The sequence below is a fragment of the Pseudomonas sp. GM33 genome, assembly GCF_000282295.1.
GTDB lineage: Bacteria > Pseudomonadota > Gammaproteobacteria > Pseudomonadales > Pseudomonadaceae > Aquipseudomonas > Aquipseudomonas laurylsulfatiphila.
The window spans coordinates 1-57,671 of record NZ_AKJO01000143.1 but is presented as its reverse complement, the minus strand read 5'-3'; the positions used below and the strand labels follow the sequence as shown (position 1 = coordinate 57,671).

Annotated in this window: 50 protein-coding genes and 1 pseudogene (1 of these 51 running past the window's edge); 28 read left to right on the top strand and 23 right to left on the bottom strand. The window is 58.6% G+C overall.

The window, feature by feature from the left end; translation table 11 throughout:
• The 4 genes from PMI26_RS05885 to PMI26_RS05900 form a co-directional block, all read left to right on the top strand.
• Positions 1–425 carry the 3' portion of an isopenicillin N synthase family dioxygenase gene (locus PMI26_RS05885; protein WP_007978293.1) on the top strand. 646 nt of this gene lie to the left of the window's left edge, so 425 of the gene's 1,071 nt are visible here — the last part of the coding sequence; its start codon lies off the left edge, out of view; the stop codon is at positions 423–425.
• Between the two features lie 45 nt (positions 426–470).
• Positions 471–1,265, top strand: a complete 795-nt coding sequence (locus PMI26_RS05890) for an ABC transporter substrate-binding protein (RefSeq protein WP_007978291.1) — start codon at positions 471–473, stop codon at positions 1,263–1,265.
• Positions 1,266–1,329: 64 nt separating this feature from the next.
• Positions 1,330–2,877 carry an amino acid ABC transporter permease/ATP-binding protein gene (locus PMI26_RS05895; RefSeq protein WP_007978290.1) on the top strand — a complete coding sequence of 516 codons (1,548 nt, stop codon included), beginning with the start codon at positions 1,330–1,332 and terminating at the stop codon, positions 2,875–2,877.
• Positions 2,874–3,662 carry an SDR family oxidoreductase gene (locus PMI26_RS05900; RefSeq protein ID WP_007978288.1) on the top strand — a complete coding sequence of 263 codons (789 nt, stop codon included), beginning with the start codon at positions 2,874–2,876 and terminating at the stop codon, positions 3,660–3,662. Before PMI26_RS05895 ends, PMI26_RS05900 begins: the two co-directional genes overlap by 4 nt.
• A gap of 253 nt (positions 3,663–3,915) precedes the next feature.
• Here PMI26_RS05900 and PMI26_RS05905 read toward each other — a convergent pair whose 3' ends face one another.
• The gene (locus PMI26_RS05905; protein WP_007978286.1) at positions 3,916–4,893 is read right to left on the bottom strand and encodes a LysR family transcriptional regulator; all 978 of its coding nucleotides are present in this window, start codon (positions 4,891–4,893) and stop codon (positions 3,916–3,918) included.
• A gap of 393 nt (positions 4,894–5,286) precedes the next feature.
• Here PMI26_RS05905 and PMI26_RS05910 point away from each other — a divergent pair, with 393 nt between their 5' ends.
• The 16 genes from PMI26_RS05910 (at position 5,287) to PMI26_RS05985 (ending at position 23,466) form a co-directional block, all read left to right on the top strand.
• Entirely contained in the window at positions 5,287–5,616 is a 330-nt protein-coding gene (locus tag PMI26_RS05910; RefSeq protein ID WP_007978282.1) for a DUF485 domain-containing protein, read from the top strand.
• Complete coding sequence (locus tag PMI26_RS05915; RefSeq protein ID WP_007978280.1) at positions 5,613–7,262, top strand: cation acetate symporter; 1,650 nt, start codon at positions 5,613–5,615, stop codon at positions 7,260–7,262. The genes PMI26_RS05910 and PMI26_RS05915 overlap by 4 nt, the downstream gene beginning before the upstream one ends.
• A 172-nt stretch (positions 7,263–7,434) precedes the next feature.
• A complete protein-coding gene (locus tag PMI26_RS05920; protein WP_007978278.1) occupies positions 7,435–8,685 on the top strand; it encodes an OprD family porin in 1,251 nt (416 codons plus the stop codon).
• A 288-nt stretch (positions 8,686–8,973) separates the two neighbouring features.
• Positions 8,974–10,677 carry an AMP-binding protein gene (locus tag PMI26_RS05925; RefSeq protein WP_007978277.1) on the top strand — a complete coding sequence of 568 codons (1,704 nt, stop codon included), beginning with the start codon at positions 8,974–8,976 and terminating at the stop codon, positions 10,675–10,677.
• A 107-nt stretch (positions 10,678–10,784) separates the two neighbouring features.
• Positions 10,785–12,293 (top strand): CoA-acylating methylmalonate-semialdehyde dehydrogenase, encoded by a 1,509-nt coding sequence (locus PMI26_RS05930; RefSeq protein WP_007978275.1) that lies wholly within the window; start codon positions 10,785–10,787, stop codon positions 12,291–12,293.
• A gap of 88 nt (positions 12,294–12,381) precedes the next feature.
• Positions 12,382–13,272: a 3-hydroxyisobutyrate dehydrogenase gene (gene mmsB / locus PMI26_RS05935; protein WP_007978273.1), complete on the top strand. Its 891-nt coding sequence runs from the start codon at positions 12,382–12,384 to the stop codon at positions 13,270–13,272.
• 2 nt (positions 13,273–13,274) lie between these two features.
• Positions 13,275–14,363 (top strand): enoyl-CoA hydratase/isomerase family protein, encoded by a 1,089-nt coding sequence (locus PMI26_RS05940; protein WP_007978271.1) that lies wholly within the window; start codon positions 13,275–13,277, stop codon positions 14,361–14,363.
• A gap of 18 nt (positions 14,364–14,381) precedes the next feature.
• Entirely contained in the window at positions 14,382–15,533 is a 1,152-nt protein-coding gene (locus tag PMI26_RS05945) for an acyl-CoA dehydrogenase family protein (RefSeq protein WP_007978269.1), read from the top strand.
• A gap of 66 nt (positions 15,534–15,599) precedes the next feature.
• Complete coding sequence (locus tag PMI26_RS05950) at positions 15,600–17,228, top strand: methyl-accepting chemotaxis protein (protein WP_007978267.1); 1,629 nt, start codon at positions 15,600–15,602, stop codon at positions 17,226–17,228.
• Positions 17,225–17,908, top strand: coding sequence for a TetR/AcrR family transcriptional regulator (locus PMI26_RS05955; RefSeq protein ID WP_007978265.1), 684 nt, complete (start codon positions 17,225–17,227; stop codon positions 17,906–17,908). The genes PMI26_RS05950 and PMI26_RS05955 overlap by 4 nt, the downstream gene beginning before the upstream one ends.
• A gap of 342 nt (positions 17,909–18,250) precedes the next feature.
• Entirely contained in the window at positions 18,251–19,027 is a 777-nt protein-coding gene (locus tag PMI26_RS05960; RefSeq protein ID WP_007978262.1) for an ABC transporter substrate-binding protein, read from the top strand.
• Positions 19,028–19,124: 97 nt separating this feature from the next.
• Positions 19,125–19,814 carry an ABC transporter permease gene (locus PMI26_RS05965; protein ID WP_007978261.1) on the top strand — a complete coding sequence of 230 codons (690 nt, stop codon included), beginning with the start codon at positions 19,125–19,127 and terminating at the stop codon, positions 19,812–19,814.
• A gap of 12 nt (positions 19,815–19,826) precedes the next feature.
• Positions 19,827–20,525, top strand: coding sequence for an ABC transporter permease (locus tag PMI26_RS05970; protein WP_007978259.1), 699 nt, complete (start codon positions 19,827–19,829; stop codon positions 20,523–20,525).
• A gap of 9 nt (positions 20,526–20,534) precedes the next feature.
• Positions 20,535–21,647, top strand: coding sequence for a succinylglutamate desuccinylase/aspartoacylase family protein (locus PMI26_RS05975; protein WP_007978257.1), 1,113 nt, complete (start codon positions 20,535–20,537; stop codon positions 21,645–21,647).
• Between the two features lie 18 nt (positions 21,648–21,665).
• A complete protein-coding gene (locus tag PMI26_RS05980; RefSeq protein WP_007978255.1) occupies positions 21,666–22,430 on the top strand; it encodes an ABC transporter ATP-binding protein in 765 nt (254 codons plus the stop codon).
• A gap of 127 nt (positions 22,431–22,557) precedes the next feature.
• Entirely contained in the window at positions 22,558–23,466 is a 909-nt protein-coding gene (locus tag PMI26_RS05985) for a MurR/RpiR family transcriptional regulator (RefSeq protein ID WP_007978254.1), read from the top strand.
• Between the two features lie 223 nt (positions 23,467–23,689).
• Here the strand turns inward: PMI26_RS05985 and PMI26_RS30885 are convergent.
• From PMI26_RS30885 to PMI26_RS0129800, 15 genes and pseudogenes are all read right to left on the bottom strand, one after another.
• Positions 23,690–23,797 (bottom strand): annotated as a pseudogene (locus PMI26_RS30885) (serine dehydratase beta chain); the annotation flags it as partial.
• A 52-nt stretch (positions 23,798–23,849) separates the two neighbouring features.
• Positions 23,850–25,106: a serine hydroxymethyltransferase gene (glyA, locus tag PMI26_RS05990; RefSeq protein WP_007978251.1), complete on the bottom strand. Its 1,257-nt coding sequence runs from the start codon at positions 25,104–25,106 to the stop codon at positions 23,850–23,852.
• A gap of 118 nt (positions 25,107–25,224) precedes the next feature.
• Entirely contained in the window at positions 25,225–25,650 is a 426-nt protein-coding gene (locus PMI26_RS05995; protein WP_007978249.1) for a GlcG/HbpS family heme-binding protein, read from the bottom strand.
• A gap of 50 nt (positions 25,651–25,700) precedes the next feature.
• A complete protein-coding gene (gene folK, locus PMI26_RS30145) occupies positions 25,701–26,468 on the bottom strand; it encodes a 2-amino-4-hydroxy-6-hydroxymethyldihydropteridine diphosphokinase (protein WP_007978246.1) in 768 nt (255 codons plus the stop codon).
• A gap of 37 nt (positions 26,469–26,505) precedes the next feature.
• Positions 26,506–27,564, bottom strand: a complete 1,059-nt coding sequence (locus PMI26_RS06000) for an ABC transporter substrate-binding protein (RefSeq protein ID WP_007978244.1) — start codon at positions 27,562–27,564, stop codon at positions 26,506–26,508.
• 22 nt (positions 27,565–27,586) lie between these two features.
• Positions 27,587–28,435, bottom strand: a complete 849-nt coding sequence (locus PMI26_RS06005; RefSeq protein WP_007978242.1) for an ABC transporter permease — start codon at positions 28,433–28,435, stop codon at positions 27,587–27,589.
• Positions 28,436–28,438: 3 nt separating this feature from the next.
• Positions 28,439–29,788, bottom strand: a complete 1,350-nt coding sequence (locus tag PMI26_RS06010) for an ABC transporter permease (RefSeq protein WP_202949424.1) — start codon at positions 29,786–29,788, stop codon at positions 28,439–28,441.
• Entirely contained in the window at positions 29,751–30,845 is a 1,095-nt protein-coding gene (locus PMI26_RS06015) for an ABC transporter ATP-binding protein (protein WP_007978237.1), read from the bottom strand. The genes PMI26_RS06010 and PMI26_RS06015 overlap by 38 nt, the downstream gene beginning before the upstream one ends.
• Before the next feature lie 407 nt (positions 30,846–31,252).
• The gene (locus tag PMI26_RS06020) at positions 31,253–33,703 is read right to left on the bottom strand and encodes a GcvT family protein (RefSeq protein ID WP_007978235.1); all 2,451 of its coding nucleotides are present in this window, start codon (positions 33,701–33,703) and stop codon (positions 31,253–31,255) included.
• A gap of 57 nt (positions 33,704–33,760) precedes the next feature.
• Complete coding sequence (gene purU / locus PMI26_RS06025; RefSeq protein WP_007978233.1) at positions 33,761–34,618, bottom strand: formyltetrahydrofolate deformylase; 858 nt, start codon at positions 34,616–34,618, stop codon at positions 33,761–33,763.
• Between the two features lie 10 nt (positions 34,619–34,628).
• Complete coding sequence (locus PMI26_RS06030; protein ID WP_007978230.1) at positions 34,629–35,567, bottom strand: electron transfer flavoprotein subunit alpha/FixB family protein; 939 nt, start codon at positions 35,565–35,567, stop codon at positions 34,629–34,631.
• Entirely contained in the window at positions 35,567–36,316 is a 750-nt protein-coding gene (locus PMI26_RS06035) for an electron transfer flavoprotein subunit beta/FixA family protein (RefSeq protein ID WP_007978228.1), read from the bottom strand. The genes PMI26_RS06030 and PMI26_RS06035 overlap by 1 nt, the downstream gene beginning before the upstream one ends.
• Positions 36,317–36,611: 295 nt before the next feature.
• Entirely contained in the window at positions 36,612–37,667 is a 1,056-nt protein-coding gene (locus PMI26_RS06040) for an ABC transporter substrate-binding protein (protein WP_007978226.1), read from the bottom strand.
• A gap of 120 nt (positions 37,668–37,787) precedes the next feature.
• Positions 37,788–39,440 (bottom strand): electron transfer flavoprotein-ubiquinone oxidoreductase, encoded by a 1,653-nt coding sequence (locus tag PMI26_RS06045; RefSeq protein WP_007978225.1) that lies wholly within the window; start codon positions 39,438–39,440, stop codon positions 37,788–37,790.
• A gap of 141 nt (positions 39,441–39,581) precedes the next feature.
• Positions 39,582–40,502, bottom strand: coding sequence for a LysR family transcriptional regulator (locus PMI26_RS0129800; RefSeq protein ID WP_033048197.1), 921 nt, complete (start codon positions 40,500–40,502; stop codon positions 39,582–39,584).
• Between the two features lie 160 nt (positions 40,503–40,662).
• Between PMI26_RS0129800 and PMI26_RS06050 the strand changes: the two genes are divergently transcribed.
• The gene (locus PMI26_RS06050; protein WP_007978219.1) at positions 40,663–42,009 is read left to right on the top strand and encodes an aspartate aminotransferase family protein; all 1,347 of its coding nucleotides are present in this window, start codon (positions 40,663–40,665) and stop codon (positions 42,007–42,009) included.
• Positions 42,010–42,095: 86 nt separating this feature from the next.
• Positions 42,096–43,592 (top strand): CoA-acylating methylmalonate-semialdehyde dehydrogenase, encoded by a 1,497-nt coding sequence (locus PMI26_RS06055; RefSeq protein ID WP_007978218.1) that lies wholly within the window; start codon positions 42,096–42,098, stop codon positions 43,590–43,592.
• Between the two features lie 54 nt (positions 43,593–43,646).
• Here the strand turns inward: PMI26_RS06055 and PMI26_RS06060 are convergent, their stop codons facing one another.
• Positions 43,647–44,522 (bottom strand): LysR family transcriptional regulator, encoded by an 876-nt coding sequence (locus tag PMI26_RS06060; protein ID WP_007978216.1) that lies wholly within the window; start codon positions 44,520–44,522, stop codon positions 43,647–43,649.
• A 147-nt stretch (positions 44,523–44,669) separates the two neighbouring features.
• On the opposite strand from PMI26_RS06060, the gene PMI26_RS06065 reads away from it, so the two are divergent.
• On the top strand, positions 44,670–47,099 hold the full coding sequence (locus PMI26_RS06065; RefSeq protein ID WP_007978213.1) for an FAD-dependent oxidoreductase: 2,430 nt from the start codon (positions 44,670–44,672) through the stop codon (positions 47,097–47,099).
• A 60-nt stretch (positions 47,100–47,159) separates the two neighbouring features.
• Positions 47,160–48,077, top strand: a complete 918-nt coding sequence (gene folD, locus PMI26_RS06070; protein WP_007978210.1) for a bifunctional methylenetetrahydrofolate dehydrogenase/methenyltetrahydrofolate cyclohydrolase FolD — start codon at positions 47,160–47,162, stop codon at positions 48,075–48,077.
• A 403-nt stretch (positions 48,078–48,480) separates the two neighbouring features.
• Here the strand turns inward: folD and PMI26_RS06075 are convergent, their stop codons facing one another.
• From PMI26_RS06075 to PMI26_RS06095, 5 genes are all read right to left on the bottom strand, one after another.
• Positions 48,481–49,248 carry an ABC transporter ATP-binding protein gene (locus tag PMI26_RS06075; RefSeq protein ID WP_007978208.1) on the bottom strand — a complete coding sequence of 256 codons (768 nt, stop codon included), beginning with the start codon at positions 49,246–49,248 and terminating at the stop codon, positions 48,481–48,483.
• Positions 49,249–49,268: 20 nt separating this feature from the next.
• Positions 49,269–49,982: an ABC transporter permease gene (locus PMI26_RS06080; protein ID WP_007978207.1), complete on the bottom strand. Its 714-nt coding sequence runs from the start codon at positions 49,980–49,982 to the stop codon at positions 49,269–49,271.
• Positions 49,979–50,668 carry an ABC transporter permease gene (locus PMI26_RS06085; protein ID WP_007978205.1) on the bottom strand — a complete coding sequence of 230 codons (690 nt, stop codon included), beginning with the start codon at positions 50,666–50,668 and terminating at the stop codon, positions 49,979–49,981. Before PMI26_RS06085 ends, PMI26_RS06080 begins: the two co-directional genes overlap by 4 nt.
• A 99-nt stretch (positions 50,669–50,767) precedes the next feature.
• Positions 50,768–51,556: an ABC transporter substrate-binding protein gene (locus tag PMI26_RS06090; protein ID WP_007978202.1), complete on the bottom strand. Its 789-nt coding sequence runs from the start codon at positions 51,554–51,556 to the stop codon at positions 50,768–50,770.
• 58 nt (positions 51,557–51,614) lie between these two features.
• A complete protein-coding gene (locus PMI26_RS06095; protein WP_007978200.1) occupies positions 51,615–52,784 on the bottom strand; it encodes a M20 aminoacylase family protein in 1,170 nt (389 codons plus the stop codon).
• A gap of 129 nt (positions 52,785–52,913) precedes the next feature.
• On the opposite strand from PMI26_RS06095, the gene PMI26_RS06100 reads away from it, so the two are divergent.
• The 4 genes from PMI26_RS06100 to PMI26_RS06115 all read left to right on the top strand — a co-directional run bounded on the left by PMI26_RS06100 (position 52,914) and on the right by PMI26_RS06115 (position 56,630).
• Positions 52,914–53,864, top strand: a complete 951-nt coding sequence (locus PMI26_RS06100) for a LysR substrate-binding domain-containing protein (protein ID WP_007978198.1) — start codon at positions 52,914–52,916, stop codon at positions 53,862–53,864.
• A gap of 179 nt (positions 53,865–54,043) precedes the next feature.
• Positions 54,044–54,622 (top strand): S-(hydroxymethyl)glutathione synthase, encoded by a 579-nt coding sequence (gfa, locus tag PMI26_RS06105; protein ID WP_007978196.1) that lies wholly within the window; start codon positions 54,044–54,046, stop codon positions 54,620–54,622.
• A 332-nt stretch (positions 54,623–54,954) separates the two neighbouring features.
• Positions 54,955–55,764, top strand: a complete 810-nt coding sequence (locus tag PMI26_RS06110; protein ID WP_007978194.1) for a glycosyltransferase family 2 protein — start codon at positions 54,955–54,957, stop codon at positions 55,762–55,764.
• Between the two features lie 62 nt (positions 55,765–55,826).
• Positions 55,827–56,630, top strand: a complete 804-nt coding sequence (locus tag PMI26_RS06115) for a 2OG-Fe(II) oxygenase (protein ID WP_007978192.1) — start codon at positions 55,827–55,829, stop codon at positions 56,628–56,630.
• A gap of 561 nt (positions 56,631–57,191) precedes the next feature.
• Here the strand turns inward: PMI26_RS06115 and PMI26_RS06120 are convergent.
• Positions 57,192–57,671 (bottom strand): hypothetical protein (locus PMI26_RS06120; protein WP_238540838.1); only part of this gene is annotated, 480 nt, incomplete at its 5' end.

Here is a 57,671-nt window from a genome sequence, read left to right as displayed (position 1 = left end):
AGTGCTTCACCATCCTCCTGGCCGACAAACCCGGCCTCGAGGTGATGAACAATCTTGGCCAATGGATCGATGCACCACCGATTGCCGATGCCTTCGTGGTCAACATCGGCGACATGCTGGAGGTGATGACGGCAGGCGCATTCGTTGCCACTGCGCACCGGGTGCGCAGCGTGAAAGAGGAGCGTTATTCCTTCCCGCTGTTTTATGCCTGTGACTACCACACCCAGATCAAACCGCTGCCCGGGTTCGCCCAGGCCGGCAACGACTACGAAGAGATCACGATCGGCGAACACATGTATGGCCAGGCGCTGCAGACCTATCAGTATCTGCGCCAGAGGGTGGCCAACGGGGAAGTTCAACTGCCAGGCAAGGCACGCAAGCCCGCCAGTTTCGGACATTTGAAAAATCAGGCGCAACCGTCCTGATTGAAGTTTTCAGCTAACCCCCTACCTATGCCGGAGTCAGTAAAAATGAAAAACAATAAAAAGAACCTCTTGTGCCTGGCTGTATTGGCAGCCGGCATGTTCGGAGCCTCGGTGAGCATGGCCGCGTCAGATACGTTCAAGGTCGGCATGGAGATCACCTACCCTCCTTTCGAGTCCTATGACAAGGACAAGAATGTGGTGGGTTCGGACCCCGAGCTGGCAACCGCACTGGCCAAACACATGAACGCCAAGGTGGAGTTCGTCGACACCAAGTTCCCGAGCCTGATCCTGGGCCTGAACTCCGGCAAGTACGACGCGATCATTTCCGGCATGTACATCACCCCGGAGCGCCAGACCCAGGCGCAGACGATTGCGTACGCCAACACCGGTGCCGCGGTCATGGTGCCCCAGGGCAGCGAGATCAATGCGAAAAAACCTGAAGACCTGTGCGGCCTGAAGCTGGGCCTGGAACAGGGCACGACCTGGGTGAAGGAATTCAGGAAGCTGTCCGACGAGTACTGCGTACCGAACAACAAGGGCGCCATCACCGTCAGCGAGTACCCTTCGGCGCCCGAAGTGACCCAGGCCTTGCTGTCCAAGAACATCCAGGCCCAGGTTGAAATCGCCGGTGCCGCCAAGATGATCGCGGAAAAGACCAATGGCCGGGTCGTGATCACCACCGAGCACCCGATCTATCAGCAAACCCTGGGTATTTTCGTCAAGAAAGGTAACGACGCAACCTACCAGGCCGTGCAAAAGGCCTTCGAGGAGACGAAAAAGAGCGGAGAATACGCAGCGATCCTCAAGAAATACGGCCTGGAAGAACCGACCGCCAACTAAGAACCTACCCTTGTAGTCTGGTTATCTGCCGCCCCTGCACGGGGGCGGCAGATCGAGGTGTCCCATGCAATTCGATTGGTCGTATTTCTTCTCCCTGTTCTCCCTGCCGGACTTCTGGAATGCCTGCGTCACGGTCATCCAGCTCAGTGCCCTGGCCTGGTTCATCGGCATGCTGCTGGGTTTTGTCCTGGCCACCGCCAAGCTGTCCCAATCGCCTTTGCTGCGCATTCCCGCAGCGGTCTACATCTGGTTTTTCCGCAGCATCCCGTTGCTGGTGCTGGTGGTGTTCGTCTACAACCTGCCGCAGTTGTTTCCCGGTAGCGGACCGATTCTGTCCAACCCCTTCTACGCAGGGTTGCTGGCCCTGGTGGTCACTGAAGCGGCGTACATGGCGGAGATCCATCGTGGCGGCCTGATTTCCGTGGCCAAGGGCCAGAGGGAAGCCGGACGCGCGCTGGGTGTCGGCGTGCTCGGCATGCAACGCCTGATCGTGATCCCACAGGCTTTCCGTATTTCGCTGCCCACCCTGATCAATGAATACATCACAGTGGTCAAGCTGACTTCGCTGGTCTCGGTCATCTCCCTGACCGAAATCCTCACGGTCGGCCAACGCCTCTATGCCACCAACTTCCTGGTCATGGAAACCCTGGCAGCGGTGGGCGTCTACTACGTGTTGATCGTCACCGTATTCGGCTATTTCCTGCAGCGCCTGGAGCGCTACCTGGACCTGAACTTCCGCAAGCCGCACACACTCGACGCCTCCACTATTGCCAGGTTCAAGGCCAGCGCCGAAGCCTTGCCCGACATTGCGCGCAAAGCCGCAGGCAACAACACAACGCCGATCCTGCAACTGAACAACATCCAGAAGAGCTATGGCACCCACAAGGTGCTGCTGGGTATCGACCTGAATGTCGATTACGGCCAGGTGGTCTCGATCATCGGGCCATCCGGCTCCGGCAAGACGTCGCTGATCCGCACGGTCAACGGCCTGGAAAGCATCGATACCGGCGACATCAAGTTGTTCGGCGAAACCTTCATCGAAGCCTCGGACAAACCCAACGGCTCGCGCCTGCGCAAAGGCGTGCGGCACATCGGCATGGTGTTCCAGAACTTCAACCTGTTCCCTCACCGCACCATCCTCGACAACATCACCCTGGCACCGCGGTACCACGGCCAGCCGGGCGAGCTGAGCGAGCATCGTGCCTATGCGCTGCTGGACAAGGTCGGCCTGCTGGCCCATGCCCACAAGTACCCGCACCAGCTCTCCGGCGGCCAGCAACAGCGCGTGGCGATCGCCCGGGCCTTGGCCATGGAGCCGCAGATCATGCTGTTCGACGAGCCGACCTCGGCCCTCGACCCGGAACTGGTCAACGACGTGCTCAACGTGATCCGCGACCTGGCCAGGGAAGGCATGACCATGCTGATCGTGACCCACGAAATGGACTTTGCCATGTCGATCTCCGATCGAGTGATCTTCATGGAGAACGGCAATATTCAACTCGATGCCGCCCCTGACACCATTCGCTGCGAAGCTGCAGGCGAGAGGGTACGACGCTTCATGGGCATCGGTGCCCGTTCGCCAAACCTGTCTACAGTGGTGGATCACGCATGAATCTTGGAATTGCAGGACGCTGGGCGCTGGTGTGCGCCGCCAGCAAAGGCCTGGGTAAAGCCTGCGCACAGGCACTCGTTACCGAAGGCGTGAACGTGGTGATCACCGCACGGGGCGAAGACACGCTGAATGAAACAGCCCGTCAGCTGAGGGCGATCAATCCTGAAGTGACGGTCATCGCCGTGGCTGGAGACATTTCCACGCCCGAGGGTCGGGCGGCAGCGCTCAAGGCCCATGAGCATTTCGATATCCTGATCAACAACGCCGGCGGCCCTCCTCCCGGGGATTTCCGCGAATGGAATCGCGACGCCTGGCTCAAGGCGCTGGATGCCAACATGTTGACCCCTATCGAGCTGATCAAGGCAACGGTAGACGGCATGGCGGCACGCGGATTTGGCCGGATCATCAACATCACCTCGAGCGCCGTGAAGTCCCCGATCGAAAGCCTGGGTCTGTCCAACGGTGCGCGCAGTGGCCTGACGGGGTTCATTGCGGGGCTGGCCCGGCAAGAAAACATTGCCAGCCGCAATGTGACGATCAACAACCTGCAACCGGGCTCGTTCGACACCGATCGACTGCGCGACAACCTGGTCGCCGCTGCCCACGAAATGGGGCAAGACAGTGAGGCATTCCTTGACGAATGCCGTCGTGAAATTCCTGCCAAACGCTTCGGCTCACCCGAGGAGTTCGGTGCGCTGTGCGCCTTCGTCTGCAGCAGCCATGCAGGCTACCTGACCGGGCAGAACCTGTTGATTGACGGAGGGGCCGTTCGCTCCAGCCAGTGATGACGGCAGGCACCCCCATGCCATTCGTCAGCGCCATTCTCCTGTAGGAGCTGTCGAGTACAACGAGGCTGCGATCTTTTGATTTTCAAAAGCAAGATCAAAAGATCGCAGCCTGCGGCAGCTCCTACAAAAAACGCTGCAGACGCCATGCTCCTGTAGGAGCTGTCGAGTGCAACGAGGCTGCGATCTTTTGATTTTCAGAAGCAAGATCGCAGCCTGCGGCAGTTCCTGCAAGGCTCCCCCTCCCATTCCCTCAGGGCGACGGCAAGTAGTGCATCGTATGGGACTCCCCCATCAACAACGGACGATTCAGTTCCGCACAAGCGCGCAGATAGTCGGCTACCAGGGTGACCCGCTTGAGCTTGCGCAGGTCCTCGCTGTAATACATCCAGAACTGTCGCGTGACTTCCACCTCACCCGGCAGCACTTCGCACAGGCGGGGATCGGGGCCGGCGAGGAAGCAAGGCAGGATGGCCAGCGCCCGCCCTTCCAGGGCTGCATGGTAATGGGCGACCACACTAGTGCTGCGCAGGCGGCAGTTGGCGCCAGGCATCAGGTCGTTCAGGTAGAGCAGCTTGAAGCTGAAGGCCAGGTCTTCGACGTAGGTCACGAACGGGTGGCTGGACAGGTCTTCGCGACAGCCGATCGACGGATGATTGGCCAGGTACTCCGGCGTCGCATACAGGCGCAGGCGGTAGTCGCACAGTCGCGAGCACACGTATGGACCGCGTTCGGGCCGCTCCAGGGTGATGGCGATATCCGCCTCGCGCCGTGACAGGTTGATGAAGTGCGGGACCGGCAAAATGTCCGCCGAGATATTCGGGTAGTGCTCGAGGAAGTGGCTCATCTGCGCCGTGATGAAACAGGTTCCGAAGGCTTCCGTGCAACCAATGCGCAGATGCCCGGAGAGCCCCCCTGTCGTGCCGAAAACCTGCTCGCAAGCCACCAGCAGCGTACTTTCCAGGCTTTCGGCGTGTCCGACCAGACGCTGCCCTTCCACGGTCAGGACGAAGCCTGAGGTGCGCGATTTCTCGAACAGCAAAGCACCCAGGCATTGCTCCAGCGCACGGATGCGCCGCGACACCGTGGTGTAGTCCACTCCCAGGCGTCGGGCCGCTCCGCTGGCGGTGCGCGCACGGGCAACTTCGAGAAAAAAGCGTAGGTCGTCCCAGTTCAGTGGGGGCTGCGTTGTGCGTTTTTGCATATCCATCGGGCTTTTCTGCCAATACATATGGGAAATATGCCCTTATATACTCGCATCTCACCCAACTTGGCCAGCGTCGTTTTCCGGCCAGGAAAGTCCCCTCCCCAATAATAAATAACGAGGGCTGACAGCATGAGCGCATGGCTAAACACCGGCCTGCACGCCGGACACAAACAACTGCGCAACAGCGCAGTCGCGACCACGGTTCTCGCCCGCCATTGGCTCGATCCTCTGCTCGCTTCGCAGCCGATCAGGCCCGCCCTCCTGCACCGCCCACTCGCCTTCGAAAGATCATCCGGGCGGCAATAACCCCAGCACATCCGCATTCAGGTGGCGTCCCGCGTCGGGTCGCTGCCCGGGTACCCGTACGCCCCTCAAAAGGCCGAACGACAAAAACAACTAGAAAAACGGAGCCTCACCATGACGACTGACCATCCGAACCACGCCCAGACTTGTGTACGGGTCAGGGCCAACCCCAAGTTCCAGCGCCTGGCGCGTCAGCGCGCACTGCTGGCCTGGACACTGAGCGGCGCGGTCCTGGCGATTTATTACAGCTTCATCATGGTGGTGGCTTTCGCTCCCGCCTGGCTGCACCTGCCGCTGTATGACGGCAGCCACCTCAGCCTCGGCATGCCAATTGGCGTGACGATCATCCTGTTGTCCTGGCTACTCACCGCCTGGTACGTGCACAGCGCCAACACCCGCTTCGACGTGCTCAGCTCGCAGATCCTCCAGGAGTCCCGCGCATGAAACGCCTGTCCGCCCTTCTCGCTCTTTGCCCACTGCTGGCCAATGCCGACGCCATCACCGCAGAGAAGCAACCGCTCAACCTGCACGCCATCGGCATGTTTTTCGTCTTCGTCCTCGCCACGTTGCTGATCACCTGGTGGGCGGCCCGCCGCACCCGCTCCGCCGCCGATTTCTACAGCGCCGGTGGCGGTATCACCGGCTTTCAGAATGGACTGGCAATCGCCGGAGACTACATGTCGGCCGCCACTCTGCTGGGCCTGTCGAGCCTGGTCTTCGCCAAGGGTTACGACGGCTTCGTCTACATCATCGGCTTCTTTGTCGGCTGGCCGATCGTCACCTTCCTGATGGCCGAGCGCTTGCGCAATCTGGGCCGCTACACCTTCGCCGACATCGTCTCCTACCGCCTCGATCAAACCCGCGTGCGCAGCTTCGCCGCCCTCGGATCGCTGACCGTAGTGTGCTGCTATCTGGTGGTACAGATGGTCGGTGCCGGCCAACTGATCAAGCTGCTGTTCGGTCTCGACTACCGCACGGCGGTGGTGGTGGTCGGACTGTTGATGCTGGTCTACGTGATCTTCGGCGGCATGCTCGCCACCACATGGGTACAGATCACCAAGGCAGTCCTGCTGCTGGCGGGCGGCACCACCCTGGTGCTGATGGCCCTGAGTCGCTTCGACTTCAGTTTCGAGACGCTGGCGGCCCAGGCGGTGGCGGTGCATGCCAGCGGTGTGCAGATCATGGGCCCGGGCACCTTGCTGGCTGACCCGATCAACGCTGTGTCCCTATCCCTCGGCCTGGTCTTCGGCATTGCCGGCCTGCCGCACATCCTGATGCGCTTCTTCACTGTGCCGAATGCCAAGGAGGCACGTAAATCGGTGCTGTTCGCCACGGTGTTCATCGGTTTCTTCTTCCTGGTGGTCTGCGTCCTGGGCTATACCGCCATCGTCATCGTCGGCACGGATCCGCAGTACTACGTCGATGGCAAGCTCGGCGGGGCCATGATCGGCGGCGGCAACATGGTGGCCATGCACCTGGCGAAGGCGGTGGGCGGCAACCTGTTTCTCGGTTTCCTCTCTGCCGTGGCGTTCGCCACCATTCTCGCGGTGGTAGCTGGCCTGGCCCTGGCGGGGGCCTCGGCCATCTCCCATGACCTTTACGCGTCGGTATTTAAGAAAGGCAGCGCCGACGAGAAACAGGAAATGCGCGTGTCACGCATCGCCACCGTTTGCCTGGGCATCGTGGCGATTGCCCTCGGCATTCTGTTCGAGGGCCAGAACATCGCCTTCCTGGTCGGCCTGACGTTCGGCATCGCCGCCTCGGCGAATTTCCCGGTACTGATCATGTCCATGTACTGGGGCGGCCTGACCACCCGCGGCGCCCTCTATGGCGGCCTGACCGGCCTGGTCAGCGCCCTGGCCCTGGTGATCGGCTCGCCGTCGGTATGGGTCGGTGTACTGGGTCATGCCCAGGCGCTGTTCCCTTACGACCAGCCGGCGCTGTTCTCCATGCCACTGGCCTTCCTCGTCATAGTGGTCGCCTCCAGGCTTGACCGCAGCGAACGCGCCGACCGCGAACGCGCTGCCTATGCCGACCAGTTCGTCCGTGCCCAGACCGGCCTTGGAGCGGCCATGGCCAGCAGTCACTGACGCTGATTTTTCCGGGGCTGACGCCCCGAGCGCGAGTCCGCTCCTTTGCTTCGCGCTTTTTTACATCCGTCCTGCGCCGCTCGGCGCAGGACACCCCCAATAGCGCCCTTCCCTCGCCACTCCAAGTGGCGCGGGAGCGGCTCGTCGACAACAAAAAAACAACAGGCCTCCAATGAAACCTACCACCCTCACTCTGTTCCTGGCCAGCAGCGGCCTCGCTGCACAGGCACATGCCGACTTCCTGGCAGACAGCACGGCCAGGCTGGAGATGCGCAACTTCTACTTCAACCGCGACTTCCGCCAGGCTAATGCCGCCCAGTCCAAGCAAGAAGAATGGGCCCAGGGATTCCTGCTGCGCTACGAATCCGGCTATACCGACGGCACGGTCGGCTTCGGTATCGATGCCCTCGGCCAACTCGGGGTCAAGCTCGATTCCAGCCCCGATCGCGCCGGCTCTGGCCTGCTCAAGCGCGACAGCCAGCCACCCAGGCGCGCCAAGGACGAGTATGGCGAACTGGGCCTGACGGCCAAGTTCAAAGCGTCCAACAGCGTGCTCAAGCTCGGCACCCTGACCCCGAAGCTGCCGGTGCTGCTGGCCAATGATTCGCGCCTGTTGCCGCAAACATTCCGCGGTGGCCAGTTGAACGTTCAGGAGATCAAAGGCCTCAGCGTCGACGCGGGGCGCGTGGATCGGGTCAACCAGCGCGACTCCTCGGACTACGAGAAAATGACCATCACCACCACCGGCGCCAAGGGCATTGTCGGCGCCCAGGCCCGCAGCGACGCCTTCAATTTCGCCGGCCTGGCCTACCAGTGGAACGAGCGGCTGAACACGGGCTACAACTACGGCGGCCTGGACGACTTCTATCACCAGCACCAGTTCAGTCTGGTCCACGTCCTGCCGCTGGGCACAGGCCAGACGCTCAAGAGCGACCTGCGCTACGCCCGCTCCACCGACGATGGCCACAGCAACATCGACAACAATGCCTTCGGCGCCATGTTCACCTATGCCCTCGGCGGCCATGCCTTCGGTCTCGGTTACCAACGCATGAGCGGCGACACCGGCTTTGCCTACGTCAATGGCACCGACGCCTACCTGGTCAACTTTGTGCAGATCAACGATTTCGCCAACAAGGACGAGCGCTCCTGGCAGGCGCGCTACGACTACAACTTCGCGGCCCTCGGCGTTCCCGGCCTGACCTTCATGACCCGCTACCTATCCGGCGACAGCATCGACCTGGGCGCCGGCAAGCCCGACGGCCACGAATGGGAGCGCGACACCGACATCGGCTACGTGCTCCAGAGCGGCCCGCTGAAAAACCTCGGTCTCAAGTGGCGCAACGCTACGGTGCGCACCGCCCACTTCGGTAACGACCTCAACGAAAACCGCCTGATCCTCAGCTATACCCTGGCACTCTGGTAAGTCCCCGCACAAGGCGTGCGCGACCTGCATCGCTTGACGGTGCGGGCAGTGCACGCCTTGTGCATTTCTGTCGATTCAACGATGCAGCAGGCCCATGCTTTTTTGCACAACATACGGGATTTTTTGAGCATTCTTATTTGATTTATGCCTGCCTATACTCGATTCAACCACCTGGCCATGAACCCGGTCAGTCCCAATAAAAATAAATAGGGCACCCACCGTGAAGCTATCTTTGCTTGCCGTCGTCTCCCCACTTCCAGGTACCCGCGCGCTTCTTGGGGGCCTCCAATGAACAACCACTGCCAACCCTTCCTGGCCGCTCGTGATTTCCTGCTGGCCCACCGTACCGACTACGCCACCGCCGTACGTGACTTCCGCTGGCCGCAGTTGCACGAATTCAACTGGGCCCTGGATTACTTCGATGCCATGGCCGAGGGCAACCAGGCCAATGCCCTGTGGATCGTCGAAGAGGACGGCAGCGAACAACGCTACAGCTTCCAGCAACTGGCCGCGCGCTCCAACCAGGTGGCCAATCACCTGCGTGCCCTCGGCGTGCGCCGCGGCGAACGCATCCTGCTGATGCTCGGTAACGATGTCGCCCTGTGGGAAACCATGCTGGCCGCCTTCAAACTCGGCGCCGTGGTCATTCCCGCTACCGCTCTGCTGACCCCCGATGACCTGCGCGACCGCATCGAGCGTGGCCATGTTCGCCACCTGGTGGTCGGTAGCGCCCATGTCGACAAGTTCGACGGGCTGGGTGAAGACTGCAGCCGCATCTGCGTCGGCCCGTCCCCCGCCGGCTGGACCCCGCACAGCGCCGCCAGCGAGCATTCCGAGCAGTTCGAAACAGAGGGTCGCACACTGGCCACCGACCCGATGCTGCTGTACTTCACCTCCGGCACCACCTCCAAGCCGAAGATGGTGTTGCACAGTCACCAGAGTTACCCGGTCGGCCACCTCTCGACCATGTACTGGATTGGCCTGCAGCCGGGCGACCTGCACCTGAACATTTCGTCCCCGGGCTGGGCCAAGCACGCCTGGAGCTGCCTCTTTGCACCCTGGAATGCCGGTGCCTGCATCTTCATCCACAACACCGCACGCTTCAGCGCGCCAGCCCTGCTCGGCGTGCTCGAGCGCTATGGCGTCACCAGCCTGTGCGCGCCGCCTACCGTGTGGCGCATGCTGATCCAGGAAGACCTGGCCAGTTACAAGACTCGCCTGCGCCTGCGCGAACTGGTGGGCGCCGGTGAGCCGCTCAACCCGGAGATCATCGAGCAGATCCTGCATGCCTGGGGCCTGTTGCTGCGCGACGGCTTCGGCCAGTCGGAAACCACCGCACTGGTCGGCAACACGCCTGGCCAGCGGCTCAAGCCGGGCTCCATGGGCCGTCCGTTGCCGGGCTACCGGGTGACCATGCTCGATCCCGATGGCGTGCCGGGTAACGAAGGCGAAGTGGCCCTGCCGCTGGACGTACGCCCGCTCGGCCTGATGCTGTGCTACGAGGACAGCCCGGAAAAGACCGCCGAAGTGATGCGCGACGGCTACTACCGCACTGGTGACACCGCACAGATCGACGACGAGGGCTACATCACCTTCGTCGGCCGTGCCGATGATGTGTTCAAGGCCTCCGACTACCGCATCAGCCCCTTCGAACTGGAAAGCGCGCTGATCGAACACCCGGCGGTGATGGAAGTGGCCGTGGTGCCAAGCCCCGACCCCGTGCGCCTGGCAGTGCCCAAGGCCTATCTGATCCTGGCCCATGACGCACAGGGCAGTCACGAACTGGCCGGCAGCATCCTCGCGTTCGCCCGCGAGCACCTGGCGCCCTACAAGCGGGTACGGCGCATCGAATTTGTCAGCGAGCTGCCCAAGACCATCTCCGGAAAGATCCGCCGGGTGGAACTGCGGCAAATGGAAGTGCTACGTCGCCAGGGCGACGCACGTGGCCCGCAGGAATACTTCGAAGAAGACTTCCCGCAACTCAAAGGCTGACCCCCGGGGCCGGCATGCCGGCCCCTCCCCCGAATTCAAACCCGACCACTCGGCCAACCACGCCGAGGGGACTCATTCGACCCAACGAAAGCAGGCAGGACCCGTAAATGACCTCTTCCATCGTTCCCAGCGTCAAGCTTCTCATCAACGGCGAATTCGTCGAATCGCGCAGCACCCAGTGGCGCGACGTGGTCAACCCGGCCACCCAGGAAGTCCTGGCCCGTGTGCCCTTCGCCACCGCCGAGGAAATGAACGCCGCCGTGGCCAGCGCCAAACAAGCCTTCAAGACCTGGCGCAAGACCCCGATCGGTGCCCGTGCCCGTGTGTTCCTCAAGTACCAGCAGTTGATCCGCGAGAACATCAAGGAACTGGCCGCCCTGCTTACCGCCGAGCAGGGCAAGACCCTGCCGGATGCCGAAGGTGACGTGTTCCGCGGCCTGGAAGTGGTCGAGCACGCCGCCAGCATCGGCAATTTGCAGATGGGCGAACTGGCCAACAACGTGGCCAACGGCGTCGACACCTACACCCTGCTGCAGCCGCTGGGCGTGTGCGCCGGGATCACCCCGTTCAACTTCCCGGCGATGATCCCGCTGTGGATGTTCCCGATGGCCATTGCCACCGGCAACACCTTCGTCCTCAAGCCATCCGAGCAGGATCCGCTGGTGACCATGCGCCTGGTGGAACTGGCCCTGGAGGCCGGTGTGCCCAAGGGCGTGCTCAACGTCATCCACGGCGGCGTCGACGCGGTGAACCTGATCTGCGACCACCCGGACATCAAGGCCGTGTCCTTCGTCGGCTCGACCAAGGTCGGCACCCACGTCTACAACCGTGCCACCCAGAACGGCAAGCGCGCGCAGTGCATGATGGGCGCAAAAAACCATGCCATCGTCCTGCCTGATGCCAACAAACAACAGACCCTGAACAACCTGCTGGGCGCTTCCTTCGGCGCTGCCGGCCAGCGCTGCATGGCCCTGCCCGTGGTGATCCTGGTGGGTGAAGCGCAGACCTGGCTGCCGGACCTGATCGAACGAACCAAGACCCTCAAGATCAATGGCGGCACCGAGCCGGGCACCGACATCGGCCCGGTGATTTCCTGCGCCGCCCTGGAGCGCGTCAACGGCCTGATCGCCAGCGGCATCGAAGAAGGCGCGAAGCTTGAACTGGATGGACGCAACCCGAGCGTGCCGGGCTACCAGGACGGCAACTTCGTCGGCCCGACGATTTTCTCCGGCGTCACCGCGCAAATGTCGGTGTACCGCGAAGAGATCTTCGGCCCGGTGCTGTGCGTCATGCACGCCACCAACCTGGACGAGGCGATCGAGATCATCAACGCCAACCCGAACGGCAACGGCACTGCCCTGTTCACCCGCTCCGGCGCAGCCGCGCGGCACTTCCAGGAAGAGATCGACGTCGGCCAGGTCGGCATCAACGTACCAATCCCGGTACCGGTCCCGCTGTTCTCCTTCTCAGGTTCCCGCGCCTCCAAGCTGGGCGACCTGGGCCCGTACGGCAAGCAAGTGGTGACCTTCTACACCCAGACCAAGACGATCACCCAGCGCTGGTTCGACGAGGACGACACCGGCGGCGCGGTGAACACCACCATCACCCTGAAATGATCTTTGCCGGCCGGCGCCTTGCGTCGGCCGACGACAAGCGCGCGCAGGATTTCCTGCGCCACTGCCCCCTTTCGTAAAGGTAGCCAACATGCATATCGGATTTCTCGGCCTGGGCAACATGGGCGGCCCAATGGCTCGCAACCTGCTCAAGGCCGGCCACAGTTTGACCGTCTTCGATCCCTTCCCCCAGGCGGTCGCCGCCCTGGTGGAGGCCGGCGCCAGCGCCGCCGACTCACCCGCGGCCGTGGCCAAGGCCAGGGTTGAGGTGATCATCACCATGCTGCCGACCGCCGAGCACGTGAAGCAGGTCTATCGCGGCAAGGATGGCCTGCTGGCCAATATCGGCCCGGGCGTGCTGTTGATCGACAGTTCGACCATCGACCCGCTGAGCACCCGCGAGGTGGCCAAATACGCCCTTGCCCAAGGCAACCCGATGCTCGACGCGCCGGTATCCGGCGGCACCGGCGGTGCGGCGGCCGGCACCCTGACCTTTATGGTCGGCGGCCCGGACAGCGTGTTCGACCAGGCCTTGCCGATCCTCTCGGCCATGGGCAAGAACATTGTGCACTGCGGTGCAGCAGGCAACGGCCAGGTGGCCAAGATCGCCAACAACATGCTGCTCGGCATCTCCATGGTCGGCGTCGCCGAAGCCATGGCCCTGGGGGTGGCCCTCGGGATCGACGCCAAGGTGCTGGCCGGGATCATCAATACCTCCACCGGTCGCTGCTGGAGCTCGGAGGTCAACAACCCGTTCCCAGGCGTACTGGAAAACGCGCCGGCCTCACGGGGCTACAGCGGCGGCTTTGGCAGCGACCTGATGCTCAAGGACCTGGGCCTGGCCACTGAAGCGGCCCGGCATGCGCGCCAACCGGTCGCGCTCGGTGCCGTAGCCCAGCAGCTGTACCAGACCTTCAGCCTGCAAGGTAACGGCGGCCTGGACTTCTCCGCCATCATCAACCTGTTCCGCGGAGAAGCCTGAACATGAGCGAGCAGCAAGCCCCGGTGTTGGCCAGCGTACGCAACCGTGTCGGCCACCTGACACTGAATCGGCCAAGCGCGTTGAACACCCTGGACCTGCCCATGGTGCGTCTGCTCTGCCGGCACCTGTGGGCGTGGGAGCAGGACCCGGAGATCGTTGCCGTGACCCTTCGCGGCGCCGGTGAAAAGGCCTTCTGCGCCGGTGGCGACATCCGCATGCTGTACGACAGCTACAAGGCCGGCGACAACCTGCATGAGCTGTTCCTCGAGGAGGAGTACGCCCTGGACGAGTACCTGCACGGCTACACCAAGCCAGTGCTGGCGCTGCTCGATGGTTTTGTCCTCGGTGGCGGCATGGGCCTGGCCCAGGCCGCCTCGTTGCGGGTGATCACCGAACGCACGCGGATGGGCATGCCGGAAGTCGGCATCGGCTTTTTCCCCGATGTCGGCGGCAGCTATTTCCTGTCGCGCCTGCCAGGTGAACTGGGAACCTATCTGGGTATCACCGGCTGCCAGGTGCGTGCCGCCGATGCCCTCTATGCGAACCTTGCCGACTACTACCTGCCCAGCGAACGGCTGGCCGAGCTGGATGCCTGCCTCGACCACCTGAACTGGACCGCTGCGCCCGTCGAAGACTTGCAGGACCTGCTCGCCGACATGGCCACCGAGCGACTTGCCGGTTCCGAGCTCAAGGCCTGTCGCCAGGCGATCGACGAGTATTTCGCCTTGCCCGATGTCCCGGCCATTCACGCCGCGCTGCAGCGCGAACAACGCCCCGAGCTGCAAGACTGGGCCGAGCAGACGGTGAAGCTGCTCGACAGCCGCTCGCCATTGGCGATGGCCACGACGCTCGAGTTGTTGCGCCGTGGTCGTGACCTGAGCCTGGCCGAGTGCTTCGCCCTTGAGTTGCACCTGGACTACCAGTGGTTCGACAAGGGCGACCTGATGGAGGGTGTGCGCGCCCTGATCATCGACAAAGACAAGTGCCCACGCTGGAACCCGCCAACCCTGACAGAACTGGCACCTGCCCGGGTGCAAGCCTTCTTCAACGACTTTGAACGCGCCTCCGGCAAGCCCGTACGCACCGCCTGATCGGCAGGAGACTTTGCAATGCACGATATCGAACTGACCGAAGAACAACGCATGATCCGCGACATGGCGCGCGACTTCGCCCGAAGCGAAGTCGCGCCGCATGCCCAGGCCTGGGAGAAGGCCGGCTGGATCGATGACGCCGTGGTGGCGCAGATGGGCGAGCTGGGCCTGCTGGGCATGGTCGTGCCGGACACCTGGGGCGGCAGCTATACCGACTATGTGGCCTACGCCCTGGCCGTTGAAGAAATCTCGGCCGGCGACGGTGCCCTCGGCGCGCTGATGAGCATCCACAATTCGGTGGGCTGCGGCCCGCTGCTGAAATACGGCACCCCTGCGCAGCAGGACAGTTGGCTGCCGCTGCTGGTCACTGGTCAAGCGATCGGCTGCTTCTGCCTGACCGAGCCACAGGCCGGCTCCGAGGCGCACAACCTGCGTACCCGTGCCGAACTGCGCGACGGTCAGTGGATTCTCAACGGTGCCAAGCAGTTCGTCAGCAACGGGGAGCGGGCCAAGCTGGCCATTGTCTTCGCCGTCACTGATGCGCAACTGGGCAAGAAAGGGCTGTCGGCCTTCCTGGTCCCCACTGACAACGCCGGATTCGTGGTCGACCGACGCGAACACAAGATGGGCATCAAGGCCTCCGATACCTGCGCGGTGACCTTGAACAACTGCAGCATTCCCGAAGCCAACCTGCTGGGTGAACGCGGCAAAGGCCTGGCCATTGCCCTGTCGAACCTGGAAGGCGGCCGCATCGGCATCGCCGCCCAGGCCCTGGGCATCGCCCGCGCCGCCTTCGAGGCTGCCCTGGGCTATGCCCGCGAACGCGTCCAGTTCGGCAAGCCGATCATCGAACACCAAAGTGTGTCCAACCTGCTCGCCGACATGCACACCCGACTCAACGCCAGCCGCCTGATGGTTCTGCATGCCGCGCGCCTGAAAAGCGCCGGGCAACCGTGCCTGTCCGAAGCCTCCCAGGCCAAGCTGTTCGCCTCGGAAATGGCCGAACGCGTGTGCTCCAGCGCCCTGCAGATCCATGGCGGCTACGGCTACCTGGAAGATTACCCGGTGGAACGCTACTACCGAGACGCGCGCATCACCCAGATCTACGAAGGCTCCAGCGAAGTCCAGCGCCTGCTGATCGCCCGCGAACTGAGCCACTACGCACTCTGACCCCCTCGAGCCGGACGCCATTGCCGCCTCCGGCTTTCACCTGCCTTCCCTCTCGCGGAGTTGCCCATGCCCGGCTTGCGCAATATTTCCATTAGCCGACGTCTGTGGCTGATTTTGCTGACATCCATCCTGATGCTGCTGATTCTCGCCGGACTGATGCTCAAGCAGAGCCATGACGACCTTTATGCGGCCAAGGCGCTGAAAACCCGCCACGTGGTCGAGACCGCCAGCGGCATCCTGCGCCACTTCCAAAGCCTGGAAGGCCAGGGCCTCAGTCGTGAGCAGGCGCAGCAACAAGCCATCGCGGTCATGCGCGACTTGCGCTACGACCGTCAGGACTACTTCTGGCTCGAAGACCTCGACACACGCATGGTCATGCACCCCAATGCCAAGCTCGAGGGCAAGCGCATGGCCGGTACACTCGATCCGGACGGCAAGGCGCTGTTCGACGAAATGGTCGCCACCGCCAAACGCGATGGCGCCGGGCTGGTGCACTACCGCTGGCCCAAGCCGGGTTCCGACGCGCCGGTGGAGAAGGTTTCCTACGTCGAGTTGTTCAAGCCCTGGGGCTGGATTGTCGGCTCGGGCATCTACATCGACGACGTGCAGGTCGAGTTCCGCCGCCAACTGCTCCAGGCTTTTGTCATATTGCTGACGATCACCCTGATGCTCAGTGCGCTGATCCTGCTGATTGCCCGCAGCATCGCCTCGCCACTGGCGCGGGTGGTCGATGCCATGGAGAACATCGCCAGCGGCGAAGCCGATTTGACCCGCCATCTGGATAACCGCTGGCGCGATGAACTGACAGACTTGAGCCGCCATTTCAACGTGTTCACCAACAAGCTGCGTGGCGTAATCGGACAGTCCATGCAGTCCGCCGACAGCCTGGACCAGGCTTCGAAGTCGCTCGGTGAAATCGCCGCCGATAGCCAGAACCACAGCCAGCAGCAATCGCAGCAGATGGAGCTGGTCGCCACCGCCATCCATGAGGTCTCCTACGCCGTGCAGGAAGTGGCCAGGAACGCCGAGCACGCAGCCAACGAAGTTCGCCAGGCCGAAGAACAGGCACGCCGGGGCCAGAACAACATCGACAGCAGCCTGCTCCAGATCGACCAGTTGTCCGATACCATCGGCCAGGCCGTCGAGGTAATCCAGAGCCTGGCCCGGGAAAGCACCCAGATCGGCAGCGTGCTGGAAGTGATCCGCGCCATCGCCGAGCAGACCAACCTGCTCGCCCTGAACGCCGCCATCGAGGCGGCGCGCGCTGGCGAACAGGGTCGCGGCTTCGCGGTGGTGGCCGACGAAGTGCGCCTGCTGGCCCAGCGCACCCAGCAGTCCACCGCGCAAATCCAGGACATGATCGAGCGCCTGCACGGCAATTCGCAAGCCGCGGTGGATGTCATCAATGTCAGCAGCCAGGCCGCTCGACAAACCGTGGAGCAGGCCCACCAAACGGCTGAAAGCCTGCACCAGGTACTCGGCGCGCTGCGCAACGTCACTGAACTGAACGCCTCGATCGCCAGCGCCACCCTGGAGCAGTCACACGTGGTCGAAGACATCAACCAGAATGTGACCCGAGCAGCCTCTCTGGCCCACGAAAATGCTCAGGCAGCAGACCGTTCCAACGCGGCGAGCCAGGAACTGGGCCAACTGGCGGGTCAGCTCAATCGGCTGTTGGGGCAATTTCGCGTATGAGGTGGATGAGCAACATGCAGACTTCCGGATCCCTTTTTGCCATGCCTGTCGACGAAGCGCGCAACTCGCGCTACCTGGAAACGCGGCACAAGGCGGTCGAGCTGTTCGCCAGGCACGGTTTCAGCCGGGTCAGCATGCGCGACCTGGCCACTGGCCTGGGGATCACGGCCGGCTCCCTCTACAACCACATCGATAACAAAGAGGCACTGCTGTTTGAACTGATCGAGGAGCTCTACGAAGCGTTGCTTGATGGCGCCCGCCTGGTGACCCGGCGCAAATCCGCCCCCACTGCACGACTGCACGGCCTGCTCGAGGCGCACCTGCGGCTCCACGAGCGCATGGCCGCGCATTTCCGCCTGGCTGAGTACGACCTCCATTGTTTGAGCTGCGAACAGCAGGCCTCGATCCTGACCCTGCGCGGACGCTACGAGGAGCACCTGGTGGAGGCCATAGAGCAACTCACTGGTAAACCGGCTGGCGCCACCCTGCGCGCGACCATGAACGGCATCGTATCCCTGCTCAATCAGCTGCCGGCCTGGGTCGGGAAGCCCCAGGCCGGCATTGGAGCACGCCGCAAGCTGCTGCATGAGATGGTGATGAGCACGCTGCAGGGGGCATTGCGTGCAACTGAGGCCGCAGACCTTACACGCCCGGAAAAGCCAACGCTCCAGAGCTTATGAAGCATGCAGTGGCCAAGCGAAGCCTTGGCCATCAGCCCTATGACTTTGCAGCGACGGCACCCCTGCCGATCAGCCTGTGAACCGAACGAGCGCCGCCAAAAAAACTCTTTCGCCCCCCGGAAAAATCATTGCGAAACCCCCGCAGAAACGCTCACCAGTGCCTGGAGCGATCGGGCACAGGTGCACGTTGTCACGCCCGAGACTGATATGTTTATTTTCAGTTGTGTTGCATATAGATTTTTATTGTGTCATTTATAGCCTCGCCGATCACAGGACTGATCCACCGCGCCAACCCGGATGGCGGGCACCCGTTCCCCCAATGCCCTCCAGGGAGTCAACAATATGAACAAGACAGAACTTCTAGGTGCTCTGGCGCTATGCGCTTTCAGCTTTCTGGCACATGCCGACGAAGACAGCCTGCGTATCGGTATCGAAGCCGCCTACCCGCCCTTCTCCTTCAAGACACCGGAGGGCAACGTCAGCGGGTTCGATTACGACATCGGCAACGCCTTGTGCGAAGAAATGAAGGTCAAGTGCGAATGGGTCATTCAGGAGTTCGACGGCATGATCCCGTCGCTCAAAGTGCGCAAGATCGATGCCGTGCTGTCGTCGATGTCCATCACCGAAGACCGCATGAAGTCCGTGGACTTCAGCAAAAAGTACTACCACACGCCGGGCAAGTTCGCGATGAAGGCCGGCAATGTGATCAACGATCCTCTGGTCGACCTCAAGGGCAAGAATCTCGGCGTGCAACGCTCCTCGACCTACGATCGCTTTGCCACCGAGCAACTGGAAAAAGCCGGCGTCGTCGTGGTGCGCTACTCCTCGCAGAATGAAGCCTTCCTCGACCTCGCCTCGGGTCGCCTGGACGCCACCCTCGCCGACATCGTCAACACCGACGAGAGCTTCATCAAGACAGCGGCTGGCCAGGGTTTCGCATTGACCGGGCCCGACATCAACGATCCGAAATATTTTGGCCGGGGCGCCGGGATCGCCGTGCGCAAAGGCGACAGTGCCAACGTTGCGCGCCTGAGTGCCGCGATCGATGCCATTCGCGCCAACGGCAAGTACCAGCAAGTGATGGCCAGGTACTTCGCGTTCGATATCTACGGCGAGTAAGCCAGCCCCCTGAAACCTGACCCCGGCGCCGGCCCCTGCAGGCGTCTGCCGGGGCTTGTCCTGCGCGCCTCACGGCGCTCGCTTGAGGAACTTCATCATGCTCCACGGCTACGGATCGAGCATTCTCGATGGCGCCTGGCTGACCATCAACCTGGCCTTGACCTCCATGTCCCTGGCGATTGCCCTGGGCCTGATCGGTGCGGCCTTTCGCCTGTCGCCGCTCAAATGGCTGGCCCTGCTCGGGGAAAGCTACACCACCCTGATTCGCGGCATTCCAGACCTGGTGCTGATCCTGCTGATCTTCTACGGCGGCCAGGACCTGGTGAACCGCCTCGCCCTGGCGCTCGGTTACACCCGCTATATCGACATCAACCCCTACATCGCCGGCGTCTGCACCATGGGTTTCATTTTTGGCGCCTACCTCTCGGAAACCTTTCGCGGCGCCTTCATGGCGATCCCCAAAGGCCAGGCCGAAGCCGGCGTGGCCTATGGCATGGGCGGTGCGCAGGTGTTCTGGCGAATCCTGGTACCGCAGATGATTCGTTTCGCCATTCCCGGGTTCACCAACAACTGGTTGGTACTGACCAAATCCACCGCGCTGATCTCGGTGATCGGCTTGCAGGACATGATGTTCAAAGCCAAGAACGCAGCGGATGCCACACACGAGCCCTTCACGTTTTTCCTCGCGGTGGCGGCGCTGTACCTGATGCTCACCAGCCTGTCCTTGCTGGTGCTGCGCTATCTGGAAAAACACTATTCGGTCGGCATCAAAGCCGCCGAATTGTGAGGGGAGCCACCCATGATTCTCGACTACAACCTGATCTGGGAAAACCTGCCGCTGTACTTCAACGGCGCCTTGTTGACCCTCAAAGTCCTGCTGATTTCCCTGGCCCTGGGCCTGGTATTGGCGATTCCGCTGGCGCTGATGCGGGTCTCGCGATCGCCGCTGATCAACTTCCCGGCCTGGCTCTACACCTACGTGATTCGCGGCACGCCGATGCTGGTGCAGTTGTTCCTGATCTATTACGGCCTGGCGCAGTTCGAAGCGGTGCGCCAAAGCGCGCTCTGGCCTTACCTCTCCAGCGCCACCTTTTGTGCCTGCCTGGCCTTCGCGATCAACACCAGCGCCTACAGCGCAGAGCTGCTGGCCGGCAGCCTGAAGTCTACCAACCACGGCGAGATCGAAGCCGCCAGGGCCATGGGCATGTCCCGCCTGACCCTGTACCGGCGCATTCTCATGCCGTCGGCCTTGCGCCGGGCATTGCCGCAGTACAGCAACGAAGTGCTGATGATGCTGCAAACCACCAGCCTGGCCTCCATCGTCACCCTCGTCGACATCACCGGGGCCGCGCGAACTGTCAGCTCACGGTTCTACCTGCCGTTCGAGGCGTTTATCACCGCCGGCCTCATCTACCTCGCCCTGACCTTCATTCTGGTGCGTCTGTTCAAGCTGGCCGAGTGCCGCTGGCTGGCGTACCAGGCACCGCGCAAGCACTAAGGAGCTGACATGGAGCACATTCAATACCTGTTGCCGTGGAGTGCCTCGGGCACCGAACGCACGCTGTCGCTGTTCCGCTTTGGCAGTGGACCACGCAAGGCCTACATCCAGGCGTCGTTGCATGCCGACGAATTGCCGGGGATGCGCGTCGCCGTCGAACTCAAGCGCCGTCTGCTGGAACTGGAAACCCAAGGCCGCCTGACCGGGGTGATCGAGTTGGTGCCCATGGCCAACCCGATCGGTATCGCCCAAATGTTCCAGGCCACCCATCAGGGGCGCTTCGAGTTCTCCAGCGGCAAGAACTTCAATCGCGACTTCCCGGAGTTGGTCGATGCCGTTGCACCGCTGCTGGAAGGCAAACTGGCAGACGATGCCGACACCAACATCGCCCTGATCCGCCGCGCCATGGGCGATGCCCTCGCTGCCATGCCGGCACCGGCCTCGGAACTCGACGGCCTGCGCCGCCTGTTGCTGCAGCATGCCTGTGACGCCGATGTGGTGCTGGACCTGCACTGTGACTTCGAATCGATCATGTTGCTGTATGCGATGCCGCAACACTGGCCACGCTTGCAGTCCCTGGCCGCACGCCTCGGTGCGGAGGTCACGTTGCTGGCCGAAGGTGCCGGCGGCAGCGCCTTCGACGAAGCCTGCGCCATTGCCTGGCGGCGCCTGGCCGAGCGGTTTCCCGAAGCCAACATTCCCCTGGCATGCGCGGCCACCACCATCGAATTGCGCGGCATGGCCGACACCGGGCGCGAGCAATGCGTCGACAGTGCCCAAGCCATTCTCGGCTATCTCGCCGAACAGGGCCTGATCCGCGGTGACTGGCCAGCGGCACCGCCGAGCCGCTGCCAGGCCATGCCATTCGCCGGCGCCCAGTACGCCTGTGCGCCCCATCCCGGTGTGGTGAGCTTTCTGCAACCGCTGGGCGCGCAGGTCAAGGTCGGCGATCCGCTGTTCGAGGTCATCGACCCGCTGACCGACCGCCATAGCGTGGTCAGCGCCAGCACCGACGGCATTCTCTATGCCCGCGAACGCCTGCGTTTTGCCCAGCCCGGATTGTGGCTGGCCAAAGTGGCAGGCATCACCCCCATTCGCCAGGGTCGCTTGCTCAGCGACTGATTCCAGAGAGTTCAAACCATGTACAAACTTGAAGTTCAGGACCTGCACAAAAGCTACGGCGCCCACCAGGTGCTCAAGGGCGTGTCCCTGCAAGCGCAGGCCGGTGACGTGATCAGCATCATCGGCTCCAGCGGCTCCGGCAAGAGTACCTTCCTGCGCTGCATCAACCTGCTGGAGCAACCCAATGCAGGCAACATCGTGCTCAATGGCGAACCGCTCAAGCTGGTGACCAACAAACTTGGCGGGCTGAAAGCGGCCGAACCCAGGCAGTTGCAGCGCATGCGTTCGCAGCTGTCGATGGTGTTTCAACATTTCAACCTCTGGTCGCACATGAGCGCTCTGGAAAACGTCATGGAAGCCCCGGTGCATGTGCAGGGCCTGGGCAAGAAAGAGGCACGGGAAAAGGCCGAGCACTACCTGGACAAAGTCGGTGTGGCGCACCGCATGCACGCCTGGCCGGCGCACATGTCCGGTGGCGAGCAGCAGCGCGTGGCGATTGCCCGCGCACTGGCGATGGAACCGCAAGTGATGCTGTTTGATGAGCCGACGTCAGCCCTCGACCCCGAACTGGTCGGCGAAGTGCTCAAAGTCATGCAGGACCTGGCACAGGAAGGCCGCACCATGGTGGTGGTGACCCACGAAATGGGCTTTGCCCGCGAGGTTTCCAACCAACTGGTGTTCCTGCACAAGGGCGTTGTCGAAGAGCGCGGCGACCCGCGTGAGGTGCTGGTCAACCCGCAGTCCGAACGCCTGCGGCAGTTTCTGGCCGGGAGCCTGAAGTAAGACCGCCACCCACCCGTCCACTGCTCGGCGCTGCCCTGACCAGGCAGGCTTGGGATACACTCCGGCCAAACCTGTCAGGGCATCAGGCACAGCCCTTCTCTCACCTTCAGGAAACGTTGAGCCGGATATGCCAACCCCATCGAAAGACACCACTGTCTATGCCGCGCCGGTCATGCGCAAACTGACGGAAATCGTTTCCGAACTGCCACCGTCACTGCGCAAGGTGGCGGACTTCATCCTGCGTCACCCGCTCAAGGCCGCGACGCTGACCATCGAGGAGATGGCTCACGAAACATTGACCTCACCCGCCGCCGTCAACCGCCTGGCCAAAGCGCTGGACCTCGGAGGCTACAGCGGCATGAAGGCCGAGCTGGTCGCAACCTTGCAGCAGATGGTCTCGCCGGTGGACAAACTGCGCAACGAACTGGCCCATCGACCGGGCGGCGCGTTTGGCCTGCATGAACAACTGCAGAGCGCCAGCAGCAACCTGGCCACGGCGGTGACCAACAACCACGCCGACACCTTTGAAGCCTTCGTCACTCGCCTGACCACGGCACGCAAAATCTACATCCTGGGGTTCGGCATCAGTGTTTACTTCGCCGGCCTCGCCGCGTCGACCCTGATGCCCTTCTGTGCCGAAGCCACAGCCATCAGCATGGAGGGCGGCAACGAAAATGCCGCCTACCGCCTGGCCGCGATTACCGATCAGGACGTGTTGCTGGCGATCTCCCTGCCCCGCTACTCCCTCGACACCCTGCAACTGGCACGCTTCGCCAACGAACGCGGCGCATCGGTGCTGGCAATCACCGACTCACCCGCCTCGCCGCTCACCGGCATTGCCGAGCACACGCTGTTTGCCCCATGCGACCACCCGGTGCTGACCAGCTCCAACATCGCCGTACTGGCCCTGATCGAAGGCCTGGTCGCCGGCGTGATGGCGCGTAATAAGGAAGCGGTCAAACTGGCCACCGAACTGACTGAAAGCGTGATGTCGTACCTGCACGCTCCAGACAGCGGTAAACCCGCGAAGAAGTGATTGCGTTGTGGTTTTGCCTTGCAAACCCGGGCCGTCACTGACAGCCATGGGTTGAATCCACAGTGGTTTTCTGCCTCTTGCGACGGGCAGAAAACGGCCAGAAGGGGACATTGAAGATTGGCCGATAACGGGCGGTGCTTAATGTAGTTCGCGGGTACTGGATACCGGGAGTGAACAGCATGGGCAGTGGCTTAGCTCTCAGGTCAAGCCGATAAGCACTCTCCACTTGCTTCAACAAGCCTTGGTCCCTCAGGCCCTCTGCAAAGCACACGGCTGCACGCATCGGCCCGACAGCGTGCGAACTGGAAGGACCGATGCCAACTTTTAACAGATCAAAAACACTCCAGCGGCAAACTTATTCCGTAGCTAACGCTGGTGGATGATCAGGCTTTGTAGACCGGAAAGCGTTCGCACAGCTCTGAAACGTGGCGAGCGATGCGGGCCTCTACGTCGGCATCACCGAGTTTATCGAGGATGTCGCAGATCCAGCTGGCAAGGACACTGCATTCTGGCTCCTGGAATCCACGCGTAGTCACCGCAGGAGTTCCTATGCGCAGGCCGGAAGTAACGAAAGGCGACTGTGGGTCGTTCGGCACGGCATTTTTGTTCACGGTAATGTGAGCCCGACCTAAGGCGGCGTCAGCATCCTTGCCCGTTAGGCGCTGGCGGATCAGACTGACAAGGAACAGATGGTTGTCGGTTCCACCCGAAACCACGTCGTAACCTCGGTGGATGAATACGTTTGCCATCGTCCTGGCGTTTTTGATGACCTGTTGTTGATAGGCTTTAAAGCCTGGCTCCAGCGCTTCCTTGAAACACACAGCCTTGGCGGCGATCACATGCATCAATGGGCCACCCTGCCCACCTGGAAAGACTGCGGCGTTAAGTTTTCGCTCAAGGTCTTCATTACCTTTGGCGAGAATCAAGCCACCACGGGGGCCGCGCAGCGTCTTATGAGTGGTAGTCGTGACCACATGCGCATAGGGAAGCGGATTCGGATACAGCCCTGCCGCTACCAATCCGGCCACGTGGGCCATATCGACGAACAGGTAGGCGCCGACCTTATCGGCGATGGCGCGAAACCGCGGAAAATCCAGGGTTTTCGAGTAAGCGGAAAACCCGGCGATGATCATCTCCGGCTGATGTTCGACCGCCAGTCGCTCCACCTCGTCGTAATCAATCAATCCCGTGACGGTATCGATACCGTATTGCACCGAGTTGTAGAGCTTGCCGGAGAAACTGACTTTGGCACCATGGGTCAAATGCCCACCGTGGGCCAGGCTCATCCCCAATACGGTGTCACCCGGCTGGAGGAGCGCCAAGTAAACAGCGGCGTTGGCCTGACTACCTGAGTGCGGCTGAACGTTGGCGTAATCTGCACCAAACAGTTCCTTGGCTCTGTCGATCGCCAACTGCTCAACCTTGTCGACGTGCTCGCAGCCGCCGTAGTAACGCTTGCCTGGGTAACCTTCAGCATACTTGTTGGTCAGCCCGCAGCCTTGGGCTTCCATCACACGCTGACTGGTGTAGTTTTCTGAAGCAATAAGCTCGATGTGCTGTTCCTGACGGCGCTCTTCGGCATCAATCGCACTTAGCAGTTCATCATCGTAGCCCTGGATCTGGTCTTGCTGGCTGAACATTGTTTATCTCTCCTTCAACTTTTATTTTTGTTCGGATCAGGAAATCCAGCGCGCAGAAACGCTTCCAACAGCGAACGTGAACGCGCTGGATGAACGACTTGGGAATGTTTTTAGTTGATCAGCTCGTATAGGCCGTAAAAGCATTGACGCCTGCTTGCGCCACAATTTCATCCTGATCGGGAGTACCGGAACTGCACCCTACCCCACCCACGATAAACTCTTGCATGAAGAGCGGCAGCCCGCCGGCGACAATGGAAAAGCGACCCTGGTTGCTGGTATTGATGCCGAAGGCCGGTTTGCCTGGCACGCTGATGTCGCCATAGGCGCGCGTCGATTTACGTGCGGCCGCAGCCGTGAAGGATTTGCTGATGGCAATGTCGATACTGGTGATCCGCGCATTGTCCATGCGCTGAAACATGATCAGATGTCCCGCGTCATCGGTAATGGCGATGTCCATATCAACTGCCAGTTCCTTGGCTTTCGCAAGGCAAGCTTGCATGATGTGCTGAGCATCAGCCATTGTCAGTCTGGGTACCATTTTCATTGTCTTCGACCTCAGATTTGATGAATTAAAACCACTCCAACCCTATGTGTTTAAAACTCCAGAATTCTCTTCTTGGTTTTTACTTCTGCACGTCCTCGCTCAATCTCTGCAAAGAACTCAGGCAGTGACGTCGACAGCGCGGACAGGATCTTGCCCAGCGTATTAACCCCAGGACTTGCTTGATTCTTTTCTATGACTGATATGGAGCTATGGGTAACCCGTGCTTTTTCGGCGAGCTTGCGCTGTGTAAGGCCCTGTCGAAGACGTATTGATTTGAGCGTTTGCGCCATCACAAAATCATCCGCCTCAGCGGCTTGCAGGGTCAGCACGTCGCTGGCGACAAGGACAGGTTTTTGCTCGGCAGGCATGTCCCGCTCGAACTCAAGCCAGGTGGCTTTATAGGTCTTACCGGTGACGGGATGCACTCCATCCGGGGCGAGCACAGCAAGCGGCATCATCACGTAAGGTCTATCGATGAGATCCGACCTTGGGAGCACCCCATGCTCGTAAACACCCACAAAATCCCCGTACAGCAAAATATCGATATCCACCGGCAAGACGATTCGAGGAGCCAGTACCCGTGCGTACCTGGCCTCAAAACGCTTTAGAACATCACTCAACTGGTCCAGTGTTAGATCAGTGCGACCGGAAAGAACAACGTTAAAAAAATCGTCGCCCACGCAGCCGGCAGCCACGGAGGAATAGACCGGGGAGCACTGAACATCCACTAGCAATGCGGCCAGGAAGTCCCACGCCAGCCCCAAATGATGATCTCGGTCCTGGTTACTCCCTAGCCCGAGGTAAATCAAAGTCGACATGGCGTTGGACTCCTGAGAAGGCTGTAAAGGCAAAGGTTTACTTTGTCAGCCAGGCATTGAAGCGTTCATTGAGTTCGTCGGCGTGGTCCCCCCACCACTCGGCATTCATTTGTAATGCTGTCTTGAAGTTTTCCGGGGAGGTCGGCAGATGCGGTTTCATCTCCTCGCTGACCAGGGCTTGCGAAGATTTACGCGTCGGGCCATAGGCGATGTATTTGCTTTGCTCAGCCAGCACCGGGGTGCTCGTGGCGAACTTGAGGAACTCCATGGCCCGCGCTTTGTTCTTGCTGCCGGCCGGCACAGCCCACACATCCATGTCGTACAGCTGACCGTCCCAGATAATCTTGAACGGTTGCTTCTCTTGGGTCTGGGCCGTCCAGATACGTCCATTCCATGCCGAGGTCATTACGACCTGGCCGTCCGCAAGCAATTGCGGCGGCTGGGCACCCGCTTCCCACCAGATCACCTGACTCTTGATCGAGTCGAGTTTGGCGAAAGCCCGCTCGATACCTGCCTCGGTTTCCAGGGTGGAATACACTTCATTACGAGGCACCCCATCGGATAGCAGTGCCCACTCCAACGTGCCCTGAGGCGCCTTGCGCAACCCACGCTTACCAGGGAATTTGTTCAGGTCGAAGAAATCCTTAAGCGTTGTGGGTTGCTCCCCTTTGAATGCGTTGACGTTGTAAGCGACCGCCGTCGACCAAATGATGTTTGCCACCGCACAGTCGGTGACGGCGCCGGAGATGAAGTCCACGTCAACCGGGGCGCCGCCCGTCCCCGCTTCCAGGTCCTTGCTCGGGTTGATACGTTCGAACAGCCCCGCATTGCACGCCCGAACGGCATCCGGTAATTCCATGTCGACAACGTCCCAGGTGACGTTTTTGGTATCGACTTGAGCCTTGAGCTGAGCGATGCCACCGGAGTAATCCTCCAGCGTGGTTTTCACTCCGGTTTTCTCGCTGAATGGCTTGATCGCTGCCTTGGTCTGGGCAGCAGCCAATGAGCCACCGTACGTGACAATCGTCAGATTCTCTTGCGCCATCGCAGACACACACGCGAGGCTTGTTACCGCGCATATCAACATCTTTTTCATAACTGCTTCCCTAGATCTCAGATCAATTAGTGATTCCACGAACGCGGAGTGAACGACGGCGCAGGACTTCGATAGACAGCAACAGCAGGACAGACAAAATGATCAGCAACGTTGCAGCGGCGAGAATCGTGGGACTGATCTGCTCACGCATTCCGGACCACATCTGACGAGGGATGGTGCGCTGCTCGACCCCACCCAAAAACTGAACGATCACCGCCTCATCGAACGAAGTGATGAATGCGAACAGCCCGCCTGAAATGATGCCGGGGCGAATGAGGGGAAACGTCACGTTGAAAAACGTATAGGTCGCCGATGCCCCCATGCTGGCGGCGGCACGGGTCAGTGAATGATCGAACCCCACGAGCATTGCGGTGACGGTCAGAATCACGAAAGGCGTACCCAGCACAGCGTGTGACAGGATCAGCGCGAGCAGGCTCTGGCCAATCCCCAACTTGCTGTAAAAGAAGTACATGCCAGCGGCTGAAATAATCACTGGGACGATCATCGGCGAAATCAGAATGCCGGTGAGCAGGCGTTTGTACGGCAGGTCAGAGCGGCTCAGCCCAATGGATGCAAGCGTACCGAGCGCGGTGGCAATCACGGTCGCACCACACGCCACCAGGAAGCTGTTCTTGATAGACAGCACCCAAAGCGGGTCATTGATCAACTGGTGATACCAGCGCATCGAAAATGCCTCCGGCCTCAAATGAAGCATGTCCGACGTGAAGCTGAAATACGGTTCGACGTTAAAGGACAAAGGGATGATTACCAGAATCGGCACCACCAGAAACAGCAGCACGAGCAGGGCAAATCCGCGCACGGTGAAAAACCAGCAGCGTTCGAAAGGTCCGATGTAATTTGGAAGGCTCATGGCTCACCCCAACTTCATATTGGTAATGCCTACGAACCGGTCGTAGACCCAGTACATCAGCAGCACTACCACCAGAAGCAGGCTGGCAATTGCCGAGGCCAGACCCCAGTTCAAGGACGTCTGCATGTGATAAGCGATGAAGTTGCTGATCATCTGGCCGGTTCGGCCACCCACAAGTGCAGGCGTGATGTAGTAACCAACCGCGAGAATGAAGACCAGAATCCCCCCTGCACTGACGCCCGGCAGGGAAAGCGGAAAGTAGATCTTGAAAAAGGTACGCATGGAGCTGGCGCCCATGGAGTGCGCGGCACGGATGTAGGTCTGGTCGACACCGCGCATGACGCTGTAAAGCGGCAGCACCATGAACGGCAGCAGAATATGCGTCATGGCGATGATCGTGCCGTATAGGTTGTACATCAGATCGAGCGGCTGATTGATGATGCCGAGACTGCGAAGGACGTCGTTGAAAACGCCGTTTGACTGGAGAATCACGATCCAGGCGCTGGTCCGGACCAGCAGCGATGTCCAGAACGGCAGTAGCACGAGGATCATCAGCAAGTTGCTGAAGCGGTCCGGCAAGCTGGCCAGGAAGTACGCCAGCGGATAGCCCAGCAGAAAGCAGATGAAAGTGATCGCGACACTGACCGCAAGCGTCTTCAGCAGGTTGCCGACATAGATCTGCCTGCTTTCCGGTTGCTGGACGATGTCGCCGTTATCGTCGTATTGACGATCCACCGCCGCCAGGTAATGCACTGCGGAAATCGAGGGCGCCATTACCTTGAGCTGCGACCACGTCGCGGTTTCACCCCAGCGTTTGTCGATGCTGATCATTAGCGGCTTGAATTCGGTGATCCCAGCCTGACTCTGTTTTTCCAGACCTCTCGCCGTCTTGTTCAACAGCAGCTTCATGCCGCTTTGCACGCGATTCAAGTCAGTCCCAACCCGATCCAGGTTCTGCGATTTGAGCAGGGAGAGAATATCGTTGCCGAGAACTGCAAACGTCTTCTCTTCAGGCAGTGCCTGCCGATCCCATTGCTTCAACTCAACCGCACTGTTCGGCATGTAGTCTGCGAGCGTGCCGTTTTGCACGCTACGCATCAGCATGTCGCCAATAGGCATGAGAAAAAACACGGCGATAAACGCAAGCAGTGGTAACACCAGGAGCACGGACTTGAACTTGTTCCGACGCTCGGCCTTGTCCAGGCTTTCCTTTATTGACTGGCCAACCTTCGGCTGCACAAACAGCCGATCCGCAGGCCCTTCAGACATTACAGGGCGATTCATGGAGTGATCTCCGTGTGAGCGGTGACGAAAGTTAGATAACGGTGTTGAGCGCTCGACAGTCGTCAGCACGCCACCCTACGGTCACCAGGGCGCCGGGAGTCGGCGTCGACTGGTTGACGCCGTTGACCACTTTGACGATGAAGTCATCCTGGTCCGCGACGCTCAACCGCAGACGCAGATGGTCCCCGTGATAGATCAGCTCTTGAATTTTTGCCGGTAGCCGGTTGTCGCATTGACCCTCGGTTGGATCGAGGTAGACGCGCTCCGGACGAATCGACAAGGTGGTTTTCGTGCCACGGGCGGTACTCGCGGATTTCGCCGCAACGGCCTTCACTCGAAGGTTGCCGATTTGCACTTGGCAGTAATCCCCGTCGCGCTCGATGACCTCCCCCGTCAGCCGGTTGTTTTCACCGATGAAGCTGGCAACGAAGGCGGTCTCGGGTTTCTCGTACAGGTCGGACGGATTGGCCAGTTGCTGAACCACACCATCGTTGAACACCGCAATGCGATCGGACATGGTCAGTGCTTCAGTCTGATCGTGGGTGACGTAAACAACGGTAATGCCCAGTTGCTTGGAAAGGCGCTTGATCTCGTACTGCATTTGCTCGCGCAGTTGTTTATCGAGCGCGCCGAGCGGCTCGTCCATGAGCACCAGGCGAGGTTCAAAAATCAGCGCCCGAGCCAGGGCCACTCGTTGTTTCTGCCCACCGGACAGTTGTGCCGGCATGCGATTGCCCAGCGGGCCCATGGCGACCATGTCCAGGGACTTCTTGACTTTGCCCTGGATGTCGCTTGAAGACAGGCCGCGAACCTTGAGCGGAAAAGCCAGGTTCTCAGCAATGGTCATGTGCGGGAACAAGGCATAGTTTTGAAAGACCATGCCGATACCCCGCTTCTGTGGCGAGATGTCGTTGACCGGCAGGCGGTCGATGGAGATTTCCCCGTGAGTGACGGTTTCAAAACCCGCCAGCATCATCAGGCACGTTGTCTTTCCAGAGCCGGACGGCCCAAGCATGGTGATGAATTCGCCACGCTGAATATCCAGATTGAAGTTTTTGACCACGAGGTTTTCGCCGTCGTAGCTCTTCTGCACATTGCGAAAACTCACAAAGGATTCTGTTTGCATGTGAACACCCTTCTGCAATTCTTTGATCAGCTAAGTGCGAAGCCGTCCTAAACGGCGCTCACACGGTTTCTCTTGTTCGCGTGGACTCAGGACAGCCATCAATCAGGCGTACGGACGCCCGTGTCTGTTGGTCAACGCGGCAAACTCAAGAGGAATCTTTCGGCAGAAAAGGCTCAGGGCGAGCCCGGAATCGATAAGGTGTGATGGAGCGGCACGAAGTGGCGAACCCTGTTGGATTGTCGACGACTTCGACCTGACGATGCATTTTGCATTCATGGTTGTCTCCGGCGATTTTTGCGCCTGGCCCGGAGTCGAACCTCCGGGCACTGCGCGACTCAATCGACTTGTTGTTATGAGGTTTCTATACCGTGCCTGACCGCCGTTAATACGGTTGGCCCAGGGGGGGGTCAGCACTTGATTTTGTTCATTTCAGGGTCGTAGAACGCACGAAGGCTGGCCTCAACTTCATACCGTTTCGTCGCCACCTCGATCTCGTACTTGCCTTCTTTCACCCAGTCAGTCGTTGCACCTTCGGCGTTGCAGACATACCCCATGGCGACGTTGCCGCCGATGTAATGGCCGTACATCCCAGAGGTCGTGCGGCCGACGATCTCTCCGTTCCGATAGATCGGCTCTTCGTGATAGTTGGTAGCTTCCGGATCGAGGAACTTGAACAGGACCATGCGTTTTTTCACGCCTTCGGCTTTCTGCTTGAGCAAAGCCTCTTTGCCGATGAAACCGCCGGCCTTGTTGAAGTCCGAGGCAAACGACAGTCCGGCTTCCAGCGGGGTGTCCTCCTCCACCACGTCGTGGCCGAAGTGGCGATAGCCCTTCTCGATACGCAAGGAGTTCAGGGCGTGATAACCACACAACTTAAGGCCGTGTGGCTCGCCCGCGGCAACGATTCGGTCAAATACATCCGGAGCGAATTCAGTTGGGATGTACAGTTCCCAGCCCAACTCGCCCACGTAGGTAATCCGTGACGCTCGTACACGGGCATAGCCGAGTTCAATCTCCCTGGAGGTGGCAAACGGGAAGCCCTCGTTGGAGAGGTCGTCGGTGGTCAGCGGTTGCAGCAAATTGCGGGCGTTAGGGCCCATCACGCTGATCACGGCCATCGACGAGGTGACATCGGTGTAGACCACATTCGCCTCGTCCGGCGTGTTGCGGCGCAGCCAGTTCAGCTCGCGAGTCTGCGTCCATGGACCGGTGACGATGAGGAACGACTCCTTCTCAAGACGTGTCACGGTCAGGTCGGCCTCGATACCACCTCGCTCATTGAGCCACTGGGTGTAGACGATCTTGCCCGGCTCGACATCAATGTTGTTGCTGCAGATCCGGTTGAGCACCGACATCGCATCGCGGCCCTGGACCAGGATCTTGGCGAAGGAACTTTGATCAAACAGGCCGACGGTTTTGCGCACCGCGTTGTGTTCGGCTGCCGACCACTCGAACCAGTTTTGCTTGCCCCAGCTGTACCCGTATTCCGGCTTCTGACCCTGCGGTGCAAAGAAGTTCGCGCGCTCCCAGCCGACCACTTCGCCGTAGCAGGCATTGGCGGCCACCAAACGGTCATGGAGGATGCTTTTGCGTGCGTTGCGAGCGGACTCGAACTGACGGAATGGCCAGTGCATGGCATACAACAGGCCCAAACCTTCCGTGGTGCGGTCATACAGGTACTGAGAGTTGCCCTGAAAAGGCAAATTACGCTTGATGTCGACGTCCCACAGATCCATCGGAGCATGACCTTTAGCGATCCACTCGGCCAGCACCTTGCCGGCGCCACCCGCTGACTGGATGCCCACCGAGTTGAAGCCTGCGGCGACAAAATAGTTGCGCAACTCAGGTGCTTCGCCCAAGTGGTAGCGGTCATCAGGGGTAAAGCTTTCTGGACCGTTGAAGAACACTTGCAGCCCGGTCTTCTCCAGCGCAGGGATTCGGCGAATGGCCGCTTCCAGGTAGGGTTCCAGGTGATCGAAATCAGGTGGCAACTCGTCAAAACTGAAGCTGTCGGGAATGCCTTCATGCCCCCAAGGTTTGGCGTTGGGTTCAAAGGTGCCGATCAACAGTTTGCCGGCGTCGGTCTTGAAGTAGTTGTAGTAGTCCAGGTCACGCAATGTCGGCAGCATGATGCCGTTGATTTCCGGCATCGGCTCCGTGACCACGTAGTAGTGTTCTGCGGCATGAAGGGGAATGTTGACCCCGGCTTTCTTGCCGAAATTACGCGCCCACATACCGGCGCAGTTCACCACGAACTCAGCGTCGATATCGCCCTGAGCCGTGACGACGCCTGCGGCCTTGCCATCCTTGATTTTGATATCCAGGACTTGGGTGTTTTCAATGATTTTAGCGCCGCCCATTCGAGCGCCCTTGGCGAGTGCCTGGGTGACGTCAACCGGGTTGACCACACCGTCCAATGGCAAATACACGCCACCGACGATGTCTTCGATGTTCAGCAGTGGCCACAGGTCAAGCGCTTGCTCAGGGTTAACCACTTCACATGGAAAGCCACAGAGCTTGGCCATCGACGCGCCGCGCTTGAGTTCGGTGAAACGCTCCTGGTGAGTCGCGACGCTCAAGGAACCGTTACGCACGAAGCCAGTGGCCTGGCCGGTTTCTGCTTCAAGGCCCTCGTACAGACCAGCGCTGTACTTCGCCAGCATGCTCATGTTGTAAGTCGCACGCAGGGTCGGCACCAGGCCGGCGGCATGCCACGTCGTGCCACAGGTCAGCGTCTTGCGCTCCAGTAGCACGACATCTTTGATGCCCAGTTTGGTCAGGTGGTATGCAACGCTGCACCCGATAACCCCACCACCGACGATGACGACACGAGCCGAACTCGGAACGGTATTACTCATTTTAAACTCCAGGGCCAGCACCCCAGGCAGGGCAACTGGCTCGACGATTGGGGGTGCTTAGAACACGATGGTTTTATTGCCGTACACGAGCACGCGATCTTCGAGATGGTTTCGAAGCCCACGGGCCAATACGGTTTTTTCGACGTCTTTGCCTAACCGCACAAGATCATCGACAGACTGTTCGTGGCTGACGCGCGCGACGTCCTGCTCAATGATCGGCCCCTCGTCGAGGTCTTCGGTCACGTAGTGACAGGTCGCGCCGATCAGCTTTACTCCACGACGGGACGCCTGGTGATACGGCTTTGCGCCGATGAACGAGGGCAGGAAGCTGTGATGGATATTGATCACTTTGTGGCGGTATTTTTCACACAGGTTCTGCGGCAGGATTTGCATGTAACGCGCCAGGACGATGCAGTCCGCGCGGTACTCATCGATCAGTTGTTCGGTTTTGGCAAACCCTGCTGCCTTGTTGTCTTTGTCGACCGGTACGTATTCGAATGGAATGCCGTACCACTCAACCAGGCTGCGTAAATCCTCATGGTTGGAAATCACACAGGCGATGTCACAGACCAAGTCACCGGTCTTCCAGCGGTCCAGCAAATCGGTCATGCAGTGCGAGCCTTTGCTGCACATCAACACCACTCGCTTGAGCTGGTCACTGTCGACCAGACGCCAGTTCATCGACATCTCCTGTGCGAGCGGTTCGACTTTGCGTTTCAACACTTCGATGTCAAACGGCAAGGTCTCCGCGCGAACAACCATACGACTGAAGAAGCGATTGCTCTCTTCGTCAGAGAACTGCGAGGCCTCCTCAACCCAGCCGCCATGACTGGCGAAAAGACCCGCCGTGCGGGTGATGATTCCCACCCGATCCGGACAATCGAAAGCAAATGTATAGGTACGCTTGGCGCTCATTTCAGACTCCTTAAGACAGGGCAGCTTCAAGAGCCGGAACGGCTTCGAACAAATCGGCAACCAGACCGTAGTCAGCAACGCGGAATATCGGTGCTTCTTCGTCCTTGTTGATCGCGACGATGATTTTGGAATCCTTCATGCCCGCCAGATGCTGAATGGCACCCGAGATGCCGACAGCGATGTACAAGTCAGGCGCCACGATCTTGCCTGTCTGGCCGACCTGCATATCGTTGGAGACGAAACCGGCGTCGACGGCTGCACGAGAGGCACCCACCGCGGCACCCAACTTGTCGGCAACTTTTTCCAGCAGGGCGAAATTTTCGCCACTGCCCATGCCGCGACCGCCGGAAATGACGACTTTGGCCGAGGTCAATTCGATGCGGTCAGAGACGCTGAAATCGGCACTCAGGAATTTGGAAAGACCGGTGTCGTGAGTGACGGAAATGGTCTTGATGGGCGCCAATGCCCCCATCCGTTCGGCAGCTGCAAACGCTGTGGTCCGAACGGTCAGCACCTTGACTGCGTCAGAGCTTTCAACGGTCGCCAGGGCATTACCGGCGTAGTACGGCCGAACGAATGTGTTCGGGGAAACGATTTCCACAACGTCACTGACCTGGGCGACATCCAGCAATGCAGCCACACGAGGAAGCAAATTTTTGCCGTACGCCGTAGAGGCGGCAATGACATGACCATAGGTCGAGGTCCTCACCAGCTCGGTAACCAGAGCGGCCACATTCTCGACACCTTGATCGGCATACTCAGGCGCATCTGAAATCAGTACGCAACTCACACCTGCAAACGCAGCCAATGTCTCCGAGACACTGCCCGCTTGCTGACCTGCTACCAAAACGTCGATGTCGGCTCCAAGGCTCGCAGCCGCTGAAAGAGCGTTCAAGGTGCCTGACTTAAGAGTCCCCTCGTGGTGCTCAGCAATCAATAAAACAGCCATCAGATCACCCCCGCTTCGTTCTTCAGCTTCTCGACCAGTTCTTGAACGCTATTCACACGAATACCTGCCTTGCGCTCAGGCGGCGCCAAGACCTTGATGACTTTCAAACGAGGAGCGATATCGACACCGAGGTCGCTGGCATCAATCACCTCCAGTGGCTTTTTCTTCGCTTTCATGATGTTCGGAAGTGAGGCGTAGCGCGGCTCATTGAGGCGCAGGTCAGCGGTGATCACTGCTGGCAAACGCAGGCTTCTGGTTTCCAGCCCGCCGTCGACCTCACGAATGACATTGACCCACTCACCGACGACGTTGATTTGCGAAGCGAAAGTGCCTTGAGCGCTGCCCATCAATGCGGAAAGCATTTGACCGGTCTGGTTGTTATCACCATCGATGGATTGCTTGCCCAGGAGAACAATGCCGGGTTCTTCACGCTGGGTGACCGTGTAGAGAAGCTTGGCAATCGCAAGGGGTTCCAGATCGTTACCCGTCTTGATCAGCACGGCTCTGTCTGCGCCCATTGCCAGGGCGGTTCGCAACTGTTCCTGACAAACGTCAGGGCCCACCGATACAGCGATGACTTCGCTGGCCTGCCCGCTTTCCTTCAACTGAAGTGCGGCCTCCACAGCGATCTCGCAGAAGGGGTTTATCGACATTTTTACGTTGCTTAACTCAACGTCAGATTCATCCGCTTTGACACGGACTTTGACGTTGGCGTCTACGACACGCTTCACCGCCACCAGCACCTTCATAGCAACCTCCGAATAAGTCCAAACCTCTGGAATCCGATGCTATAAGCCCCTATACCCTCTTACAAACGATCTATATTTAGTACATGGATAAGCAGCACTTATTCGTCGATACGTCTTGCAGGTCACTTTTTTGTTTTTGCGCTGTAATAAAAAAACCCGACGCAAGCGTCGGGCAAAGTGCACCAAGCAGAGAGCAATTCCTTTGATCAGCTCGGCTAATAGCCGCTATCCATCACCGAATCTGGTACTTCGATGGCAAGCCTACCCACACGGCTTAACGGCTAAATTCAGAGGATCACTTTGCAAGCCAAGCATTAAACCGTTCGTTCAGCTCGTCAGCATGATCGCCCCACCACTCGGAATTAACCTGCAATGCCGTCGCAAAGTTGGCCGGGTCTGTCGGCATACTCGACTTCATATCGGCGTGAACCAGTGGCTGGGACGACTTGCGTGTAGGGCCATAAGCGATGTACTGACTTTGGTCAGCCATAATTTGAGTCGAGGTTGCGAAACGCAGGAAATCCATGGCCTTGGCTTTATTGGGAGCACCCACCGGCACGGCCCACACATCGATGTCATACATCTGACCGTCCCAGATGATTTTGAATGGCTGTTTTTCTTTCGCCTGTGCGGCCCAGATCCGACCATTCCAAGCGGAAGTCATCGTGACCTGACCATCTGCCAGCAACTGCGGAGGTTGCGCACCAGCTTCCCACCAAATGACCTGGCTCTTGATCGAGTCGAGCTTTTTGAAAGCACGCTGAAGCCCCTCATCGGTCTCCAGAGTGGCGTACACCTGATCACGAGGAACACCATCCGCTAGCAGAGCCCATTCGAGGTTCGCCTGGGGCGCTTTGCGTAAGCCACGCTTACCAGGATATTTTTTGAGGTCGAAGAAATCAGCCAGTGTTGCGGGGGCCTGCCCTTTGAAGGCATTGGTGTTGTATGCCACCGCCGTGCTCCAAATGTAGGCACCGACCCCGCAATCGTTCAGCGAACCTGGCAGAAAATCCGTCGCCGTGGAGCCATCGGGCGCGGGGGCAAGATCTTTCGCCGGGTTGATACGCTCCAACAGGCCGGCATTACAGGCCCGCACGGCATCCGGCATTTCCATATCGATTACATCCCAAGCCACTTTTTTCGAGTCAACCTGAGCTTTGAGTTGGGCAATCCCCCCTGAGTAATCTTCGGTACGGATCTTGACGCCTGTTTTATCGGCATAGGGTTTGATCGAGGACTGTTGCTGAGCCGCTGCGACACTCCCGCCATATGTGACGACCGTGAGGTTTTCTTGCGCCATCACGGCGAAGGAAGTCAAGCCAGAGACGAGGACTAACGCTAATTTTTTCATGATGCTCCCGATAGATTTCTAGTAAGGAAGGCAGTGTGTTCATTGAGTCGTTATTGTTTTGTTCCACGCATCGCACTAGTCACGCTTCGGTCGCTCAATCGCGTAGCGACTCTTTCTCCTCTACATGCTGGTGTAGTTGGGCCCCCCGCCTCCCTCGGGTGCGCGCCAAATGATGTTTTGACTCGGGTCCTTGATGTCACAGGTTTTACAATGCAGACAGTTCTGCGCATTGATCTGGAATCGGCTCGCTGATGCATCCTCCACAACCTCGTACACACCGGCAGGGCAGTACCGTTGCGCCGGTTCGGCATAGGTGGGCAGGTTGAACGCGATGGGGACCGAGGAGTCCCTGAGTGTCAGGTGGCAGGGCTGATCTTCTTCATGGTTTGTGTTCGACAGATAGACCGAGGAGGTCTTATCGAAACTCAGGACGTTGTCGGGTTTCGGGTAGTGAATAACCGGAGCCCAATCGGCAGTAGCCATAGTCGAGTAGTCGGGGCGCTTGTCATGGAAAGTCCAAGGCAATTTCCCTTTCAAAAGATTCAGATCAACCCAGGAGTATACGGCTCCGACTAGATTGCCAAATCGGTGCATGGCAGGACCAAAATTACGCTGCTGGTATAGCTCGTCGTAAATTGATGACGCTCTGAATTTTTCCGCATACGCTGCCAGATCCTGACCGGCCGATTGATTGACAGCAAGCGCTTCATAGATGGTGTCAGCCGCCAGCAGCCCGGACTTCATGGCTGTGTGGGAACCCTTGATCTTTGCAAAATTCAAGGTACCTGCATCACACCCAATCAGCAGACCACCCGGAAAGTGCATCTTCGGCAACGACTGAAGCCCGCCTTTCGCAATGGCTCGCGCGCCGTAGCTGATGCGCGAGCCACCACGCAGATACTGCTCATAAAGAGGGTGATGCTTGAGCTGTTGAAACTCATCAAAGGGCGAAAGATGGGGGTTGCGGTAATTGAGATCTACAACCTGCCCAATTACTACTGTGCCGTCTTCCAAGTGATACATGAAGGCGCCGCCCTGAGTGGCACTCTCGCTCAATGGCCATCCAGTGCTATGAATCACAAGCCCTGGAACATGCTGCTCAGCAGGTATCTCCCAGACTTCTTTGATGCCTAACCCGTAATGTTGAGGGTCGCATTCGGCATCAAGGGAATACTTACTAATCAGTTGTTTTCCTAGGTGTCCCCGACAACCTTCAGCGAAGACGGTTTGCTTACCGATCAGCTCGATGCCTGGCGTAAAGCCCCCCTTTTGCTCACCAGTTCGACCGACACCCATGTCAGCGGTCACAACGCCCCTGACCCTGCCCTCCTCGTCATATAGGACATCGGATGCAGGAAAGCCTGGAAACACATCGACACCGAGAGTCTCAGCTTGCTGACCCAACCAACGGCATACATTGCCAAGGCTAACGATATAGTTCCCATTGTTGTGCATCGTACTAGGAGCAAATACTCCGGGAACCCGAATGGAACGGTGTGAGCACGACAGATAGAAGATTTCGTCTGACTGTACCGGGGTGTTCAGTGGCGCGCCCATGTTTCGCCAGTCGGGAAACAATTCATTTAGTGCGGAAGGTTCGAACACAGCACCGGACATGATGTGCGCACCGACCTCTGCGCCTTTCTCGACCAGGCATACTGATAACTCCCGGCCTTCTACCATTGCCAATTGACGCAGGCGAATGGCAGCAGACAGCCCGGCAGGCCCTCCTCCTACTACGACGACATCGAATTCCATAGACTCGCGTTGCATCAAAAACCTCCACAGGCATCGAACATAGCCTCTGGAGCGAATCGTACGAGCGGTTTTACACCCACAACAAACGATGTATCAGGTGCTTATTAATAAGCTGTACTGATTCGTAGGTTGCCACGTTGAGAGTTCCACAATCCGTCAGCCGCTCATCGCGAGGGATTCGAGAAAGGTCTCCAATACCAAATGGGGACGGCGACCTTTTCGGGTGACAGAAGCCAGCGTCAGGTCGTAAAAACAGGAGTAGGGCTTCAACGCTCTGAGCCTTTCTTCTGCAACCCAGCTCCGCGCATAGTGATCAGGCAGGTACCCAATGTATTGGCCAGTAAGAATCAGGAATGCCATTCCCTCTCTGTCCGATGCGCTGGCCGTGCAGTTCAGCGCTTGATAATGCTCCTGGATGGTTGCAGGTAAGCGGAATGTCGGGGCTATGGCGTCCTGCTCCTGAATACGCTGCTCACTTAAATTCAGATCCTTGACGAAAAACAGAGGATGGCCAACACCGCAATAGAGCTGAGAACGCTCACTATACAGCGGCTGGTATTCAAGGCCTGAAAGCGCACCGACCTGAGGGATTACGCCTACGTGCAGACGGCCGTCCAGCACGCCTTGCTCCACTTCACCAGGTGTACTCATTCGAATCTGGATCTGAACATCAGGCCCTTTTTTCTTTAGGGAAGCCAATGCATCCGTGACGCGCATGTGAGGCATCGTTACCAGGTTATCCGTCAAGCCAATGATCAACTCGCCCCGGAGATGACTGTGCATCCCGTTGACCTCGCTTCGAAATCCCTCCATCGCCGACAACAAGCGTAAACAGGCCTCATACACCTGCTGCCCATCCTCCGTCAGGGAGAACCCGGCACGTCCCCTCTGACATAACCGTAAGCCTAATCGCTGCTCAAGCTCTGTCATTTGCTGACTGATTGCGGACCTGCCAATACCGAGAACGCTCTCTGCAACGGAGAATCCCCCGCACTCCACGACACTGCGAAATATCTTGAGCATCCGAACATCAAAATCAGTGACTTGAGCAACTGGATTGGGACGGCGCGCTTTCATAGTTTAGGTAACCTGAAACTAAGGGTATCGAAAGGTGTGTTTTATCGAATCTAAGCGCGTGTCAGTTTCTAGGCAAGCCTTGAATTCCATTTCAGGACGCTCAACAAGGCCATCTATCCGATTGACCACTATGAGTATCTCTCCACGAGGACCACTGCTCATGAACACACAACAGGCTCACGAACTTCCCTTGGCCAGCCAGCTGAAACTGGATTCACACTGGATGCCGTTCTCCTCGAATCGCAACTTTCAGCGTGACCCACGTTTCATCGTTTCTGCGCAAGGCAGCTGGCTGACAGATTCCGACGGCAGAAAGGTCTACGACAGTCTGTCAGGCCTGTGGACCTGCGGTGCAGGCCATTCGCGCAAGGAGATCCAGGAGGCCGTAGCCCTTCAGTTGGGCACGCTTGATTACTCGCCTGCATTTCAATATGGCCATCCGTTATCGTTCATGTTGTCAGAGCGCGTCGCTGACCTCATGCCCGGCGACCTGAACCATGTGTTCTATACCAACTCGGGCTCCGAGTGCGCGGACACTGCGGTCAAAATGGCCCGGGCGTACTGGCGCCTCAAGGGTCAGTCGACCAAGACCAAAATGATCGGTCGAGCACGCGGCTATCACGGCGTGAACATCGCGGGCACGAGCCTGGGTGGCATCGGTGGCAACCGCAAGATGTTCGGTCAGCTGATGGATGTCGACCACCTGCCCCACACGTTGCAGCCGGGATTGGCCTTCACCAAAGGAATGGCGGAAACCGGTGGTGTGGAACTGGCAAATGAGCTGCTCAAACTCATTGAACTGCATGACGCGACGAACATCGCAGCCGTTATTGTCGAGCCGATGTCGGGCTCCGCAGGTGCCATCGTGCCTCCCAAAGGCTACTTACAGCGCCTTCGTGAAATCTGCACTCAACACAACATCCTGTTGATCTTTGACGAAGTGATCACCGGGTTCGGGCGGATGGGCACCTGGAGCGGCGCGGAGTATTTCGGCGTGAAGCCGGACATCATGAACGTGGCCAAGCAAATCACCAATGGAGCCATTCCAATGGGCGCCGTGATCGCTTCCAGTGAGATCTACCAAACCTTCATGAATCAGACGAGTCCGGAATACGCGGTCGAATTTGGCCATGGCTACACCTACTCGGCGCACCCGGTTGCCTGCGCTGCGGCCCTCGCAACACTGGATTTGCTGGAGAAGGAAAACCTCATCCAGCAATCAGCTGATCTGGCACCGCATTTCGAACGCACATTGCACGGCGTCAAGGGCGCAAAACACATCGTTGATATCAGGAACTGCGGCCTCGCAGGCGCTATTCAAATTGCACCCCGCGAAGGTGATGCAATTGTTCGCCCGTTCGAGGCTGGCATGGCGCTTTGGAAAGCGGGTTTCTACGTGCGCTTCGGTGGCGACACCCTTCAGTTCGGGCCAACCTTCAACGCTAAACCTGAAGATCTTGACCGCATGTTTGACGCCGTCGGGGAAGCCTTGAACCACATCGATTAACGCAACAACGCGCAGGCAAACCACCCGTGCTGGCGAGTCAACTCCGCCAGCATCACTTCTAGTTTCAATCTTGCAGGTCTTCATCCATGAGCATCATTCAACACCTGATCAACGGCGAACATATCGCCACCGCCGGCCGCACTGCAGACGTGTTCAACCCTTCCACGGGTGAGGTCATCCATCAGGTCTCACTCGCGGATCGCGCCACCGTTCAACACGCCATTGACGTCGCGACAGCCGCGTTTCCTGCATGGCGCAAGACGCCGGCCGCCAAGCGCGCCCAGGTCATGTTTCGTTTCAAGCAGTTGCTTGAGCAGAACGAAGCCAAAATCGCGCAGATGATCAGCGAAGAGCACGGCAAAACCATTGAAGATGCCACTGGGGAACTCAAACGTGGTATCGAGAACGTCGAGTTTGCGTGCGCGGCCCCAGAAATCCTGAAGGGTGAGTTCAGCCGCAACGCTGGCCCGAACATTGATGCCTGGAGCGACTTCCAACCCGTCGGAGTTGTGGCTGGTATTACGCCGTTCAACTTTCCGGCGATGGTTCCACTCTGGATGTATCCGTTGGCCATCGTGTGCGGCAACTGCTTCATCCTCAAGCCTTCCGAGCGCGACCCCAGCTCTACCCTTTACATTGCAGAGTTGTTGATAGAAGCGGGTTTGCCTAAAGGGGTGATGAGCGTAGTTCACGGTGACAAAGAAGCTGTCGATGCGTTGATCGAGGCGCCGGAAGTGAAAGCATTGAGCTTCGTAGGGTCGACGCCTATCGCTGAATACATCTACGCCGAAGGCACCAAACGCGGCAAGCGTGTCCAGGCCTTGGGCGGCGCTAAAAACCATGCCGTGCTGATGCCGGACGCTGACCTGAACAATGCCGTTAGCGCCCTGATGGGAGCAGCTTACGGCTCCTGTGGCGAACGCTGCATGGCGATTTCCGTCGCCGTTTGTGTGGGCGACCAAATCGCCGATGCTTTGATCGATAAGCTGGTACCGCAGATCCAGGCGTTGAAAATTGGCGCCGGCACATCTTGCGGTCTCGACATGGGACCACTGATCACCGGCGCCCACCGGGACAAAGTGAAGGGCTACGTGGACGAAGGCGTTGAGTCGGGGGCCGATCTGGTCGTTGATGGTCGTGGACTTCAGGTGACCAACAACGAAAATGGCTTCTTCCTGGGTGGGTGCCTATTCGACCGCGTGACGCCTGAAATGCGCATCTACAAGGAAGAGATTTTCGGTCCCGTGCTTTGCATCGTGCGCGTAGCGAGCCTTGAACAGGCCATGCAACTCATCAACGATCACGAGTACGGCAACGGTACTTGCATCTTCACTCGCGACGGTGAAGCTGCGCGCTTGTTCTGTGACGAAATCGAAGTCGGCATGGTGGGTGTGAACGTTCCGCTACCGGTTCCGGTGGCGTACCACAGCTTTGGCGGCTGGAAGCGCTCGCTGTTTGGCGATCTTCATGCGTATGGTCCGGATGGTGTTCGTTTCTACACGCGTCGCAAGGCGATCACACAGCGCTGGCCACAACGTGCCAGCCATGAGGCTGCGCAGTTCGCGTTTCCAAGTAACAGTTAAGGGAAAGGAGCCCGCCTTTGGCGGGCTCCTGAATCCTCACCCAGCCCGCAGAGATTAGCGAAGCTCCGACTCCAGCCAAGTGCAAAAGGCTTGTGCAGCCCCTGATAGCGGCTTGTTGTGCGGCTTCAGCAAGTAGAACCCGGCAAGACACTCAATGCTCTGATCGAGCGGCGACACGAGCTGTCCACGCAGCCTGGATTTCTCCACGAGTTCCTCGTTAAGCAGACACACGCCTGCGTTTTCAATCGCCATACTCGCCGCAATTGCGTAACTGTCGACGTAGAAACGCTGATAGTTTTCTGCCTCGCCTTGCGGGTAATTCGCCAGCCAGTCGCTCCAGCCATTGGGTGTACCCAACACATCGATCAAGGGCAGGCTGAGCAATCCCCCGGCACTTCGAAGTTTGGCAGCAACGTCCAAGGAGCAGTAGGGTTTCAGCTCAGTCGAGAGCAACTGTTGGATGTCGTACTGCTGCCAGTTACCCGCACCGTAGCGAATCTCCAGCTCTGCGCTGGAAGGTGGAGCATCCGCCTCCCAGTTAACGCCGTACATGCGAAGAGAAATTTGCGGATACAGCTCAGCAAACCGCTCCATACGGGGGGCGAGCCACAACTGCGCAAAGGAGTTGTTTACGCTCAATTCAAGTACGCCTTGGGCGACCGAGCTGAAGATGTTGTTCATCCCTTGGTGCATATGCCAAAGGCCTTCCCGGACCACGGCCAAATACGCCCGCCCCGATACGGTCAGCTGGATCGAACGTGTTTGCCTTAGGAATAGCGCCTTGCCAAGTTTGTGTTCGAGCAATTTTATCTGCTGGCTGACCGCAGACTGGCTCATGTTCAGTTCAATCGCCGCAGCCGAAAAGCTCAAATGTCGCCCTACTGATTCAAACGTCCGAAGCCAGTTGAGCTGAAGATTGGTCAACGACATCGCGGCACCCCGACATAAGCCCTACTTATAAATGACACTGGTATACATCGTTTGTAGTGCCATCTCAAGCGCCTTAGCATCGAATCCAGACGCCCGGAGCCCCGGCGAATCATGTCTCCAATTGACCCGTCAAAGGATCCCCCCGAGATGAAATCGGAAGCCAAAGTTTTAGTGATTGGTGGTGGTATTACTGGTGTGAGCACGCTTTACCATCTGGCCAAATCCGGCTGGACGGATGTCATGCTGGTGGAGAAGCTTGAACTGACATCTGGATCAACCTGGCACGCCGCGGGCAACCTTCCTTCGTTCAGCACCAGCCTGAACATCATGAAGCTTCAGAAAAACAGCATCGAGCTGTACCAACAACTCGCGGAACAGACGGATCAATCGGTCGGTCACCACCAAACAGGTTCGATCCGGCTCGCGCATACCAAGGAACGTCTGGATGAGTTCAAACGGGTCGCAGGCCTCGCTACGCTTGCTGGTTTGAGTGGCGTAGAAGTTGTCGACAATGAGCGACTGAAGGAACTGCATCCCTTCCTGGACACCACCGGATTGCTGGGTGGGCTTTGGGACCCGTATGACGGTCATATTGATCCGACCAGCGTGACCAATGCCATGGCGCAATTGGCACGTGGTTACGGCGCTACCATTGTTCGGCACAATCCGGTAACCGCGATTACTCAACTCGCCGACAAAAAATGGGAAGTGACTACCGAACAAGGTGTCATTCACGCAGACATTATCGTGAACGCCGCAGGTTTCAGGGCCAATGAAGTGGCTGCGATGATCGGCCATCAATTCCCCATCTGTTCCCTGGAACATCAGTATCTGGTCACCGACAATATTCCAGCCTTGATGGACAGAGCCCACCACCTTCCCCTGCTTCGTGATCCCGATATTTCCTACTACCTTCGCCAAGAGGGCAAGGGGCTGATCCTCGGCCCGTACGAGAGAGAGCCGGTGGCCTGGGCAGTCGATGGGGTTCCAACGACGTTCGGTCAGGAACTGCTGCAACCAGAACTGAACCGTCTCGAAGGCATCATCGGTGCAGCGATGGAACAGGTGGGAATTATTGGTGACGGTGGGATCAAGACCGTGGTCAATGGGCCTATCGTGTACACCCCAGATGGCCTTCCCCTGCTCGGTCCCGTGCACGGCTACGACAACTACTTCGCTTGCGCTGGGTTCAGTTTCGGAATTACCCAGGGCGGCGGCGCAGGCCGTTATCTTGCTCAGTGGATCATCGACGGGCACCCCGAGGTTGAACTTTGGGAGCTGGATTCCCGACGCTTTGGTAGCTACGCCAATCTTTCCTACACCGTCACCAAATCGCTTGAGCTGTACGCCAACGAATACCAACTAAGCTGTCCGAACGAATACGCGATGCGCCCGGCGTGTCGCGAAGTGAAGACCACGCCGATTTACGAAATACTCAAGCACAAGAATGCCGTGTTCGGCGCTTATTACGGCTGGGAGCGTGCCAGCTGGTTTGCACAATCTGCCAATGCCCCTGTCGAAAACTTCAGCTACAGCCGGGGCAATTGGGATGCGGCAGTCCGGTCGGAATGCGAAGCCGTGCAGAATCGTGTAGGTATCCTCGATCTGAGCGCCTTCACAAAATTCGAGATCTCTGGAAAGGATGCTCGTTCATTTCTGGATCGGATCAGCCCCAACCAGGTTCCTGCCAAATGCGGGGATATAGCTCTCGCCCATGTACTCACCCCATCAGGTAGCGTGGCGTGGGAGTTCTCCATGACGCTGCTGGAAAGCGGCGCATTTTACCTGATGTGCCCGGCGGCTTGTGAGCTGCTAATTGAAGATTGGCTGCGGCAACGGGCAACAAAGTACGCAGATATCTCCATCGCGAACATCACTAGGGATTGGGGCACGCTAATCCTGGCAGGCCCTAGAGCACGAGAAGTACTGGCAAAACTCACCGACGCCGATCTGAGCAATGAGGCGTTCCCATGGTTTACCGGCCAGGAGATCCAGGTTGTCGGCGCTCCCGTTCGAGCATTGCGGATGAACTTTGTCGGCGAACTGGGGTGGGAACTTCACCACCCACTCCAACATCAGCAAGCTCTATACGAAGCCCTCGTCTGGGCGGGAGAAGCACATGGAATCGTCGACTTCGGGCTGCGGGCCATGGACTCGATGCGTATCGAAAAGGGCTATCAAATCTGGGGCCGCGAGCTGACAACAGAGTACTCGGCGCTGGCTGCCAACATGAGCTACTTCATCAAGACCGATAAAAGTGATTTTGAAGGGCGTGCGGCAGTGCTGGCGGAAAAAGAGAAGCCGAGCCCCCACCGTCTCGTGCTGATGGAAGTTCAAGCGGGCCCAGCTGATGCATTGGGTAGCGAGCCCATTTTCCATCAAGGGAAACTGGTAGGGCTTACCACATCCGGAGCCTATGGTTATCGCGTTAATAAGAGTTTGGCCATGGGCTTCATCAAGCGCGAACTTGCATCCCTGGATACTGAACTCACCATCACAATTCTGGGTGAAGAATGCTCCGCGAAAGTCATTCGTGGATGCCTTTACGACCCGAAAGGCGAACGCCTGAAATCTTGATTATGCAACTGCCTTCAAGAACGTGGAGGCAGCTTTCTGACCGCTAATGGGTAGGACGAAATGACCAATACACAACCTTTGGATAACGCGCCCAATGCAGAGGCCTCCATAATCGATGGGAAGGCGTTTGCCGAAATCTTGCGCAAGAATGTTGCAGTCGGTGCAAGGGCCTTCAGGGAGAAGCGCGGCAGGGCACCGGGGCTGGCTGTCGTCCTAGTCGGGAGCGATCCTGCTAGCCAGGTTTACGTGAAAACCAAAATGAAAAAGGCGCTTGAGTCCGGGATTGACTCCTTCCCTCACCTACTCGAAAGCGATACGTCCGAAGCGGACCTGCTGAACCTGATCGATAAGCTGAACAATGACCGCTATGTACATGGGATTTTGGTGCAGCTCCCGTTGCCCGCCCATATTGATGAGTCGAAGGTTATTGCGGCAATCAACCCGGCCAAAGATGTCGACGGTTTCCATCCGATCAATGTGGGTCTGCTAGGTCAGGGGAAAGCCAAACTGATTCCCTGCACTCCCCTGGGATGCTTGATGATGTTGAAGGATCAGATCGGTGACCTCAGTGGCAAAAAAGCGGTGATTGTCGGCAGGTCCAACATCGTCGGAAAGCCAATGGCGAATTTGCTCTTACAAGAAAACTGCACGGTCACGATTGTGCATTCCCGAACGCGGGATCTCATCACTGAATGTCGCCAAGCCGACATCCTAGTGGTCGCAATTGGGCGGGCGGAATTTATTGATGCAAGGGCGATAAAGCCAGGTGCAGTGGTCATTGACGTTGGCATCAACAGAGTCGAGAAAAGTGGAGTATCGGTTCTAGTCGGTGATGTCGATTTCGACTCTGCCAAGGACATCGCAGCGGCCATGACTCCAGTTCCCGGCGGCGTTGGCCCCATGACAGTTGCTTGTTTGATGAAGAACACCCTGGCAGCTGCGGAGGCGATTGAGAGTAATACTGCTGCACGCTACTGACAGTATAAACAGCGACTTGACCTGACAATGGCGCGCTTCCGGCTGTGCTTGTCAGGTCAAGAATTTGCTGATCAATATGCCTGTCAAACTTCCTTTCCAAAACTCCCTGTCGCCACAGACTGCAATCGGCCAAAAGCAGCCAGTCGGTTGCTGTGCTGGCGTTAGTACTCGAAATTATCCTTCACGCCTGGAAAGTCGAAATACTCTCTCGGCACTGCAGTCAGAAATCCCCCTTGTGAAGTCTGTCTCCCCTGAGCACCCGCAATTGAACGCAGGTGCTCACAGTGCTATCACTTCAACGGTATGGCCGACAGGCAGGGCCGAATTGACAGGCCACGTACAAGTAACTCATGTTCGATGAGACCGGCGATGCGGTGCCTTTCTTTCGCAGATTAACGGGCAGCTACTTGAGACTCCCGGCCAGGAACTGCTGCAACCGCTCGCTTTGCGGTTGTTCCAGCAGCGTGCCTGGCGCTCCCGACTCCTCCACCCGCCCCTGATGCAGAAACATGACGTGGTTCGACACCTGCCGGGCAAACGCCATTTCGTGGGTGACGACCACCATCGTCCTGCCCTCTTCGGCCAGTTGCTGCATGACCTTGAGCACCTCACCCACCAGTTCAGGGTCAAGGGCCGAGGTCGGTTCGTCGAACAGCATCACCTCGGGTTCCATGGCCAGCGCACGGGCAATGGCCACCCGTTGCTGCTGGCCGCCGGACAAATGCACCGGGTACTGGGCCTCGACTTTTTGTGGCAGCCCCACCTTGGCAAGGTAATGACGCGCCCGCTCCAGTGCCTGCGCCCGGCTGATACCGAGCACGCTCATCGGGCACTCGATGATGTTTTCCAGCACGGTCATGTGGCTCCACAAATTGAAGTGCTGGAACACCATCGACAACCGGCTGCGCAGGCTCCGCAACTGCCCGGGGTCAACCACACACAACTCGCCCCTCGGGTTTCTGCGGGTGAGCAACTCTTCGTCGTTGACGACAATGCGCCCGGCCGACGGTTGTTCAAGATGGTTGATACAACGCAGGAAGGTACTTTTCCCGGACCCGGAGGAGCCGATGATGCTGATCACATCACCCGCCCTGGCCCTGAGCGAAACCCCTTTCAGCACTTCATGGTTGCCGTAGTTTTTATGGATATCTTCAACGATCAATTTATACATTCGAGCAAGTCCGATAGGGGTCAGTGCGTGCGCGGTTTGAGGTAGGCCAGCCAATGCAGTTCGCCGCGTCGAAACAGCCAGATCAGGAAAAAAGCACAGGCGGCGTACAACACGCCGGCAATGCCAAAGGCAGTGAAGGATGCATAGGTCGCCGAGTTGACATCCCGGGCGATCTTCAGCAAATCGGGCACGGTGGCGGTAAAGGCCACCGAAGTGGAATGCAGCATCAGGATCACTTCATTGCTGAAAAATGGCAGCGCACGGCGCAACGCCGACGGCAGGATGATCCGCCGATAAAGCGTGAACCGGCTCATTCCGTAGGCACTGGCGGCCTCGACTTCACCGTGGGCGGTCGCCCTGATGGCGCCGGCAAAAATCTCGGTCATGTAGGCGCAGGTATTGAGCCCGAACGCGAGCACCGTGCAGTTGAAGCCGTCACGGAAAAACGCGTTGAGAAAGTCCTGGGACCGCACCACATGCAAGCTGTACACCCCTGTGTAGAAGAACAGCAGCTGGATGTACAACGGGGTGCCACGAAACACGTAGGTGTAGCACCAGACCGGCAGGCGCAGCAGCGGGTTGCGGCTGACGCGGGCCATCGACAACGGCACCGCCAGCAAAAAGCCCATCGCCACCGCCAGAATCAGCAGCCACAAGGTGACCACCAGCCCGGAAAAGTGTGGCCCGTCACTCCACAGGTAAGCCTGCCAGTAGTTTTCGAGAATCGCGGTCATAGCGCAGCCTTCCTGACGCCGACCGAGTAGCGACGCTCAAGCCACAGCAACACGCCATTGGAGACCGTGGTAATGGCGAGGTAAATCAGGCCGCCGACCAGGGTGAAGTAAAAGAACTGCATCGAGCCCTTGCCCGCATCCTGCGTGGCCTTGACCACGTCGGTCAGGCCGATGATCGACACCAGGGCCGTCGACTTGATCAGCACCTGCCAGTTGTTGCCGATGCCCGGCAAGGCGTGACGCAGCATTTGTGGAAAGAGGACCTTGCGAAAGGTTTCCCCACGGGTCATGCCGTAAGCCCTCGCCGCTTCGATCTGCCCCACCGGGACGGCCTGGAAGGCGCCGCGAAACGTCTCGGTAAAGTAGGCCCCGTAAATGAACGCCAGCGTCACGACACCGGCCAGAAACGGGTCGATGTCTATCTGAGTGATGCCCAGCCAGTCGGTCAGCCGGTTGAGCAACATCTGCAGGCTGAAGAACAGCAGCAACATGATCACCAGGTCCGGCATGCTGCGGATCACGGTCGTATACCCTGAGGCCAGTGCGCGCAACAATCGATTGGACGACAACTTGGAACTGGCGCCGATCAGTCCGGCCAGGACGGCGATCAGCAATGAACAAAGCGCCAGTTTGACGGTAGCCAGGGTGCCCAGCAGGATCTGCGGGCCAAAACCTTCCAGAAGCATCTCACTCTCCTTGTTCTTGTTAGGGTGAGGTGAAGGGGGCAATAGAGCGCTCGAACGAGCGCCCTGCTCAAGGTCACGACGACGAGTTACCGGGCGCCGTTACCGGGAGCCGTAGACGTCGAAATCGAAGTACTTGTCGTTGATCCGCGCGTAAGTACCGTTGGCGAGAATGGTCGCCAGGGCCTTGTTCAAGTCTTCGCGCAAGGCGACATCTTCCTTGCGCAAACCAAGGCCATCGCCGACGCCGAAGAAGCCCGGGTCCTCCAGGGTGGCACCGGCAAATTCATAGTCCTGACCCGCCGTTGTTTTCAGGAAGCCGTAGCTGGCTTGAATGGCACCCTGCAACGAGGCATCAAGCCGCCCCACTACCAGGTCGGCGTACACCTGGTCCTGATTCTGATAGGAAAGAACGTCCACGCCCTTGGAACCCCAAACCGCTTTGGCATAGGACTCCTGGGTCGAGCCCTGCTCCACACCGATGCGCTTGCCCTTGAGCGATTCGAGGGTCGGCTGTAATCCCGATCCACGTTTGGCCACCAGGCGTGCCGGTGCATTGGACACCTTGTCGGTAAACGCAATCTGCTCAAGGCGTTTGGGGGTGATGGTCATCGAAGACGCCACCGCATCGAACTTGCGCGCCAGCAGTGCCGGGATCATCCCGTCCCAACTGCTTTCCACCCAGACGCAGCGGGCTTTCAGTTCGGCGCACAACGCTTCGGCGATGTCGACCCCGAAGCCCGTCAGCGTGCCATCCTGGTTCTTGTATTCCAGCGGTGGGTACGTCGGGTCGACTCCCAGCTTCAACACCTTGCCGGACCAGTCGGCCGCCCCCGCCAGGCTCGAGGCCGTCAGGAACACCAGGGAAACGGCTGCAATCATCTTGTTCATTTTTATTCCTCTCAGACCGTAGATTTTTTACCGGCACAACGGGTGGAACTGCGCCGTCTCAACTCAGAAAACGTTCGACCAACTTGACCCAATAGCTCGCGCCTACCGGCAGGCAGCCGTCATTGAAGTCATAGCCGGGGTTGTGCAGCAGGCACCCGCCTTCGCCCTCGCCGTTGCCGATCACCAGATAGCTGCCGGGGCACTTTTCCAGGACAAAGGCAAAGTCCTCGCTGGCGGTGAATGGCCGCAAGTCTTCGATCAGGTGTTCATCTCCCAGCCACTCGCGGGCGACTTCATGGGCAAATGCCGTCTGTTCGGGATCGTTGATCAACACCGGATGGCAATGCTGGTAATCGATGTGGACCCGGGCGCCGAAACTCTCGGCCTGGCCCTTGACCAATTCGGTGATCCTGACCTCCAGCAAACGGCGAACCTCGGGGGTCAGGGCGCGTACGCTCAGGCTCAAGTCGGCGCTGGACGGGATGACGTTCGAGGCGCTCCCGGCATGCAGGGAGCCCACGGTGATGATCGCCATCTCCTGCGGGTTGACGTTGCGCGAGACGATGCTTTGCAGGGCCATCACGATCGAGGCGCCAACCACCACCGGGTCGACGGCTTTGTGCGGCACCGCGCCATGGCCGCCGTTGCCGATGATCTTGATGTTCACCGTGTCGGCAGACGCCATGAACGGTCCACTGTAAAAACCCAGATGCCCGACGGGATAACCCGGCACGTTATGCATGGCGAAGATCGCGTCACACGGAAAGCGTTCGAGCAGTCCGTCCTCCAGCATTTTCCTGGCACCACCCAGTCCCTCTTCCGCCGGCTGGAAAATCAGGTGCACGGTGCCGTTGAATGCCCGTGTCCGGGCCAGATACTGACCCGCCGCCAGCAGGATGGCGGTATGACCGTCGTGACCGCAGGCATGCATGACACCGTCTATCCGGCTGGCATAAGGCAAACCGGAGGTTTCCTGGATCGGCAATGCATCCATGTCGGCGCGCAAGCCAATGGACCGACCCTCGCCATTTTTCAGGGTGGCAACGACCCCGGTCTTGCCCACCCCGGTGCTGACCTCAAAGCCCCACTGAGTCAGACACGCGGCAACCCGCTCACTGGTGGCGAACTCTTCAAAACCCAGCTCAGGGTGCGCGTGAATGCTGTGACGTATCGCGATCATTTCATCTTGCATCGCGGCAATACCAGGCAGGACCAAACCGGCATTCATGAGTGTTCTCCTTCGAGGGCTGTGCGGCAGCGAAAGCGCTGTTGGGCTCGATCTTAGGGAACTGGCGCTGGGCTGGGGAGCCGCAGTTTGGTTATGATGACAACCATGAGTTGTCACCAGGGTGAGCAGATGAAACTGCATCAATTACAGGCGCTGATTGCCAGCGCCGAAACCGGCAGCATCCGCGCGGCCGCTCGTTCGCTGGAGATTTCCCAGGCTGCGGTGACCAAAGCGTTGCGCGAACTGGAAACCAGCCAGCAGCTACCGCTGTTTACCCGAACCTCCAGCGGTCTGAACTTCACCGAATACGGCAAAGTGCTGCTGACTCATGCCCGGCTGGTGATCAAGCAACTGGAGCACGCACAGACCGAGCTCGATCACATGCGCGGGAAGGCCCAGGGCCGGCTCTGTGTCGGGATCACCCCATGGGTTGCCCTGACCTTCCTGCCCGAAGTCGTGTCGGTATTTCGCGAGCGTATGCCACAAATCAGGCTGGAGCTGTACGAAAGCCTGATGGCCGTTGCCCAACCGCTGTTGCGCGACGGCAGCATGGACTTCGCGATTGGCCAACTCCATCCCACCCAATCGACCCAGGAATTCGCCAGCGAAACCTTGCTCGATTACCAGACCTCGGTGCTGGTCCGCGAGGGGCACGCCCGACAGCATGCGCGATCGATCCACGAGTTACTGGAAGAAAACTGGACCCTGAACTACGCGCCGGACGGGCACGATGGGCTGATGCAGGAACTGTTCTGGAAACACGGCGCGCAGATTGACGAAAATCGAATCGTGCGTGCTCATTCACTGGCCATTTTACAGATGATGGTCGAGCGGGCCGACATGTGCACCTGGGGGCCTTCCATCGTGAGCACAGCCCCGCCATTCCTGGGGCGCGTGGTATCCCTGGGGTTGGCCGAGCAGTTCGAGCCCCGGCAGCTGAGCATCGTGACGCGCCGCGATGGCGCTCTGAGCAATCCGGCAGTCTGTTTCACCGAGTGCTTGTTGCAGGTCATTCGGCGCCATGCGCGTTCGGCCAAAAAAGAAGACCGCGCGCTGTTTGAAACCTTGCGGCTGCGGTGAGGTGAGCCTGGCCGCGCTCAAGGCGTCATCGCAGACTATTCTTGATCTGGGTAACCCACCGGTCGCACCGAAGGAGGTCTCTCGTTGATGCACTGTGTCCTTTTCAAAATCCGCTGATCCAACGGTCTGGGGCACAGCCCCAGGCACCTTTGTCTGCCCCCTGAAACGGAGACGCCAGCATGAGCACCTTGCAACTTCACCCCGCACTGGACAATGGCATCCAACCCGCCGCCGCGAATTTCACCGGTGGCACCCTGCAATGCCTGTGTGCGACCGACAAGGTCGAAGTCAGGATCGACGCACAAACCCTGCATAACCACGCGTGCGGCTGCAGCAAATGCTGGAAACCACAAAACGCGATATTTGCCGTCATCGCCGTGGTGCCTCGAGATAAGGTCAGCGTCATTGCCCACGGCGAAAAACTGGAGATTGTCGATGCAGCCGCCACCATCCAGCGCCACGCCTGCAAGCAGTGTCACGCCCATCTCTTCGGGCGCATCGAGAACAAGGACCATGCGTTTTATGGCCTGGACTTCGTCCACACCGAGCTTTCGCCACAGAGTGGATGGGCGGCGCCGGGATTCGCGGCGTTCGTGTCCTCCATCATCGAAACCGGCACAGCGCCAGCGCAAATGAAGGCTATCCGCGAGCGCTTGCGCTCGATCGGCCTGGAACCCTATGACTGCCTGTCCCCGGACCTGATGGACGCACTGGCGACCCATGTCGCCAAACAGAGAGGCCTGCTGCCCGCCGCCTGATCGATCGGTCGCCGCGGTTTCTTGTCCGGACCGCGGCGCCGATTCACCTTGAGATTGAATCCAGTCACCCCGCCCCCGGGGGACTCATATGCCCCCACCGATGTAACGAACTATTTCGTGGATATTTACCTATAGAGAGGATCCTTATACGATGAGGCCCGCATCCACTGCTCTCCCTCAGGCGCGAGTAAACCATCTAAATTTAGTGCATGACAAAGCGACTTGAAAATTGAGCTTTACAGACGAAAAACATTGCGCGGGCAAATACGCGAAACCGGATACGGACTCAATCGCCCCCACCTATAAATACAATATCATTGAGCACCCGAACAATGAACAGCACTAGCCCCCCGACTGAATTCCCCAATAATTTCAGCATCGTCATCGTGAACTACAAGACACCGGAAATCACCAAGATATGCTTAGAGTTATTGCACCAGCACGTGGGTGGCCACAACGTCCCAATCTGGGTGGTTGACAACTACTCGGCCGATGAAAGCACTGAATACTTGCGAACACTGGACTGGATCAACTTGATCGAGCGATCCGTTTCCGAACCGGAAGCAGGCCATATCGCGCACGGCAAGGCACTCGACATGGTGCTGGAGCGAGTCGACACCGATTATTTGATCCTGATGCATACCGACACGTTCGTTTTCGATAAAAATGTCTTTCCGATGATACTGAACAAGTGCATCAATAATAAAAAAGTCGCAGCCGTCGGGTGTGTAGAGCAATTAAATCGTGGCACCGCGAGAACGCTTTGGCGCTTTAGTTCGCGACTGTTCAAACACCACTACAGACGCATTAAAACCTCCATGGGATTACGTTCCAGAGAACCAAAACCCTATAGAGAGGTCTATTTGAAGAGTTTCTTCACATTGTGGAACTGCAAACTCGTCAAACAGCACGGCATGCACTTCTCGATGGATGATCGTGTTCCTGGATATACCCTTCAAGACCGAATGACCCAACTTGGTTATGTCGTTGAAACTTTATCGCCACGTAAAATCTTCAGCTATCTCGATCATATCCAGGCGGGGACTGTTGCAGCGGCTGGCGGCTATGGAAAGACTCATAGACGAACCAAAATGTACAATAATATACTTAAGCGCCTGAACAAGGGTGACGGCAAGGCTTAAGCTACGCCGACACGCATAAGCCAGTCACCCGCAGGTCGTTATATCAAGTTATCGGAGCAATAATGGCAGTCATCACTCAGGCACTACCCATCACCCTCTCACCGGAGCTTGATTTCGACCAGAACGACGCCAGCGCCTTTGGTGAGTCATTGACTGGCCAATATGTGCAGGCCACGCCATTTCCGCACATCGTCATCGACAACTTCTTGCACGAAGACCTGATTGCAAGCATTTGCTCGAACTTCCCGGTCGAGCCAACCAACAACGAAATGCTCTACGAGCGCGGCTATAAAGGGCAACGAAAGCGTCAAATCAGCCCCAACGAATGCTCTCCGTTTTTAAAGACTGTTTTCAATGCTTTCAACTCGGCACCCATGCTGCAGTTTCTTGAGAAGTTAACCGGCATCGAAGGCTTGATACCTGACCCCTACTTTACCGGTGGTGGCTTGCATGAAACGAAAAGCGGCGGTTTCCTGGGGGTGCACTCGGACTTCAGGCTCAACAAGAAGCTTAACGTCGAGCGCAGGCTGAATATCATTATTTATCTGAACGAAGACTGGAAAGATGAGTATGGAGGCAACCTGGAACTTTGGGATGTCAACATGAAAACCTGCCTTAAAAAGGTCTTGCCCATTTACAATCGCTGCGTCGTTTTCAATACAGACAAAGACAGCAACCATGGGCACCCGGAGCCTTTGACGACCCCAGAGCACATCACTCGCAGGTCTATAGCGCTTTATTACTACACCGCCGGCACCTTGGCGATCGATCCCGCGCAAAGAAACAAAACCCACTACAAACCAAGGCCCAAAGATCGTTTCAGCCTCAAGTACTACATGAATAAATTAATCAAGAAGAAAAACTGAGCCATACCGCCAGACGATTGAGTTCGTGCTTTTCAGGCTTTAGTTCGGTCGCGAGTAGCTCCGTCGGGCACCACGCCGGCAAGCCGAAAGCCTCTGGATCGCTCCTGCTGCAAGGGTAACGGAACGGAAACGCTAACGTGGGTGTCAGCTGTTTAGACACCCCTGTTTCTTCCCTCAACCCAAATGAAGCGGTGAAGTCATGAACAATATTATCTACCTCGTTGGCGCCGTCGTGATCGTCCTGTTTATCCTGTCGTTTGTCGGCATGGTCTGATCCAGACTGCCAGATGCCAAGGGCAAAAAAGCCCGCTCAATAGCGGGCTACCTGGAACAGCCCCAAGTGACCAAGGGCTCTCACCCCTGACGTTCGGTGTCTCGAGGGGGCCTCGTTGTTGGGTGGCGCATGCGTTCCCCTGTAGGAGCTGCCGAAGGCTGCGATCTCTTGATCTTGATCTTGATCTTCAGCAATCTCCAGATCGCAAAATCAAAATCAAAAGATCGTCCGAACGCGGCCCGAGCCTTCGACAGCTCCTACATTATCTGTTTTCCCCCGGGATGCCGTTACAAACCCTTGCGCAAATCGTCCTCCAGCTTTCGACAAACCTCTGCGATGATGCTTTTTCCGACTGCCGGGCCGGAGTAGCTCTCTACTTCCTCGCGGCATTGTTCGGTGGCATCACGGGCCTGCATGCTTTGCTTGTCTCGCGATGTGTTGCTGACATAAAAGCCGACTGCCAGGTACAAGGTGATTGCGACAGTGATTCCGACGACGATCTTGCCGACCCGGCCAATTTTCTTTTCTGACGGTATTGGCCATCCGGGCGAGATTCGTATTTTTTGCCTGAGGTCGGATTGGCAGTGTTTACATAAAATGGCTTCAGCCATGATGACTTCAGCGCAATAGGGGCAACTCTTTTTTCCAGCCTCCACAGATGAAACTCCTTTTTCAAAACGAGATTCTAACATTGGGTTCGGGGGCGAGAGACAGCGTCGCTGCTCAGCCGGTTGACTCCACAGCCAGAAACGGACAGTCGAGCGTGC

What these genes read in the sequence shown, in the direction of transcription:
- PMI26_RS05930 (WP_007978275.1), top strand. Translation starts at nt 10,785, where the DNA reads ATGACCTCTTCCATCGTTCCCAGCGTCAAGCTTCTCATCAACGGCGAA.
- PMI26_RS0129800 (WP_033048197.1), bottom strand. Translation starts at nt 40,502, where the DNA reads ATGAAAGCGCGCCGTCCCAATCCAGTTGCTCAAGTCACTGATTTTGAT.
- PMI26_RS06045 (WP_007978225.1), bottom strand. Translation starts at nt 39,440, where the DNA reads ATGCAACGCGAGTCTATGGAATTCGATGTCGTCGTAGTAGGAGGAGGG.
- PMI26_RS05900 (WP_007978288.1), top strand. Translation starts at nt 2,874, where the DNA reads ATGAATCTTGGAATTGCAGGACGCTGGGCGCTGGTGTGCGCCGCCAGC.
- PMI26_RS05980 (WP_007978255.1), top strand. Translation starts at nt 21,666, where the DNA reads ATGTACAAACTTGAAGTTCAGGACCTGCACAAAAGCTACGGCGCCCAC.
- PMI26_RS06075 (WP_007978208.1), bottom strand. Translation starts at nt 49,248, where the DNA reads ATGTATAAATTGATCGTTGAAGATATCCATAAAAACTACGGCAACCAT.
- PMI26_RS06065 (WP_007978213.1), top strand. Translation starts at nt 44,670, where the DNA reads ATGAAATCGGAAGCCAAAGTTTTAGTGATTGGTGGTGGTATTACTGGT.
- PMI26_RS05915 (WP_007978280.1), top strand. Translation starts at nt 5,613, where the DNA reads ATGAAACGCCTGTCCGCCCTTCTCGCTCTTTGCCCACTGCTGGCCAAT.
- PMI26_RS05910 (WP_007978282.1), top strand. Translation starts at nt 5,287, where the DNA reads ATGACGACTGACCATCCGAACCACGCCCAGACTTGTGTACGGGTCAGG.
- PMI26_RS06100 (WP_007978198.1), top strand. Translation starts at nt 52,914, where the DNA reads ATGAAACTGCATCAATTACAGGCGCTGATTGCCAGCGCCGAAACCGGC.
- PMI26_RS05975 (WP_007978257.1), top strand. Translation starts at nt 20,535, where the DNA reads ATGGAGCACATTCAATACCTGTTGCCGTGGAGTGCCTCGGGCACCGAA.
- PMI26_RS06030 (WP_007978230.1), bottom strand. Translation starts at nt 35,567, where the DNA reads ATGGCTGTTTTATTGATTGCTGAGCACCACGAGGGGACTCTTAAGTCA.
- purU (WP_007978233.1), bottom strand. Translation starts at nt 34,618, where the DNA reads ATGAGCGCCAAGCGTACCTATACATTTGCTTTCGATTGTCCGGATCGG.
- PMI26_RS06050 (WP_007978219.1), top strand. Translation starts at nt 40,663, where the DNA reads ATGAACACACAACAGGCTCACGAACTTCCCTTGGCCAGCCAGCTGAAA.
- PMI26_RS06060 (WP_007978216.1), bottom strand. Translation starts at nt 44,522, where the DNA reads ATGTCGTTGACCAATCTTCAGCTCAACTGGCTTCGGACGTTTGAATCA.
- PMI26_RS05955 (WP_007978265.1), top strand. Translation starts at nt 17,225, where the DNA reads ATGAGGTGGATGAGCAACATGCAGACTTCCGGATCCCTTTTTGCCATG.
- PMI26_RS06085 (WP_007978205.1), bottom strand. Translation starts at nt 50,668, where the DNA reads ATGCTTCTGGAAGGTTTTGGCCCGCAGATCCTGCTGGGCACCCTGGCT.
- PMI26_RS06015 (WP_007978237.1), bottom strand. Translation starts at nt 30,845, where the DNA reads ATGCAAACAGAATCCTTTGTGAGTTTTCGCAATGTGCAGAAGAGCTAC.
- PMI26_RS06080 (WP_007978207.1), bottom strand. Translation starts at nt 49,982, where the DNA reads ATGACCGCGATTCTCGAAAACTACTGGCAGGCTTACCTGTGGAGTGAC.
- PMI26_RS05985 (WP_007978254.1), top strand. Translation starts at nt 22,558, where the DNA reads ATGCCAACCCCATCGAAAGACACCACTGTCTATGCCGCGCCGGTCATG.
- PMI26_RS06115 (WP_007978192.1), top strand. Translation starts at nt 55,827, where the DNA reads ATGGCAGTCATCACTCAGGCACTACCCATCACCCTCTCACCGGAGCTT.
- PMI26_RS06020 (WP_007978235.1), bottom strand. Translation starts at nt 33,703, where the DNA reads ATGAGTAATACCGTTCCGAGTTCGGCTCGTGTCGTCATCGTCGGTGGT.
- PMI26_RS05995 (WP_007978249.1), bottom strand. Translation starts at nt 25,650, where the DNA reads ATGAAAATGGTACCCAGACTGACAATGGCTGATGCTCAGCACATCATG.
- PMI26_RS05890 (WP_007978291.1), top strand. Translation starts at nt 471, where the DNA reads ATGAAAAACAATAAAAAGAACCTCTTGTGCCTGGCTGTATTGGCAGCC.
- PMI26_RS05940 (WP_007978271.1), top strand. Translation starts at nt 13,275, where the DNA reads ATGAGCGAGCAGCAAGCCCCGGTGTTGGCCAGCGTACGCAACCGTGTC.
- PMI26_RS05945 (WP_007978269.1), top strand. Translation starts at nt 14,382, where the DNA reads ATGCACGATATCGAACTGACCGAAGAACAACGCATGATCCGCGACATG.
- PMI26_RS05920 (WP_007978278.1), top strand. Translation starts at nt 7,435, where the DNA reads ATGAAACCTACCACCCTCACTCTGTTCCTGGCCAGCAGCGGCCTCGCT.
- PMI26_RS06095 (WP_007978200.1), bottom strand. Translation starts at nt 52,784, where the DNA reads ATGAATGCCGGTTTGGTCCTGCCTGGTATTGCCGCGATGCAAGATGAA.
- PMI26_RS05950 (WP_007978267.1), top strand. Translation starts at nt 15,600, where the DNA reads ATGCCCGGCTTGCGCAATATTTCCATTAGCCGACGTCTGTGGCTGATT.
- PMI26_RS05970 (WP_007978259.1), top strand. Translation starts at nt 19,827, where the DNA reads ATGATTCTCGACTACAACCTGATCTGGGAAAACCTGCCGCTGTACTTC.
- folD (WP_007978210.1), top strand. Translation starts at nt 47,160, where the DNA reads ATGACCAATACACAACCTTTGGATAACGCGCCCAATGCAGAGGCCTCC.
- PMI26_RS05895 (WP_007978290.1), top strand. Translation starts at nt 1,330, where the DNA reads ATGCAATTCGATTGGTCGTATTTCTTCTCCCTGTTCTCCCTGCCGGAC.
- PMI26_RS06055 (WP_007978218.1), top strand. Translation starts at nt 42,096, where the DNA reads ATGAGCATCATTCAACACCTGATCAACGGCGAACATATCGCCACCGCC.
- PMI26_RS06000 (WP_007978244.1), bottom strand. Translation starts at nt 27,564, where the DNA reads ATGAAAAAGATGTTGATATGCGCGGTAACAAGCCTCGCGTGTGTGTCT.
- folK (WP_007978246.1), bottom strand. Translation starts at nt 26,468, where the DNA reads ATGTCGACTTTGATTTACCTCGGGCTAGGGAGTAACCAGGACCGAGAT.
- PMI26_RS06110 (WP_007978194.1), top strand. Translation starts at nt 54,955, where the DNA reads ATGAACAGCACTAGCCCCCCGACTGAATTCCCCAATAATTTCAGCATC.
- glyA (WP_007978251.1), bottom strand. Translation starts at nt 25,106, where the DNA reads ATGTTCAGCCAGCAAGACCAGATCCAGGGCTACGATGATGAACTGCTA.
- mmsB (WP_007978273.1), top strand. Translation starts at nt 12,382, where the DNA reads ATGCATATCGGATTTCTCGGCCTGGGCAACATGGGCGGCCCAATGGCT.
- PMI26_RS06090 (WP_007978202.1), bottom strand. Translation starts at nt 51,556, where the DNA reads ATGAACAAGATGATTGCAGCCGTTTCCCTGGTGTTCCTGACGGCCTCG.
- PMI26_RS06035 (WP_007978228.1), bottom strand. Translation starts at nt 36,316, where the DNA reads ATGAAGGTGCTGGTGGCGGTGAAGCGTGTCGTAGACGCCAACGTCAAA.
- PMI26_RS05965 (WP_007978261.1), top strand. Translation starts at nt 19,125, where the DNA reads ATGCTCCACGGCTACGGATCGAGCATTCTCGATGGCGCCTGGCTGACC.
- gfa (WP_007978196.1), top strand. Translation starts at nt 54,044, where the DNA reads ATGAGCACCTTGCAACTTCACCCCGCACTGGACAATGGCATCCAACCC.
- PMI26_RS06040 (WP_007978226.1), bottom strand. Translation starts at nt 37,667, where the DNA reads ATGAAAAAATTAGCGTTAGTCCTCGTCTCTGGCTTGACTTCCTTCGCC.
- PMI26_RS06005 (WP_007978242.1), bottom strand. Translation starts at nt 28,435, where the DNA reads ATGAGCCTTCCAAATTACATCGGACCTTTCGAACGCTGCTGGTTTTTC.
- PMI26_RS05925 (WP_007978277.1), top strand. Translation starts at nt 8,974, where the DNA reads ATGAACAACCACTGCCAACCCTTCCTGGCCGCTCGTGATTTCCTGCTG.
- PMI26_RS05960 (WP_007978262.1), top strand. Translation starts at nt 18,251, where the DNA reads ATGAACAAGACAGAACTTCTAGGTGCTCTGGCGCTATGCGCTTTCAGC.
- PMI26_RS05905 (WP_007978286.1), bottom strand. Translation starts at nt 4,893, where the DNA reads ATGTATTGGCAGAAAAGCCCGATGGATATGCAAAAACGCACAACGCAG.